The sequence below is a fragment of the Nonomuraea solani genome (assembly GCF_900108335.1).
Taxonomy (GTDB): Bacteria; Actinomycetota; Actinomycetes; order Streptosporangiales; family Streptosporangiaceae; genus Nonomuraea; species Nonomuraea solani.
On the sequence record NZ_FNVT01000015.1, the window covers coordinates 1 to 57671 of the forward strand.

Consider the following 57671-nt stretch of genomic DNA (forward strand, 5'->3'; position numbering starts at 1 on the left):
GGGGGTGGGTGGTTCGGGGGCCGAGGTGGCTCCTGTGGCCGGGCGGCCCTGTTGGCGGGTGGGTGGTTTCGGTTCTGGGGTTGGGGTCGTAGATTCGGCGGATGGACCCGGTTGAGCTCTTTCGTCAGGTGGCGGCGACCGTTCCCGCCTACCGCAGGTTTCTGGTCGAGCAGGGTGTTGAGGTCGCAGATGTCGTGACGTTGGAGGATTTCGCCCGGCTGCCCATGACCAGCAAGGAGAGCTACACCCGGCGGCACCCGCTGCCCGACCTGTGCCGGGACGGGAGGATCGGGGACATGATCGCCGTGTCGTCCGGCTCGACGGGGGTGCCGGGGTTCTGGCCGCGGTCCGTGAGCGACGAGCGAGTGATCGCCGAGCGGTTCGAGGAGGTCTTCCGGGACTCCTTCGGCGCCCGCGAGCGGCGTACGCTGGCCGTCGTCTGTTTCGCCCTGGGCACCTGGGTGGGCGGCCTGTTCACCGTCAGTTGCTGCAGGCACCTGGCCGAGCGGGGGTATCCGATCACCGTGGTGGCTCCGGGGAGTGACCGGCGGGAGATTCTGCGGGTCCTTCCCGAGCTGGCCCCGCACTTCGATCAGGTGGTTCTGCTGGGATATCCGCCGTTCTTGAAGAACCTCATCGATACCGAGGACCTGCCGTGGCGGGAGTGGGACGTCAAGCTGGTCACGGCGGGTGAGGTGTTCAGTGAGGAGTGGCGAGCGCTGGTCTCCGAGCGGGCCGGAATCAGGGATCCGCTGCGTGGGATCGCGTCCCTGTACGGCACGGCCGACGCCGGTGTGCTGGCCAATGAGACGCCGCTGTCGGTTGAGATCCGCCGGTTTCTGGCGGGGCGGCCCGAGGTGGCCAGGGAGGTGTTCGGTGAGTCCAGGTTGCCCAGCTTGCTGCAGTACGACCCCGGGGTGCGGTTCTTTGAGGAGCATCAGGGCACGCTGCTCTTCTCGGGTGACAACGGGATTCCGCTCGTTCGCTACCACATCGCCGATGAGGGTGGCCTGGTGCCGTACGAGGATCTGCTGGGCTTTGTCCGGCGGCATGGGTTCGAGCCGGGTGAGCAGGGGCCGCGGCGGCCGTTCGTGTACGTCTTCGGGCGCGCCCACTTCACGGTGTCCTACTACGGCGCGAACGTCTACCCGGAGAACATCGCCATCGGGCTGGAGCAGCCGGAGGTCAGTGGCTCGGTGACGGGCAAGTTCGTCATGGAGGTGACCGAGGACGCCGACCACGACCGGCACCTGACCGTGACCGTGGAGCTGATGCCCGGTGAGAAGCCCACCGAGGGAATCGCCCAGGCGGTGGGCGCGTCGATCCTGGCCCAACTGCTCCGGCTGAACAGTGAGTTCGCCAACTATGTGCCGGTCGCGCAGCAGACGCCGTTCGTCCGGTTGCGGGAGTCGGGCGATCCCGAGTATTTCCCGCCGGGTGCCAAGCATCGTTACACCCGGTAGGTCCGCATCACGGCTGTTCTGCGCCGTACCCCGGCGGGGTCTGTGAAGAGCGGACGAGACCAGCTACATGATGGAGCCGCTGTCAGCGGTCGCGGAGCGCCGTCGTTTCCCCACGCCGCGGGCGCTTCGCCGAGCGGGCGTTCCGGGTCAGCCCTCCCGGCGTACGACCACCAGGGCGACGTCGTCCTCGCGCGCCCCGAACGCCCCCAGCATCCGCTCGGCGAACTCCTCCAGGTCGTCCTCGACGGTCTCCGCGAGCCGCCGGGCGTGCTCCAGGCGGTCGTCGAGCGAAATGTGGCGATCCTCCACGAGCCCGTCGGTGAACAGCAGCATCGTGCCGCCCGGCGGCAGCTTCAGCCGGTCGACCTGGTAGTCCTCCGGCAGCGCGCCGAGCAGCAGGTTGCCCAGGGAGTGGTAGGCGGAGCCGGGCCCGGCGAACAGGGGCGGGATGTGGCCGGCGTTGCCCACCTCGACCTCGCCCGTGGCCGGGTCGATGAGCATCAGGCACAGCGTGGCGGTCATGCGCGGGTGGTAGCGCCGCATCATCCGGTTGAGCAGGTCGAGGGAGGCGCTGAGATCCATCTGCATGATGAAGGAGGCCCGCATGGCGTGGCGCAGCTCCGCCATCACGGTCGCGGCGTGCAGCGAGTGGCCCTCCACGTCGCCGATCGCCACCAGCACCCGGTCGCCGATCGGCAGCACCTCGTAGAAGTCGCCGCCCACCTCGATGTTGTCCACGGCCGGCTGGTAGCGCAGCGCCACCCGCAGGCCGGGCACCTCGGGGATGCGGGTGGGCAGCAGGCTGCGCTGCAGGGTCAGCGCGATCGCGTGCTCCTCGGTGTAGGCGCGCAGCGCGTCGACCGCCAGGGCCAGTTGCTGGCCGAGCTGGCGCAGCAGGTTCACCTCGTCGGCGTCGAGCGCCGGCCGCGCCTCCACCCCCAGGTAGATGGGCGCTCTGGCGTTCTTGGTACGGCACAGCACGCCCGTGCTGCTGCCCTCGATCTGCACATCCGGTAGGAGCCCGCGCCAGTCTTCGGCGTCCAGGGTGAACACGTGGGTACGCGCGGCCTCCCGCTCCACCAGCCGGCCGAGCCGGTCGAGCAGGCCGGGGGCGGCGTTGTGGGCGGTGGCCACCTCGCCGGGACGGGCCCGGAAGCGGCGCGTGCGCCCGTCGGGCAGCAGCGCCAGGGTGCCGCAGAAGCGGCCCAGCACCTTGGCCGAGCCCTCGACCGCGACCGACAGCAGCGCGTCGAACGACTCGGCCTCGTTCATCCGCAGCGTCACGTCGGCCAGCCCGGCCAGGCGCTCGGCCATGAGCTCGGCCCGCCACCGCGCCCGGTAGTAGCGGAGCATGGCCTCCACGGTCGCGGCGAACTCGGCGGGCTCGATGGGCTCGGCGAGGTACGCGTCCGCCCCGCGCTCCAGCCCCTCCGCGCGCTCGCGCACCGAGATGGCGTTGGCCGACACCTGGATGACGGGGATCGCGGAGGTCGCCGGGTCGGCCTTGATCCGCTCGCAGACCTCGTAGCCGGGGATGTCGGGCAGCCGTACGTCCAGGACGATCAGGTCCACGTGGTGCGCGGTGAGCGTCTGCAGCGCCTCCTCGCCACCCCCGGCCTCGATCACCTCGTGGCCGGCGCGGCGCAGCCAGCTCGACAGGATGTACCGCTTGGTCGGCGTGTCGTCGACCACCAGGACGATTCCCGGCTCAGTCATCCCGTACCCCTCTCGCGCTGCGAATGGCCTGGAGTAACTGCTCCCTGCGCAGCCCGTGCTTGGACAGGACCGGCCTGCTGTCGGGGGCGCGCTGCGGCGCGATCGTGACCACGACCACGGGGATCCGGCTCAGCCGCTCGTCCTCGGCCATGCGCTGGAGCAGCACGTTGCCGTCCACCCGTGGCATGAGCATGTCGACCAGGATCACGTCGGGCGGGCTGACCGCCATCAGGTCGAGTGCCACGGCGCCGTCGGCGGCCTCGTCAACCCGGGTGGCGAAGCCGTGCAGCATGCGGCGGGCCGAGGCGCGGAACGCCTCGTCGTCGTCGGCGATGAGCACCCGGCCCAGCTCGGGCGGGCCGCTGTAGTGCGGCAGCCGCAGCGTGGCCGTGGTGCCCTCGCCCGGCCGGCTGTCCAGTTCGAGCGTACCCCCGAGCGCCTCGGCGAGCCTGCGCGCGTACGGCAGGCCCAGGCCGGTCCCCCGGTAGCGGACCTGGAGGGTGCCGGGGACCTGGAAGAAGTCCTCGAACACGCGGGGCAGGTGCTCCGGCGCGATGCCGATGCCGGTGTCGGTGACCGTGATGACGACCTCGTCCTTCGTGTCGTCCGGGTGGGCCCGCAGGGTCACCTCGCCGCTCTGGGTGAACTTCAGCGCGTTGGACAGCAGGTTGCGCAGGATCCTGAGCAGCATGCCCTCGTCGACGTACAGCTCGGCGATCTCCGGCGCCACCTCGTGGCGCAGCTCGACCCCGGCGCGCTCGCTGGTCGGGCGCATCGTCACGTGGAGCTGGCCAGCCATCCGCGCCAGGTCCACCTCGGACGGCTGCGGGTCCAGGCGGCCCGACTCGGCCTTGGCCATGTCGAGCAGCTCGCTGACGAGTTCGAGCAGGGTCTCGGTCGAGGTGCCGATGAGCCGCACCTGGTGCGCCTGCTCCTCGGTCAGCGGTTCGCCGCCGGGGCCGGTCAGCAGCCTGACCAGGCCGATCACGGAGTTGAGCGGGGTGCGCAGCTCGTGGCTGACCGTGGCCCAGAAGCGGTTCCTGGCGTCGCCGGCCTCGCGGAGCAGGCTGGACTTCTCGTCCAGCTCGGCGTACAGGGCGACCACGCCCCTGTTGGTCTCCTCGAGCTCGTCGGAGAGCTGGTTGTACATCGCCAGCACGCCGGTGTTGGTCTCCTGCAGCTCGGCGTTGAGCCGCAGGACGTCCTCCAGGGTCTCGGCCAGCTCTCTGTTCTGCTCCCTCAGCTCCTCGAGGGCGGAGACCGGCGCGAGGCGGGCCAGTTTGTCGCGGATCTCCTCGACCGGGGCGGGCCGCGGGTGCGGCCGCAGCCGCTTGGCGAGCGTGACGCGCCCGCCGTCCAGCGTGACGCCGTCGACCAGCCGGGCGGCCAGCGTGAGGCCCTCGGAGTCGGCGAGGCCGGTGGGCCGCGTGTGCTCCAGGGTGATCAGCAGCTCGTGCTCGCCGAGTTCGAGCACCGCGCTCGCACCCGGCCCGAAGACCTCTCTGCCGACCTCGCTGAGCGCCGTCGCCACCCGGATCTGGTCCTGCGACTCCAGCCCGGTCAGCTCGGCGGCGGCGCGGCCGAGGCGGCGCAGCACGAAGACGTCCTGGTCGGTGGCGATCCTGACCCGGATCAGCTCAATGGTCGCCATGACGCGGCCTCACCGTCACCACGCACGCGTCGTCCCGCCTGCTGCCCGCCTCGCGCAGCAGCCCCGCGGCCACCACCGCCGGGGTACGGGCGAACAGGCCGGGCAGGGCCACCGGGTCCCAGCGGTCGGTCAGCCCGTCGGTGTGCAGGACCACGGTGGCGTAACCGGGCACCTCGTAGGAGAACTGGCGCAGCCGCCCCTTCTGGTATCCGGCGATGCCCGGCACCGACACCATGCCCTGGCGTCCCTGCGCGTGCGCGACCCAGCCGGAGACGTTGCCGAGCCCGGCGAACAGCACGGTGTCCCGTTCGACGCGGGCGACGGCGACCGCTCCCCCACGGGTGCCGTTCATCCCGGTGTGCAGGCGGTCCACGATCTCCACCGGCTCCCGTTCGGAGATCTCCATGAACAGCTTGACGGCCGCCTGCGTGGCCTGCGCCGCGATGAGACCGTGGCCGAGCCCGTCGCAGACCAGGACGGTCGTGGCGGAGCCCGTTTCGGCGATGGCGAAGCCGTCGCCGCACACCATCTCCTCGCCGATGGGCCGGGTCAGGCCGCTGGCCCGCTGCGGCGGGCGGGCGGTGGCGCCGGCGGTGAAGTGCACGGCCAGCACGGTGCCCTTGCCGGGCACGGAGTGCACGTCATAGCCGGTGGCGATGCGGGCGATGGCCCCCATGCCGATGCCGAGCGTGCCGGAGGTGGAGTAGCCGTCGCGCAGGGCGCGGGCGATGTCGGCCATGCCCGGCCCCCGGTCCACGGCGATGAGCTCCACCGTGGCGGGAGCCTCGGGGTGGAAGCGCACCATGACGGCTCCCTGGACGGCGTGCTTGACGAGGTTGGACACCGCCTCGCTGACGGCCACGGCCGTCTGCCCGATCAGGACGGCGTCGAACCCGGCCTCTTCGGCGAGCTCGACGGCCTGCCTGCGCACCGCGCCGACGGCACTGGGATCTTCGGCGCGGACCCACTCTCCCATCAGCCGGCTCGTCACCTGGCCCACTTCGTCACCGTCACGGTCGTGCCCTTTCCCGGCGCGGACAGCAGGTCGAACTCGTCGACCAGCCGCCGCGAGCCACCGAGGCCGAGACCCATGCCGGTGCCCGTGGTCCAGCCGTCGGTGAGAGCCTGCTCGAGGTCGGGAATGCCGGGCCCTTCGTCGCTGAAGACCAGTTTGAGGCCGCGCCTGGGCCCGTTCTCGACGACCAGGATACGCACGTCTCCCCCGCCGGCGTAGACCAAGGCGTTACGGGCCAGCTCGCTGGCGGCGGTGACGATCTTGGTCTGGTCGACCAGGGACAGGCCCACCTCGATGGCGACGCTCCGCACCGCCTGGCGCACCGCGACGACGTCGGCGCTGCTCGCGATGCCGATCTCCCGCTCGGCGCTCACGGGGTCGCGCTCCTGATGTGGTCCAGGAGCGCAACCCCTTTCTCCAGGTTGAGCGCCGTACGGACGCCGCCGAGCGAGAGCCCGAGCTCCACGAGGGTGATCGCCACGGCCGGCCGCATGCCGACCACCACGGTCTGCGCGTCGAGCATGTCGCACACTCCGGCGATCGTGGCCAGCATCCGGCCGATGAACGAGTCGACGATCTCCACCGCGGTGATGTCGATGATCACCCCTTTGGCGCCGTGGTCGACGACGGCGTCGGCCAGGTCCTCCTGCAGGGCGAGCACGCCCTGGTCCTCCAGATCGATCTGGATGGAGACGATGAGGACGTCGCCGAGCTTGAGGATGGGGACTCGCTGCACTACACGTTCTCCGCTCGAATGGCGATGCGCCCGCCCTGCGCACCGGACACCTGGACGCCCCCGCGCTTGAAGGCGTGGGCGAGCGCGTCGGCCAGCGACGCCTTGGTCACGATGTCACCGAACTCGATGCCGAGGGTGACGATGGTGTGCGCGATCTGCGGGCGGATGCCGGAGATGACGCACTCCGCGCCCATCAGCCGGGCGGCGACGACGGTCTTCAGCAGGTGCTGGGCGACCTGGGTGTCGACGGCCGGGACGCCGGTGATGTCGATGACGGCGTGCTCGGCGCCGGTGTCCACCAGCGTCTGCAGCAGCTTCTCCATGACGACCTGGGTCCTGGCGGAGTCGAGCGTGCCGACCAGTGGCACGGCCACGATGCCCTCCCACAGCTTGACCACCGGGGTGGACAGTTCGAGGAGCTGCTCGGCCTGGTCGAGGATGACCTTCTCGCGGGCGGTGGCGTACGACTCGAACGTGAACAGTCCCAGGTCGTCGATCAGCCTGGAGAACCAGATGAAGCCGCGCATCGACTCGGCCTCCGAGTCGGCCTCGACGAACTCGTAGAGCGCCTCCTTCAGCCCGAACACCGCCCTGGCGGTCTCAGAGGGAGTGAAACCGGCCCGCGCCCGCGAGCGGGACAGCTCGGCCAGCAGGCCGCGGACGTCGGCGAAGTCGTTCTTGCCTTCGTCGATGGCGGCGATGAGCGCGCGGTAGAGCTCGTTGAGCTCCTCCGACGGCGCCTTGGCGATCTGAGTCCAGCGACGGATGAGCTGCTCTTCGTTGTCGCGCAGCAGTTCTTCTACGCGTCGCCTGGCTACATCGGCATGAACGGACAAGGATCACTCCAGAGACGGCGGCTGGCATGTGCTCGTATGTTAGTGCGATTTTTCGGACATCAGGGACTCCCAATTCGCCACCCCTTGACTTCCCGGTTTCTGGGTAGATGAGAGGGAACAGGGCTTTTGATGACACCGTGTCGTCATCAGCTTGACGCCGGCCGCAGACGTTTGTGACACTGTGTCAGGAAACGTCAGCGCAACCAGAGGTGGGCCGTGACCACGCCGTTCTCCGAAATCCTGAAGAACGCCACCTGGGGCGACCACGAGTCGGCCGAGTCGGAAAACTACCTCTCGGAGCTCATGAGCGGGCGGTTGACCGAGCACGAATACGGCGAGATGGTCGCCCAGCACTATTTCGCGTACGTGGCCCTCGACGGCGCCTCGCGCGACCTGGCCGACCACCCGGTGGCCGGGCGCTTCGTGTTCCCCGAGCTCTACCGGGAGCGGGCGCTGGAACGCGACCTCTTCACCGTGTACGGGGCGGGCTGGCGCGACCGCATCCAGCCGTCGAAGGCCACCCGCACCCTCGTGGCCCGCATCCACCAGGTGGCCGACTGGCCCGCCGGCTACATCGCCCACCACTACACCCGCTACCTGGGCGACCTGTCGGGCGGGCAGTTCATCCGGATGGAGCTGCAGAAGATCTACGGCTACGCCAAGGGCGGGGGCGTGGACTTCTACATCTTCGACGAGCTGGGCAGCCTGCCACGGTTCAAGACCGAATACCGGTCGCGGCTCGACGAGCTGGACCTGGACGAGCGGGAGCGGCAGCGGATGATCCGCGAGGTCAAACTGGCCTACCAGCTCAACACCGAGGTCCTGACCGAGCTGATGCACGTGGTGAAGGCCGCCGCCTGACCCGGTCTACGGGGCGCAAGGGTCGCGCGGAGGGGTGATGTGTCGCCCTCGTTCAGGTGCGGGCAGGCGGTGTGCGCCTACCATGGGCGTATGCCCCGCATTTCGGCCGCCACCATCGGCGAGCACCGCGCCCAGACGCGCGACCGGATCCTGCAGGCCGTCTCGCGCCTGTCGCGGGTGCAGGGCATCGACGCCATCTCCCTGACCGACGTGGCCGGGGAGGCCGGCATCACCCGGACGGTCCTGTACAACTACTTTCCCGACAAGGCCGCCCTGCTGCTCGCGTTCACCGAGCGGGTCACCCAATACTTCATCGACAGCTACGAGCGGGAGCTGCCCGCCGGGGCCTCGCCCGCCGAGCGGCTGCGGGGGTTCATCAGGCTGCAGCTCGACGGGCTGCTCGCCCATCCGCATCCCGGCGCGGCCGATCTGAGTGCGGCGCTGGGGCCCGATGCCTATCAGCGGCTGGCCGAGCATGTCGCGCCCATGCAGCGGGTGCTCATCGACATCCTGGAGAGCGGAATCGCGGCCGGAGACTTCCGGGTGCTCGACGTGGCGGCCACCGCGCGGATGATCCTGGCCGTCCTGGGGGCCGAGCGGTTGCCACTGATCAGCGGGGACGTGACGGTCGAGGCGGCCGGGGAGCTGGTGTCGGAGTTCGTGCTGCGGGCGCTGGGGAGCGGGCCGGACGCGCCCCCAGAGTGATCTCGGGCCGACGCCGGTGACAGGATTGGCCCATGACGACTCGCCCGGAGGAGACGCACGGCCACGTCGAGCTCAAATCGGCGCGCGGCCGGTGGATTCTGGCGGCGACCGTGCTCGGGTCCGGGCTGGCGCTGCTCGACAGCACTGTGGTGAACGTGGCGCTGCCGTTTCTCGGCAGGGAGCTCAAGGCGGACATGGCCGGGCTCCAGTGGACGATCAACGCCTACACCCTCACCCTCGCCGGGCTGATCCTGCTGGGCGGCTCGCTCGGTGACCGGTACGGCCGGCGCAAGATCTTCCTCATCGGCGTCGTCTGGTTCGCCATCGCCTCCGCCCTGTGCGGCGCGGCGCAGAACATCGAGACGCTCATCGCGGCCCGCGCCCTGCAGGGCATCGGCGGGGCGCTGCTCACGCCGGGCTCGCTGGCGATCATCCAGGCGTCGTTCGTCCGCCACGACCGGCCGCGCGCCGTCGGCATCTGGTCGGGGCTCGGCGGGGTGGCCAGCGCCATCGGGCCGCTCCTGGGCGGGTGGCTGGTACAGACGGCCGGCTGGCGGTGGGCGTTCCTGCTCAACCTGCCGTTCGCGGTGCTCATCGTGTTCGTCACGGTGCGGCACGTGCCCGAGAGCAGGAACGATGAGGCGGCGGGCCGTTTCGACGTGCTCGGGTCGGTGCTGGCGGCCCTGGCGCTGGCCGGGATCACCTACGGGCTGATCGAGCGGGGCGCGCCGCTGCCGCTGGTCGCGGGGCTGGTGCTGGGGGTGGCGTTCGTGTGGACGCAGATCCGCCGGTCGCCGGACGCGCTCGTGCCGGTGGGGATGTTCCGCAATCACGTGTTCACGGCGGTGAACGTGGTGACGCTGATCATGTACGCGGCCATGGGCGTGGTGTTCTTCCTGCTCGTGGTGCAGCTCCAGGTGGTGTCCCGGTTCACCCCGATCGTCGCCGGGCTGTCGATGCTGCCGGTGACGATCCTGATGATGCTGCTGTCCGGCCGGGCCGGCGAGATCGCGAAGCGTTACGGGCCGCGCTGGCCGATGACGTTCGGGATCCTGGTGGCCGGGGCCGGGTTCGTCTGGATGAGCACGATCGGCTTCGGATCCTCGTACGTGCTCCAGGTCCTCCCGGCGGTGACCGTCTTCGGGATCGGGCTGTCGGCGGCGGTCGCGCCGCTGACGGCCACCGTGCTGGCCACGGCCGAGGAGAGGTACGCGGGCACGGCCAGCGGCGTCAACAACGCGGTCGCCCGCACCGGCAGCCTGCTGGCCGTGGCCGCCGTGCCGCCGCTGGTCGGGCTGGTGGGCGACGCGTTCGAGAACCCGGCGGTGTTCGACGCCGGGTTCCGGCAGGCGATGCTGATCAGCGCGGGGATGATGGTGGTCTCGGCGCTGATCACGTTCCTGACGATCAGGAGCAACGTCCTGGCCGTGGACGACTGACTCTCAGAACGCCGACTCTCAGAACGCCGACTCTCAGAACGCGAAGGGCTGGGCGCGGACGCTGTTGTCGAAGTTGGACAGGAGCAGCTCCGGCTCGCCGACCGAGCGGATCTCGGGCAGCCGGGTCAGCAGCTCGCGGAACATCGTGCGCATCTCCTGCCTGGCCAGGTTGGCGCCCAGGCAGAAGTGCGGCCCCGGGCCGCCGAAGCCGACGTGCGGCTTGGCGTCGCGGGTGATGTCGAACGTGTCGGCGTGCGGGAAGACCGTCTCGTCCCGGTTCGCGGAGCCGTAGAAGAGCACGACCTTGTCGCCCTGCTTCAGCTCCAGCCCGCGCAGCGAGTAGTCCTCGGTGACCGTGCGCCGGAACTGCATGATCGGCGACACGTGGCGGACCATCTCCTCGATGGCCCCGTTGATGTGCGCGTCGAAGTCGCTCGTCAGCAGCTCGCGCTGCGCCGGGTTGTCGGTGAGCAGCTTGATGCCGTGGGCCATCGTGTTGCGGGCCGTCTCGTTGCCCGCGACCAGCAGCAGCGCGAAGAACGAGCCGAGCTCCTTGTCGGTGAGCTTCTCGCCGTCGGGGTTGGCGTTGACCAGCAGCGAGACGAGGTCGCCCTTGGGGTCGGCGACGCGCTCGTGGCCGAGCTTGATGACCATGCGCTGCAGGGCGAGCAGGGCCAGCATGTTCTGGCCGGCGAGCTGGACGCTGCGGGCCAGGCTGGGGCGTACGCCGGTGTAGGCGGTGGAGACGTCGACGTGCTGGTGGACCTTGGCCCGCAGCTCCTGCGGGATGTCCAGCATGTCGCAGATGACGTGGATGGGCAGCCGGGCGGCCACCTGGGCGACGAAGTCGCGCGGGCCGTCCTTGACCACGTCGTCCACGATGCGGGCGCACGCGGCCTCGATGTCGCTCTGCAGCCCCGACAGCATCTTCGGGCTGAACGAGCGGGTGACGATGCGGCGCAGGCGGGCGTGGCGCGGGTCGTCCATGTTGACCATCGACTCACCGAACACCTGCTTCACCCAGCCCGGCGGCTCCGGGTTGGTGACGGCGGGCTCGCTGGAGAAGATCTTGGCGTTGCGGCTGGCCTCGACCACGTCCGCGTGTCGCACGAGGGCGTAGAAGCCCTTGCCCGAGCGGAGCAGCGGCACCTTCTTCTCAGGGAAGAACACCGGATGCTCAAGCTGTCGGAGCCGGGCGAACGCCTCGTTTCGCTCTTTGAGCGGTTTACGCCAGAAATCCAGATCCGCGAGGTCGATGTCCACCCGACCATCCTGGCACGTTCCCGCGCCTCGGCAGGCCCTCGGAACGGTGACGGCCGATGTGCATCCCGCTCTCCTGGGGCGTTCTCATCCCGTTCAGGCCCGGTTCGGCGTGAACGGACATGAATTCCGGTATGAATGCGCTGCTCGCCGCCTGCCTGGTTCTTCCTCTCGCTTCCGGTACGGCCCCCGCCGCCACGCGGTCGTGCGGCGGCCACCCGCTCGACTTCGACGCCGACGGCCGCCCCGACCTCGCCGTGGCCGCCCCCTACGACGCCTCCAGGGCCGGTTCCGTCACCGTCATGTACGGATCGGGCAAGAAGGCCAAGCTCACCCAGCCGGGCGCGGAGCCCGGCGACTCGTTCGGATCGGCGCTGGCCGTCGGCGACTTCAACGGCGACAAGTGCGCCGACCTGGCCGTCGGGGTGTCGGAGGAGTTCACCGGGGAGCGGGTGCCCGGCGGCGACGGCAACGGCGTGGTGCAGCTCTACCAGGGCTCCCCCGACGGGCTCGTCGCCGGGAAGGAGCTGGCGCCGGCCAAGGCGGGCAGCGACCGGTTCGGGGCCTCCCTGGCGGCCGGGGACCTCGACGGGGACGGCAAGGACGAGCTCGTCGTCGGCGCGCCGAGCCATCGGTCGGGCGGGGCGGTGACGGTGTACTGGATGAAGGGCCGCAAGCCGTACCAGATCACGCAGAAGACGCCCTGGGTGCGGCAGGCGGCTAGCGTCACCGACCAGTGGGGCGCGGCGCTGGCGACCGGCGACTTCGACGGGGACGGGCGGGACGAGCTGGTCGTCGGCGCGCCCGCGGACAGCGTGAAGGTGGACGGGCAGGGCTCGGCGACCGTGGTGGACGTGCGCGGCAGGCGGGCGCGGCTGCTCACGCAGAGCACGCCGGGCATCAAGGGCGCCTCGGAGAAGTGGGACAACTTCGGCGCCGCGCTCGCCACCGGCGACTTCAACGGCGACGGCCGGTCCGACCTGGCCATCGGGGTGCCGGGCGAGGGGATCAGCGCGAACCAGCGGGCCATGGACTACGGCGACGGGACCGTGGACGTGCTGTACGGCTCGCGCGGCGGCCTGCGTACCGACAGGACCGAGGCGTGGTCGCAGAACTCGCTGGAGGGCAAGCCCCGCTACTACGACCGGTTCGGGGCGTCGCTGGCGGCGGGCGACTTCAACGGGGACGGCAAGGACGAGCTGGCCATCGGCGTGCCGGGCGAGAAGGCCGTCCAGGTGCTGGCCGGGCGGGCGTCGGGCGGGCTGACCCGGGTGGGCAACCTGCTGATCAAGGGCAAGGGGCGCGACTTCGGGGCCTCGGTGGCGGTGCTGCCGGGCTGGGGCGAGCGCTATCGGGCGCTGTCGAAGCGGCGGCCGGTGTACGGGCTGGTGGTGGCGGCTCCCGATCAGGGGCTGGTGATGTACGTGCCGGGCAAGCGTGCGCCGGGGCTGCGGCTGGGTAAGGTGCGGCAGGTCGGTACGGGGCCGGGACTGTACGGGTATGCCTTCGGCTGATCTCAGGCGGGCAGGATCACCCGGAACAAGGCCCCCTTTCCGGGCATGCCCTCCGCCACGATGACGCCCCCGTGCGCCTCCACCAGCGTGGCCGCGATCGACAGCCCCAGCCCGGACCCGCCCGCGCTCCGCGCCGGATCGGCCCGGTAGAAGCGCTCGAACACCCGCTCCGCCACCTCGGCCGTGAACCCGGGCCCCTCGTCGGCCACCTCGACCACGGCCTGGTCGCCGTCCACGCCCACCCGCACCTGGAAGGCCGTGCCGGGCGGCGTGTGCGTGAGCGCGTTCGTGACGAGGTTGTTGATCACCTGCCCGAGCCGCGGCTCGTCGCCGGTCACGATGACGTCCCCTTCGCCGCCGAACAGCCGTACCAGCTCGATCCTGCGGTCGGGCGCCAGCGTCTGGGCGTCGATGACGGTGGTCGCGGCCAGGCTGAGCAGGTCGACGGGCCGCCGGGCCAGCTCGCGCCGCTGGTCGAGCCGGGCCAACAGGAGCATGTCCTCCACCAGCAGCCCCATCTTCGCCGCCTGGCCCTCGATGCGGTGCAGCAGGCGTACGGCCTCGGCCAGGTCCTTCTCCTCCCCCAGCCGGTACAGCTCGGCGAACCCCCTGATCGAGGTCAGCGGCGTGCGCAGCTCGTGCGAGGCGTCGGCCATGAACCTGCGCATCAGCTCCTCGGAGCGCCGGGCCGCCCTGGCGGACTCGCGGGCCGCGTCGGCCGCCGCCTCCCGCTCGCGTACGGCCATCTCGATCTGGGTGAGCATGGTGTTGAGCGAGCGGCCGAGCTTGCCGACCTCGGTGGTGTCGGCCCAGAGCGGCACCCGGCGGGCGAAGTCGCCGCCCGCGATGTCGTTGGCGGTACGCGCGATCTCGCCCAGGGGGCGCAGGCTCCGGCGTACCAGCCAGTGGCAGGCGAACCCGAGCACGACCAGCGTGCCGCCGCCGCCGACCCCGACGATCAGGAGGAGCTGTGACACCGTGCCGTCCACGTCGCCCAGGCTGATCGCCATCACCCGGCTCTCGCCCTCGCGGACGGGCACCGCCACGACCCGCCAGCTCGGGCCGCCCGTCCCGCGCGACTCGACCGTGAACGGCCGCCCTCTGAGCCGCAGGACGTCGTCGAACGTGAGACGGGGCAGGGCGGGCCGGTACTCCTCGGTCGACTCGCTGATCGTCCTGACCGCGGTGCCCTGGGAGTCCAGCACGACGCCGTGGAACAGGCCGAAGTAGCGCTGCGGGCGCGGGTTGGGGCGCGCGTCGGGCGGCGGGGGCACGTCGCGCCACGGCACGGTCGCGGCGCGGAGCTGCTGGTCGACGCGCTCGACGAGATAGCCGCGCAGCAGTCGTACGGCGAACAGGCCGGTCAGCGTGATGGCCAGGGTGACCAGCACGAGCGTGACCGACAGCAGCCGCAGCCAGAGCGGCGCCCTGGCCAGGTGTTTGCGCAACCGGCTCATATGCGGGGCGGGCGCAGGATGTAGCCGACCCCGCGCAGCGTGTGCAGATATTTGCGCTCGCCGGTGTCGACCTTGCGGCGCAGGTAGGAGACGTACGACTCCACCAGGCCGACGTCGGTGCGCCAGTCGCCGTTCCAGACGTGGTCGAGGATCTGCGTCTTCGACAGCACCCGGCCCACGTTGAGCATGAAGTAGCGCAGCAGGCGGAACTCCGTCGGCGACAGGCGCACCGGGATGCCGTCCCGCCAGACCTCGTGGCTCTCCTCGTCCAGCTCCAGGTCGGCGACCTGCATGCGGTTCGGCGGCGGGGTGCCCCTGCGGGTCCTGCGCAGCACGGCCCGGATCCTGGCGATGGTCTCCTCGAGGCTGAACGGCTTGGTCACGTAGTCCTCGCCCAGCCCGAGCCCGGCGAGCCGGTCCTCGGGGGTGTCCTTCGCGGTCACGAACAGCACGGGGACCCGGCGGCCGCGGGAGCGCAGCCTGCCCGCGACCGCCAGGCCGTCCAGGTCGGGCAGCATCACGTCGAGCATCACCAGGTCCGGTGTGCTCTCCTCGGCCACCCGCAGGGCCTCCTTGCCGTCGGCCGCGGTCAGCACCTCGAACCCGGCCATGCGCAGGCTGGCCGAGAACAGCTCCCTGATGTTGGGTTCGTCGTCGACCACCAGCAGCCTGGCCTCGGGTTCGGTCATCGCGGGCCGCCTCCCTGGGTGCCCTGAGTGCCCTGAGTGCCCTGGGTGATGGAGGTGGCGGTCATGGAGCCGTCGTCGCCCTGGCGGCCGCGTACGACGACCTGGGTGCCGGTCTTGAGGTCGGTCAGTTCGGCCTTCTCGCTGACGGTGATGGCGGTCTCGCCGGTGGTGTTGACGGTCACGGTGGCGCCGTCGCCGGTCTTGACGTACAGCCTGCCGTCCTCGATCTTCTCCACGGTGCCCATGGTGCCGCCGCCCATCCGCTGGCCCTCTCCGGGTTGTTGCCCGAAGCCGCCCGGGCGTTGCGCGTACCCGCCGCCGCCCATGGGGCGCTGCTGGGCGCCGGCCTGGGGTCCTTCGGGAGGGGCGCCGAACACGGTGTTCGCCTGGATGCCGATGAGGATCCCGGCCACCAGGACGACGCCGGCGCCCAGCGCGAGCGTGAGCTTCGAGGTGCTCTTGCCGGGCTGGACGGCGAGCTCGTCCCGCAGGTCGTCGGGGAACGGCGAGGTGTCCAGCTTGTCCATGTCCTTCTCCTTACTCATGGCGCAAGGCCTGGATCGGCCTCAGTTTGGCCGCCCGGTTGGCGGGATAACTGCCGAAGAACAGCCCGATCCCCACCGACACGCCCAGCGCCAGCGCGACCGACGACGGCACGAGGACCGGCTCGATGCCGGCGATGGTGAACCTGGTCCCCACGTACGCCACCAGCACCCCGGACAGCCCACCCACCAGGCTCAGCAACGTGGCCTCCAGCAGGAACTGGCCCAGGATGGCGCTCCTGGGCGCGCCGATGGCCTTGCGGATGCCGATCTCGCGGGTGCGCTCGGTGACGGTCACGAGCATGATGTTCGTGATGCCGATGCCGCCCACCAGCAGCGAGATCGCGGCGACGGCACCCAGCAGCACGGTGAAGGTGCCGGTCGCCTCACTGACGGTCTCCTGCAATGTGGCCTGGTTGAGTACGCGGTAGTCGGGGTTGTCGTTCGTGATGCCGTGTCGTTGGTTGAGGATAGCCGTGACCTCGGCCTGCGCCGTCGTGGTGGCCTCCGCGCCGGTCGCCTGCACGACGATCTGGTTCAGCGAGCCGAACCCGCTCAGGCTCTGCTGTACGGCCGGCAGCGGCGCGATCGCGATGTCGTCCGCGTCCTGCATACCGGTGGAGCCGGCCTCCTTCAGCACGCCGACCACCGTGAACGGCACCCCGGACACGCTGACCTGCTTGCCGATCGGGTCGAGGGTGCCGAACAGCTCCTCCGCGACGGTCTGCCCGAGGACCATGACCTTCCTGGCGGCCAGCACGTCGTCGTTGAAGAAGTACGTGCCCTTGGCGACGGGCTTGTTGACGGCCTCGAAATAGCTCGGGTACGTGCCGACGAACTGCGCGATCGCGTGGCTGGCGGCGCCGTACGCCGACGTGGCGGAGGCGGCGGTCACGACCGGCGAGACGGTCTTGACCGACGGCGCGATCGTCTTGTCGGTCAGCGCCTTGGCGTCGGCGAGGCTGAGCTGCCTGGCCTGTGTCCGAGGCCCGCTGTTCCCGCCGCCGCCCCCTCCCGGAGCGCGCATCCCGCCGCCGCCCCCGCCCGAGAAGGACGGCGAGATGGTGAGCGTGTTGGCGCCCAGGCGCTGGATGTTCTGCTGGATGCTCTGCGAGGAGCCCTCGCCGACGGCGACCAGCAGGATGACCGCGGCGACGCCGATGAGGATGCCGAGCGTGGTCAGCGAGCTGCGCATCTTGTTGGCCAGCAGGCCGCGCAGCGCGAAACGGAGAATTTCGAGGCGGTTCACCTGACGGCCGCCTCTTCTGACGGCCGCAGCCTCGGTGGCGGGCCGTCCACCGGGGCCTGGCGGCGGTCCTCCACGACCTCGCCGTCCACCAGCCTGATCACCCGCTTGGCGTGCGCGGCCACGTCGTCCTCGTGGGTGATGAGCACGATCGTGCGGCCGGACTCGCTGAGCCGGTCCATGATGGCCAGGACGTCGCCGGTGGAGGCGGTGTCGAGGTTGCCGGTCGGCTCGTCGGCCAGCAGCAGGGCGGGCGCGGTGACCAGCGCCCTGGCCACGGCCACGCGCTGCTGCTGGCCGCCGGAGAGCTGGTTGGGCTCGTGGTGCACGCGGTCGGTCAGCCCGACCTGCTCCAGCGCGGCCAGGGCGCGGGCGCGCCGCTCGGCCTGGCCGACGCCGCCGTACACGAGGGGCAGTTCGACGTTCGCGAGCGCGCTCATGCGCGGGATCAGGTTGAACGACTGGAAGACGAAACCGACCCTGCGGTTGCGCAGGATGGCGAGCTGGTGCTCGTCCAGGCGGCCCACGTCGGCGCCGTCGATGAGGTACGTGCCCGAACTGGGGATGTCGAGGCAGCCGAGGATGTTCATGAGCGTGGACTTGCCGGAGCCGGAGGCGCCCATGATGGCCAGGTAGTCGCCTCGTTCGACGTCGAGACTGATGCCGCGCAGGGCCCGTACCCTGGCGTCGCCCTCGCCGTACTCTTTGACGAGGTCGCGTACGCGCAGGACCGGCGCCCGCTCCGGGGGGTTCATCGCCCGCCGCCCGGCATGCCGCCGCCGCCCGGGAAGCCGCCGCCGCCGAACTGGCGCTGGCCGCCACCGCCGCCTGTGGTGGTGCCGGTCGAGGTCGCCGGGGGGACGATCTGGTCGCCTTCCGACACGCCCGACTTGATCTCGGTCGTGGCGGTGCCGCGCACGCCGACCTCGACGGCCGTCCTGGTCTGCGTACCGTTCTTGAGCAGCGTCACCGACGTCTGGCCGCCGCTGGTGGAGATCGCGGTGGAGGGGACGGTGACGACGTTCTCGGCCTGGCCGACCACGACCTCGACGGTGGCGGTCTGCCCCAGCCTGACCTGGCTCGGGACCTTGGTGAAGGTGACCGTGACCGGGTATTGGACGACGTTGTCGCTGGTGGCGGCGACGGGCTCGATCTGGGTGACCTCGCCGGTGGCGGTCACGCCGGGCAGCGCGTCGAACGTGACCGTGGCCTCCTGGCCCTGCTTGAGCCGGCCGACGTCCGACTCGGTGAAGGTGCCGACGAGCTGCAGCTTCGTGGTGTCGGCCAGCTCGATGAAGCCGCTGGAGCTCTCGCCCGATGACTCGCCTGACGACTGGGACGTGCTCTGCCCGCCGCTCGACCCGCCCCCGCTGGAGCCGCCGACCGAGCCGTTCACCGCCGTGATCGTGCCCTTGAACGGGGCCTTCAGCACGGTGGCGGCCACCGCGCGCTGGGCCTCCCGGTAGGCGTTGCGGGCCTTGATGTAGGAGGCGTACAGGGCGGCCGTGTCCGTGCCGTCGGCTACGGCGCTGTCGTACGTCGCCTTGGCCGCCGACAGGCTCTCCTGTACGGCCGCGTCGTCCAGCCTGGCCAGGAGATCGCCCTTGGCGACCTTGTCGCCCGCCTTGACGTAGATCTTCTCCACGGTCCCGCTCGTACCGAACGACAGCGCTCTCGCCTGGGAGCTCTCGACCGCGCCCGAGGCGGACACCGCGGCGGTCACGGAGCCTCGGCTCGCGGTCACCGTCCGGACGGTCGTCTCCCCCGCGGCCTGTCCTGTGCCGAGCTGTGCGTAGGCGAGCCCGGCACCGCCCAGCAGGAGCACCGTGAGCGCTCCGTTGGTAATCAGCGCTCTGCGCCTGATCGACACCTTCACAGCCGGTGACCCTTGCACACCAGGCTGCGCCGCAGCCGCGAGCAAGCTGAACGTTCGCTGACAGCCCGTACGTCTCCGGACGCGTACAGGTGACTCTTAGGGTGCTCGCAGCCTGGCCCGATCTTGCCCCGCCAGGATGGGCGGCCATGAGACCGACTTTCGCGCTGGGCGGGCTCGCCCTCGCCGTGCTCGTGGCCGGGTCAGGCCTGGCACTGGCGCTGCGCGACGACGCCCCGCCCACCGTCCAGGTACGGCTGGCCGCCGCCCAGCGTGGCCAGGTCACGGCGTCGGTGAGCGCGGCGGGCAGCACCGTGGACGGCTCGCGCAGGGATCTGGCGTTCGGCTCCTCGGGGACGCTGACCAAGGTGTCCGTCAAGGTCGGGACCAAGGTGCGCAAGGGCCAGGTGCTGGCCCGGATCGATGGGCGGGGGGCGCGGGAGGCGTACGCGGCCGCCAAGGCCGACCTGGCCGCCGCCCAGGAAGCCCTGGACGAGGCAGCCACGACGTCTGCGACCAGCTCGTCGAGCAGCTCGGCGGGCTCGACCGGCTCGACCGGCGGCACCTCCGCGACCTGCGCGCCGACGTCCGCGGCCGGCGGTGTCTACGGCCCGTCGGACCCTTCCCGGGACCGTGCCGCCGGGACCGTGGTCGATCCCGCCGGGCACCCGGGCTCCAGTCCGAGCCCTTCGCCGACCTTCAGCCCGCGTCCGACCACCACTCCGACCACGGGGCCCTCCGAACCTGAGCCGCAGCCGACGGTGACGGTCACCGTGACGGCCACGGTGACGGCCACCGTCACCACGACCGTCACCGCCACCCCGCCGGGAAGCGGCGGGACCGAGCAGGCCGGCGGACGCCCGTCCGGCAGCGCCGAACCGTCCACCAGCGCGAAACCGTCGCCCAGTGGGAAGGCGAGCGGCCGGCCCACCGGGGCGGGCAAGCCCTCGGCCAGGCCGAGCACCGGCGCGAACCGCCCGTCGCAGGGCTCCTGTGCCCGGCCGGACGGCGGCACCGGGGCCAAGGGCGGGCTCAGCGAGGAGCAGGCCACCGCGAACGTCGACCGTGCCGAAGCCGCGCTGGAGGAGGCGGCCGACGCCGTACGGGCGACCCGCATCGTGGCCCCGGCGGCGGGCACGGTCCTGTCGGTCGCCGGCCGGGCGGGTGACGCGGCGGGCGCCGGCACCTTCATCAGCCTCGGCAACCTGAACGAACTGCAGGTCCAGGCCATGGTCACCGAGTCCGACGTGAACCGGCTCAAGCTCGGCCAGAAGGCCCAGGTCACCCTGGCCACCCGCACCGGCGAACGTTACGAGGGCACGGTGACGGCGATCGCGCCGACCGCGACCGTGGACGGTCAACTGGTCCGGTATTCGGTCACACTGGCCTTCGACGAGCCACCGGCGGGGCTGATGCTCGGCCAGACCGCCTCGGTGACGGTCACCACCGACGAGGCCGAGAACACGATCTTCGTGCCGGCCGCCGCCGTACGCGATCGGCCGGACGGGACCCAGGTGGTCACCGTGCGCTCCGGCGGCCGGGACACGGCGAAGGCGATCAGGACGGGTGTGCGCGGCGACCAGTACGTCGAGGTCACCTCGGGTCTGGCCGAGAGCGACCAGATCGTCATGTCGGGTGGCACGTCGGGCGAGTTCCCGGACGGGAGCTGGCCTGACGCTTGAGCACGCCGGGTGAGTTCCCCGACGACGACGGGGAACTCGCCCGGCGCCTGAGACGGCCGGTCCGGACGGTCACCACCCGCCCGCCCGGCCCGGTCCTCCGGCCGGATCCCGGCGACCTGCCATCCGGGATCCGGCCGGACCTTCCGGTTGAGCGGATCCTCAGCGGGCTTTCAGCGAACGTTCAGCCTTCGCGAGCGTTCAGCGGGGCGCGGCGCCGGCCTTGGCGGCGGCCGATTCGCCCGTCGTGGTGGCCGGGATCATGAGCCGGTGGGAGGTCTTGGCGCGGGCTCCCTTGCGCGAGATGTAGTCGAGGGTACGGAAGTCGACCGACATCTCGTCCCGGCTCAGCCGGGCCACCAGGTAACCGCGCCGCTGGTCGATGTAGGACAGATGCGGGTTCTCCTGCAGGGCCTCGGAGATCCACGTGCGGTCCCGATAGCCGTCACCGTCGCTCGCGATCGACGACGCCACCAGTTCCCTGGCCACCACCGGCGAGTCGGGGTCGTCGAAGTCGGTCTTCAGCTCGGCCAGGTGGTGCATGTGCGCGTCCCCGGTCAGCACCACCGGGTTGGGCGTGCGGGCCAGCGACCCGAGCAGCCGCGTGCGCTCGGCGGCGTACCCGTCCCAGGAGTCGAGGTTCACCTCGCGGCCAGGCCCGACCTTGTAGTCGCGGTGCGCCATCATGATCTGCTGCCCGAGCAGGTTCCAGCGCGTGGTGGAGCCGTTCAGGCCGCTCTCCAGCCAGCGCCACTGGTCGGCGCCGAGCAGCGTACGCTCGTCGGAGAGGCGGTCGTCGCAGCCGGCCCGCACGCCGTCCAGGCAGGCCTGGTCGTCGCGGAACTGCCGCGTGTCCAGCAGGTGGAAGCGGGCCAGCGACCCCCACGAGACCCGCCGGTTCACCCGGAGCACGGCCCCCTGCACGCTGGCGCGGCGCAGCGGCATGTTCTCGTAGTACGCCCTGAACGCCTCCGCCCGCCTCTTGGCGAACCCGGGCGCGCCAGTGCTGGAGACGGGCCCGGCCCAGTTGTTCTCGATCTCGTGGTCGTCGAAGGACACCAGCCACGGCGCCACCGCGTGCGCGGCCTGCAGGTCGTGGTCGCTCTTGTACTGGGCGTGCCGCAGCCGGTAGTCGGCGAGCGTCTCGCACTTGCCGGGAGTGTGCGTACGGACGCGGCCGGCCAGGGCGGTGTAGCCGCTGGGGCCGTACTCGTAGAGGTAGTCCCCGAGGAACACCACCAGGTCGGGCTCCTGCTCGGCCAGGCGGCGATAGGCGGTGTAGTAGCCGTGCTCGTAGTGCGCGCACGCCGCCACCGCGAACGTGAGCGGCGTCTCCCCCTGCGGCGTCGTCCTGGTACGGCCGGCCGGCGACACGCGGCCCTGGCTCTTGAACCGGTAGAAGTAGTCGCGCCCCGGCTGCAGCCCCTTCAGCTCGACGTGGACGCTGTGGGCGTCGCGCGCCCTGGCGGTGGCGGTGCCGGACTCGACGATCGCACCGAAGCGCTCGTCGGTCGCGACCTGCCAGTCGACGTCCACGTCGCGGGCGGGCATGCCGCCGCGGCCGTCGCCGTTCAGCGGGCTGACGGCCAGCCTGGTCCACAGGACGAAGCCGTCGGTGGAGGGGTCGCCCGAGGCGACGCCGAGGGTGAACGGGTCGGATCTGAGGGTTCTGGCCGAGGAGGCGGCCGCCGCCTGGGGGGCGGCCTGCGGGAGAAGGAGGCCGGCTGTCGCCGCTGTCAGGAAGGCTCTGCGGTCCACGTTCACAGGTATGTCCGCCCACGCTGACCCCGCCGTGACAGCGGAGTCAAGCGCGGGTGAACAGCGTCGGTCGTCCCGCGACTTCGCCCAGCCGTCAGCGGGCGGCCCCCGGCACGTCGGACAACGTTCCGCGGAGCGCGGCAGCATCGGTGAAGCGTACGCCGGTCATGCCCGCGCGCTCGGCGCCCTCCACGTTCTCCGCGCGGTCGTCAATGAAGACGACCTCGGAGGGGTGGGTGCCGAGCGCGCGGGCCACCTCGTCGTAGATCTCCCTGCCGGGCTTCACCAGGCCCATCCTGCCGCTGTAGAAGCGGTGGCCGATCTCGGCGATCCAGGGCAGCTCGTCCAGGCCCTCACCGACGCAGACGGGCGCGTTGGACAGCAGCGCCACGTCGCGCCCCGCCGCGAGCAGCTCGCCGAGCAGGGCGACGGTGCCCTCGTTGGGGTAGGCCCAGCTCGCGATGTCCATGGCGACCAGCCGGGCGACCTCGGCGTGGCCGACCGGACGGTCCAGCACCGCCGCCCAGTAGGCGTGCGGGCTCAGGGTCGCCCGGTCGAAGTCGAGGCGGTGCTCCCAGTAGGCGCGCTTGAACGCCTCGGGGTCGGCGTCCATGGCGTGCGCCATGGCCTCCGCGTCGGACTCGGGCTGCGGAAGGGACAGGACACCGCCGTAGTCGAAGACAATCCACGTCATGCGAGAAATGGTCGCAGATGCGGGTCCAGCGCCGGGCAGCCCAGGTACTTCTCGACGGTGTGGAAGTCGATCCAGTCGAGGTTGACGAGTTCTTCGACGTCGATGCCGGTGAAGCTGCGGGCGAGGTCGGGCGGGATGGCGGCGATGTCGTCCTTGTCGGCGATGTTCACCCAGCGGCGTACGCCCCGGGGCCGCTCGCCGCGGCCGTTGATGGGGGCGGGCAGGAGGTGCTCGAAGACGACGTTGCGCATGCCGAGCGGGCTGCCGAGGGTGACCAGGAGGTCGATCTCAAGGTCGGGATTCGCCCAGAGGGCCTCGTACGCGACCACGCTGCCGAGCGAGTGGGCGATCACCACGTTGGGGCGGCGCTTCCTGATGACCTCCGACACGGCCTGCCGGGACCGCTCGCGCCTGGCCTGGTCGGTCAGGTAGGCGGCCACCTCCGGCGCGAACAGCTTGGCGAACGCCGCCGACCTGTCGTCCAGCCGGTTCAGCAGCCAGCCGGTGAACGACTTGAGCGCGCCCGTCACGTGCTCGCCCCAGCCGAGGTTGCGGGCCCAGTCGACGAGTACGCGCTGGGTCTGGGCCTCCATCGCGGCCGCCGCCCGCCGCGGCACGGAGCCGTCGTCGTCGCGCAGGTGGTGGGAGAAGTAGGCGATCTCGGAGAAGTAGGCCCGCGACTCTCCCCCGAGCGCCGCGTGCAAATAGCGGTCCCATTTCAGCCGCATGGCCTCGGCGGCCCCCGCCGCGGACCTTCCGGCCTGAAGGTAGTAGTTGTACTTCCCGATCCCGTGCACGCCGACGATGACGGCCACCGCGCCTCCCCTGACCCCATGATCTTTTCGCGCGATAATGGCATACGCTGCTTGCGGCCTGCCGTCAAACGGGTTTTCCGGGGAAAATGGCATTGCGGACGGCATATGGCGTCCATATACGGTGACATGTCGTACAAAGGGTGCATTCGAGAACAGGAGCCCCGCCCATGCCAGGCCCGCTGGTCGTCAACGACTCGATCGTCATTCCCGACATCGAGCTCGTCTGGCGTTTCTCCCGCTCCTCGGGCCCTGGCGGCCAGGGCGTCAACACGACCGACAGCCGGGTGGAGCTGACCTTCGACGTGGCGTCCAGCGTCGCGCTGCCGCCCGCCCTCAAGGCCAGGGCCATCGAGCGGCTGGGGGCGGAGACGATCACGATCGCCGCCTCGGAGTACCGGTCCCAGCTCCGCAACCGCGAGGCCGCAGCGCACCGGCTGGCGCAACGGCTGCGCGAGGCCATCGCCGCGCCCCCCAAGCGCCGGCGCCCCACCAAGCCGAGCCGGGGCGCCGTGGAGCGCCGGATCGCCAGTAAGAAACACCGCTCCGACGTCAAACGCCTCCGCCGCAACTTCTGACCCCGGCGAAGGGGCACGGAGGGCCGGACCGTGCGCGACCACCGCGGGAAGCGGTGATCAGGTGATGAGCCTGGGGAGGGATGCGATACTGGCCGACAGGTAGCCGGCCACCGCCTTGGGGACGAGGTTTCTGGAGGTGATCTCCGTTCGGGCCAGAGGGACGCGCTCCACCTCGTACAGCCCCCGCGAAGGGTCCGAGAACTCCGGTCCGTGACGCAGGCCAGGGTCCATGGAGACGAGACGGCAGCCGTACACGTGCTGGGTCTTGAGCCCGCCCTCGCACGGATACGACATCGTCACCAGAGGCGTCACCGCGCGGACCGTGGCGCCGAGCTCCTCCAGGAGCTCCCTGTGCAGGGTATTCTCCAGCGAACCGTCCTCCGGCTCCACGTGCCCGCCCGGCACGGTCCAGTACAGCGCCCGGCCGGGCACCGTGCGCCGGAAGAGGACGAGGTGCTCGTCGTGATCGAGTAGGACACCGCGGACACTGGGTCGCATACGCCCACCCTATTTGACCGGTATGTCCTTCGGGTAGCCTAACCTACGGTACCGTAACCTGAAGGAGAAGATCTTTTATGGCGATGACTCAGACGGAGCTGCTGCACGAGCTCGAGCCCGTGGTCGCCGGGGAGCTCGACCGCCACGAGAAGGTGGCCAAAGAGTGGTTCCCGCACGAGTACATCCCGTGGAGCGAAGGCCGCAACTTCGACGGCATCTACGGGGGCGAGGCGTGGCAGGACGGCGACTCCAAAATCCCCGAGGCCGCGCGCGTGTCTCTCATCGTCAATCTCCTGACCGAGGACAACCTGCCCAGCTACCACCACGAGATCGCCACCACGTTCGGCCGCGACGGCGCCTGGGGCACCTGGGTGCACCGGTGGACGGCCGAGGAGGACCGCCACGGCACCGCCCTGCGCGACTACCTCACCGTCACCCGCGCCGTGGACCCCATCGCGCTGGAGCGGGCCCGCATGGCGCACATGCAGTCCGGCTTCGTCACCGAGTACGGCACCATGCTCCAGCAGCTCGCCTACGTCTCCTTCCAGGAGCTGGCCACCCGCATCTCCCACCGCAACACCGGCAAGGCGTCCGGTGACGAGGGCTGCGAGCGGCTGCTGGCCAGGATCGCCGCCGACGAGAACCTGCACATGCTCTTCTACCGCAACCTGCTCAAGGCGGCCTTCGAGCTCGACCCCAACCAGACCATGCGCTCGGTGACCGACGTCGTCACGACGTTCCAGATGCCGGGCCAGGGCATGGAGGGCTTCGCCCGTAAGTCCCTGATCATCGCGAACGAGGGCATCTACGACCTGCGCCTGCACCTCGACGACGTGCTCATGCCGGTGCTGCGCCAGTGGGCGGTGTTCGACAAGACCGGGCTGGACGCGGAGGGTGAGCAGGCTCGCGAGGAGCTGTCGGCGTACCTGGCCAAGGCGGACGTGACGGCCGCCAGGTTCGTCGAGCGCCGCGAGGAGCGCCGCGCCCGCGCCGCCGCCCGCAGGTGACCCTCTGATCATGCGCCGCTGACCTGGTGGCCCGCGTAGTGGCTGGGACGTGGGAAGATCCTGCCCCATGGATCTCCCCGCCCAGCCGCTCATCTGGGTCGCCACGAGCCTCCGACGATCGATAGGGAGTACCCGGGCGGTCCCCGCGGCCGGTGAAAAGGCCCTCCCCGAACGGCAAAGCCTGTGCGCCTCTTGACCCGCAGATGGTCTTGGACATTGGCGGCATCGGGCAGGTTCCCGGTAACACCGGAACCCCTGGGGAGCAAGGGTGAAAATCATCGGGATCGCCGCCAGTCTCCACGCGGGGTCTTTCATCAACAGATTGCTGGACGCGGCGGGCGGTGAGCTGCCGGACGGCGTCGGGTTCGAGGTCTGGCAGGGACTGGGCGAGATCCCGCCGTGCGTCCCGGGGCCCGTCCCGCGCACGGCACGCGAGCTGATCGCGCTGGTCGCGGCGGGCGACGCGGTGCTGCTGACCGCTCCCGAGCACAGCCTGCTGCCGCCCGAGCTGACGTACGCGCTGGACTGGATGGCGGCGGGCCAGGGGCTGTCGGGCCGGCACGTGGCGGTGATGAGCGCGAGCGCGCGGGCCTGTGGGGCGATGTGGGCGCAGGCGGAGCTCTATAAGCAGCTCCAGGGGGCCGGAGCCGTCGTTTCGGGGGCGGAGCTGGTGATCTCGCCCGCCTGCCCGCACTTCGACGAGAACGGCCGTCTGACGGCTCCTGAGCTGCGGGCGCAGGTGCGGGCGGTGGTCGGCCGGCTCTGCCCGGCCAAGGTCATGGAACCGGCCAAGGTCATGGAACCGGTCAAGGTGATGGAGCCGGCGAAGGTGTGCGAACCGGCGAAGGTCATGGAGCCCGCCAAGGTGCTGGAGCCGGCCATGGTCATGGAGCCGGCGCTGTCGCTGCGATCGGCTCCGGTTCTGGAGCCCGCTCTGTCAGTCTGACCCTTCGGGAAGCCGCGGGCCCGGCTCCAGGTCCCGAACGTCCATGGAGCCGTCGCAGCCGGTCAGCGATCCCGGCGGACGCGTATAGGGCTGGGCGGCGCCGGGGAGAATCTTCTCCTCCGTCACACACGGTCCTCGATCTCCCAGAGGTGGTCGATGACGTGCCAGGCGACGCGCCGCAGCGCGTAGCGGGGCGGCCACGAGGTGGCCAGGGGCGGCTCCCAGGGGCGCGACAGCACGCCGGTCAGCTCGGCCCGCATCGCCGCCCGGTCTTCGGGCGATTTATACGGCTTGTGACGGACGCCGACCATCCGGGCGTAGGAGCGCTCGGCCTCCGTCACGTGATCCACGATCTTCGTACGGTCGCGCCCACCCCCGCGCGGCCCCTTGCGCAGCTCCTCGGGCGAGACGGCGGCGACCTCGTCGAACACGTCCCAGGCCGCGAGCAGCACGGCCACCTGCCGCTCGGCCTCGGCGCCCGGCAGCGGTTCGAGGTCCAGTCCCGGCACCTCGTACGGCACGCCGAAGTCCGTCGTCGCCGACCCCGGCACCCGGGTCACCACCTCGGGGTCCCCGGGCTCGAACGTCAGCCCCGCCCGGTCGGTGATCACCCGGTAGCGGGGCACGTAGTCCATGAGCCGGGAGATGGCCGCCTCCTCGCCCTTGCCGATCCGGCACCAGCCGGGCCAGTCGAGCGAGCAGGCGAACACCTTCTTCGGGCCGGTCTCCAGGTAAACGCGGTTCATGGCACCGAGCCTGCCACGCATACCTGTCAGCGGCCGTCAGGTTCAGATCATGTCGATGAGGTCGGCCACCGAGTCGACGATCAGGGACGGACGGTAGGGGAAGCGGTCGATCTCGTGACGCTGCGTGACGCCGGTCAGGACGAGGATCGTGAACAGGCCCGCCTCCATGCCGGAGACGATGTCGGTGTCCATGCGGTCGCCGATCATGGCGGTGGTCTCGCTGTGGCCGTCGATCTCGTTGAGTGCGCTGCGCATCATGCGGGGGTTGGGCTTGCCCACGAAGTAGGGGGCGACCCCGGTGGCCTTGGTGATGAGGGCGGCCACGGCGCCACAGGCCGGCAGGGAGCCCTCGGTGGAGGGGCCGATCGGGTCGGGGTTGGTGGCGATGAAGCGGGCGCCGCCCTCGATGAGCCGGATGGCGCGGGTGATCTGGGTGAAGCTGTAGGTGCGGGTCTCGCCGAGCACCACGTAGTCGGGGTCGAGATCGGTCAGGATGTAGCCGACCTCGTGCAGCGCGGTGGTCAGGCCGGCCTCGCCGATCACGTAGGCCGAGCCGCCCGCCCGCTGGTCGTCGAGGAACTGGGCGGTGGCCAGCGCGGACGTCCAGATGGACTCGGCGGGGACGACGAGGCCCGCGCCCGCCAGGCGGACCGAAAGGTCGCGCTGGGTGTAGATCGAGTTGTTGGTCAGCACCCTGAACTTCTTGTCCGATTCGCTGAGCCGCTTGATGAATTCGTCCGCACCGGGGATGGGCCGGCCCTCGTGCACCAGGACGCCGTCCATGTCGGACAACCAGGAATCGATCCGCTTACGCTCAGTCACCCGCCCATCGTACCGAGCGTGCCTTGTCGACTTACGGCCCGGTGGATGAACAATGTTCTTCATGGCGTTCACCGAATCCGCACAGGACATGCGAGACGAACTCGTCCAGCTCCGGCACTCCCTGCACACCACCCCCGAACTCGGGCTGCACCTGCCGCGCACCCAGGAGAAGGTTCTGGCGGCGCTGGAGGGGCTGCCGCTGGAGATCACCACGGGCGAGACGCTCAGCTCGGTCACCGCCGTGCTGCGGGGCGGCCGGCCGGGCCCCGCGGTGCTGCTGCGGGGCGACATGGACGCCCTGCCGGTGACCGAGAAGAACGATCTGCCCTACGTCTCCCAGTTGCCCGGGCAGATGCACGCGTGCGGGCACGACCTGCACACCGCGATGCTGGCGGGCGCGGCGCACCTGCTGAGCGCGCGGCGGGAGGAGCTGGCCGGTGACGTGATCTTCATGTTCCAGCCGGGCGAGGAGGGCCACGAGGGCGCCAAGCACATGATCGGCGAGGGCGTGCTGGACGCGGCGGGCGCGCGGCCCGTGGCGGCGTACGGGATGCACGTGGTGTCGGCGATGTTGCCGATCGGCCTGTTCACGTCGCGGCCGGGGCCGATCATGGCGGCGGCCGACACGTTCCGCGTGACGGTGAAGGGGCGTGGCGGGCACGGGTCGAGCCCGCACCGGTCGCTGGACCCGATCCAGGCGGGCTGCGAGATGGTGGCGGCGCTGCAGACGATGGTGACCAGGACGTTCGACGTGTTCGACCCGGTCGTGGTGACGGTGGGCAGTTTCCACGGCGGGTCGGCCGACAACGTGATCCCCGACGACGCCCGGTTCGAGGCGACCGTGCGGACCTTCAGCAAGGGCAACCGCACGCTGGTCAAGCGGCGGCTGGTGGAGGTCGTGCAGGGCATCGCGGCGGCGCACGGGCTGTCGGTGGATGCGTCGTTCGGGATGGGCTACCCGGTGACGGTCAACGACGAGAGCGAGGCCGATTTCGTGGGCAGGACGGCCGACGAGTTGTTCGGTCCTGGGCGCTACATGGTGACGCCGCAGCCGGTGATGGGCTCGGAGGACTTCTCGTACGTGCTGGAGAACGTGCCGGGGGCGTTCGTGTTCCTGGGCGCGTGCCCGCCCGACCGTGACCCGGCCACCGCGCCCTACAACCACTCCCCCGAGGCGATGTTCGACGACGCGGTGCTGCCGGACGGGGCGGCGCTCTACGCCACGCTGGCGCACGCCCGGCTGTCCTGACGTGCGCGCCTGGGTGGTCGACCGGCCGGGGCCGATGGCGTCCCGGCCGCTGGCGCTCATCGAGCGGGAGGTGCCGGAGCCGGGGCCGGGCGAGGTCCTCGTACGGGTGGAGGCGTGCGGCGTGTGCCGTACCGACCTGCACCTGGCGGAGGGCGACCTGGCCCCGCGGCGGCCCCGCACCTCTCCCGGCCACCAGGCGGTCGGCCGGGTGGAGGGCACGGGCGAGCGGGTGGGGGTCGCGTGGCTGCGCTCCACCTGCGGCACGTGCCCCTACTGCCGCCGGGGGATGGAGAACCTCTGTCCCTCGTCGGCGTACACGGGGTGGGACGCGGACGGCGGGTACGCCGACTATCTGGTCGCGCCGGCGGACTACGTCCATCCCCTGCCGGGCGACGTGCCCGCCGAGCGGCTGGCGCCGCTGCTGTGCGCCGGGATCATCGGCTACCGGGCGCTGGCGCGCTGTGACCTGCCCGCCGGGGGGCGGCTGGGGATCTACGGGTTCGGGGCGTCGGCCCATCTGACCGCGCAGGCCGCGATCGCCCAGGGCGCCGTCGTGCACGCGGTCACCCGGTCGGCGGCCTCCCGGGAGCTGGCGCTGGAACTGGGCGCCGCCTCGGCGGGCGACCGGCCGCCGGAGCCGCTGGACGCGGCCATCCTGTTCGCGCCGGTGGGCGATCTGGTGCCGGCCGCGCTGGAGGCGCTCGACCGGGGCGGGACCCTGGCGATCGCCGGGATCCACCTCACCGACGTCCCGGTGCTGAACTACGAGCGGCACCTGTTCCAGGAGCGCACGCTGCGCAGCGTCACCGCCAACACGCGGGCCGACGGGCGGGCCTACCTGGAGCTGGCCCTGGCGCACCCGCCGCGGGTGACGACCGTGCCCTATCCGTTCGAGGAGGCCGGGCGGGCGCTGGCCGATCTGGCTGCGGGGCAGGTCAACGGGGCCGCGGTTTTGGTCAAGGATTGAGCTGACACTTGATGGCGCTTAGCACCACTTCGTACACTGATGAAGGAAAGTTACATTAACCTCACAACCTCTGGAGATTATTGACGCTGGTGTGGCGCGATCGTAGTGTCCCGGTCAATCCCTAGAGACATCCCCCGGAGCGGCAAATGAAGCGACTGGCAGCGGTAGTGGCGTTGCTGGGCCTTGCCACCGCGACTGCGGCGTGCAGCGGTGGTTCCACCAACAAGTCCGGCGGCTCGGGCGGTGGTGGCGGCGGGCTCTTCACCACGATCGACGTGAACAGGCCGGGCCTTGAGGCGACGGCGCCGGCGAACCCGTACAACCCCAAGGGCAACTCCTTCCCTGGGTACAGCTCGATGAAGCTCGGCTGGGTCGTGAACCACCTGACCGACCCCAACAAGGCCCTGCCCGGCATCGCGGCGAGCTGGGAGATCGCGGAGGACAACTCCGCCATCACCCTGAAGCTGCAGCCGAACGCCAAGTGGTCCGACGGCAAGCCGGTCACCGCCGAGGACGTCAAGATGTCCATCGGCATCGCCTACACCCAGGGCAGCACCGCCTTCTCGGTGACGCCGGGCGCGGCCGGCGCGGCCGCTGAGGTCACGGTCGTCGACCCGCAGACCGTCAAGATCACGCAGGACATGGCCAGCCCCAGTCCGAAGTTCGCCCGCGGCGTGCTCGACACCACCGTCCTGCCCGCCCACGTGTGGAGCAGCGTGCTGCCCGCCGACTTCTGGGACAAGCTGAAGGCCGCCCGCGGTGATGGCGCCGACGCCGAGAAGGCCCGCGAGGAGGTCACCGCGCTCGGCGAGAAGGTGATCGCCTTCGCCCCGCCGAAGGACGTCTCCGCCGGCCCGTTCGTGCTGGAGCGGGTGAACCCCTCCGAGGCGCTGCTGGTCAAGAACAAGCACTTCTTCAACGCCGCCAACGTCGCGCCGGCGCAGGTGAAGTTCCTCAACTACACCGGCAACGAGCAGATCTGGACGTACCTGACGTCGGGCAAGCTCGACCACGCCGGCTTCACCGCCGCCCCGACGGACGTCATGAACCGGATCAAGGCGGCCTCCGGCAACGAGGTCATCAAGGGCTTCTCACCGGTCGCGGTGGGCCTGGCGTTCAACCAGTCCAAGAAGCCGTACGACAACGTGCACGTGCGCAGGGGCCTGGCCCACCTGATCGACCGCGAGCAGGTCACCAAGGTCGCCTCGCCCGAGGGCGGCACGGCGGCGGTGACCACCAGCGGCATCCACCAGAAGGCCGCGCAGGCGTGGATCCCCGACACGCTGCCGAAGCTGGAGCCGTACACGGCGGACGTGGCCAAGGCCGAGGAGGAGTTCAAGCAGGCCGGCCTGACCAAGAAGGACGGCAAGTGGACCCTCGCGGACGGGACGCCGTGGAAGGTATCCATGCACGCCCCGGCCGGCTTCTCCGACTGGCTGTCCGCGCAGGAGAACATCAAGAGCCAGCTCGTCAAGGCCGGCGTGGACGCCGAGGTCGTGACGACCGCCGACTACCCGCTCTACCTGGAGGAGCTGGCGGCGGGCAAGTACGACGCCGGCTTCTGGCTGATGGCGCTCGGCCCCGCGCCGTACGACATCTTCCAGCGCCTCTACGGCGCCTCCAACGGCTGGACCAACGTCGCGGGTAAGGTCAAGCACAGTGACGCCGGCAAGGCCGGCAACTGGATGGGCGGCCCCGAGGAGATCGAGGTCGACGGCACCAAGATCAACCCCGGCGAGCTCACCGGCAAGCTGAACTCCGCCAAGGAGGAAGAGGCCAAGCCGATCATGGCTCAGCTCGCCCAGGCGGCCAACCAGGACCTTCCCGTCATCCAGCTCTGGGACTACGTCAACACCCAGTTCGTGAACAACAGCCGGTTCACCGGCTATCCCAAGGACGACGAGCTCCTGCGCATGGGCACCGGCGTGCTCCCGTCGGGCGTGTGGATCCAGCAGGGCCTGATCAAGGCGAAGCAGTAGCCTATGACGCTCATCGCACGGCGACTCGCGGGCCACCTGGCCCGCGGGTTCGTCATGATCCTGGTCGTCGCGACGATCAGTTTCTTCATCGTCAACAACATCCCCGGCGACCCCATGGCGGCCCGCTACGAGAAGCTGGTCGAGCAGGGCATGGCCCCGGAGGCGGCCTCACAGGCCGTCAAGGTCCTGTACGGGTTCCAGCCGGACGGCTCGCTCTGGCAGCAGTACACCGAGTTCATCGGCGGCCTGCTCCGCTTCGACCTCGGCGTCTCCGTCAGCCGCCCCGGCACCCCGGTGCTGGACGTGCTCACCGAGGCCGCCAAGTGGACCGTGCTCCCGGTGCTGCTCGGCACGCTGCTCAGCTTCCTGGTCGGCATCATCCTCGGCGTGTACGCGGCCATCAAGCGCACCGGCAAGCTCGGCGACGCGCTGGCCATCTCCGGCTCGCTGCTGCACGGCATCCCGCAGTACGTGCTGGCCATGCTGCTCGTGGTGATCTTCGCGACGCTCATCCCGATCCTGCCGGCCGAGGGAACCGTGGACATCCTGTTCGAACCGGGCTGGAACGCCGGCTACCTCGGCTCGCTCGCCGAGCGCGCCGTGCTGCCGGTCGTCACGTACGCCCTGTCGGCCTACGGCGGCTGGATCCTGGCGATGAAGTCCAGCGTGGTCACCGTGCTCGGCGACGACTTCATCCTGGCCGCCGAGCTGCGCGGCATGAAGCGCTCGATCGTCTTCCGTTACATCGCCCGCAACGCGATCCTGCCGCTGTTCACCATGCTCGCCCTGTCTTTGGGCCTGCTGCTCGGCGGCGCGGTCTTCATCGAGAAGATCTTCAACTACCCGGGGCTCGGCTGGCTGCTCATCGGCAGCGTCCAGGACCGTGACTACGCGCTGATGAGCGGGGCGTTCCTGCTGATCACGGTCGCCACCATCATCGCCAACATCGTGGCCGACCTGTTCTACACGGTCATCGACCCGCGGGTGCGCAGCGGAGAGGAGGCCCGATGAGCGCCACGCTCATCCCGGAGGCGGGGGCGCCCGCCGGCGTCACCATGCGCAGGAACTTCTGGCGCGGCGTGTGGCGGGTGCTGCTGCGCAAGCCCAGCCGGATGGCCGGCGTGGTCATCATCATCGGCTTCGTCTTCATGGGCGTGTTCGGGCCGATGTTCTATCCCGACCACCTGCCCGACGACCCGAACGCGATCACCCAGCCGCCGAGCTGGGAGCACTGGTTCGGCACCGACCCGCAGGGCCGCGACGTGCTCGCGCTGGTCATCACCGGCTCGCGCTACGTGCTGCTCACCGCCGCCGTCACCGCGCTCATCACGGTCGTCGTCGGCACCGCGATCGGCCTGTTCTCCGGGTTCAAGCGCGGCCGCTGGGACACCGTGCTCATGCGGCTCACCGACATGAAGCTCACCATCCCCGGACTGCCGCTGCTCCTGGTGCTGGCGACCGTGTGGAAGTTCGGCAGCCCGCTGCAGATGGGCCTCGTGCTGGGGCTGCTCGGCTGGGGCGGCGTGGCGCGGGCCGTGCGCTCGCAGACGCTGTCGCTGCGCGAGCGCGGCTTCATCGAGGCGGCGCGCGGGCTCGGGCTGTCCACGAGGCACATCATCGGCAAGGAGCTGCTGCCGAGCATGGCGCCCTACATCGCGATGAACATGCTCATCGCGGTCACCGGCGCCGTCTATTCGCAGGTGGGGCTCTTCTTCCTGGGCGTGCTGCCGTACGAGTCGGACAACTGGGGCGTGATGCTCAACCTCGCCGTGTTCCAGGCGGGCGCCATGGTCACGCCGAACGCGCTCGGCTACCTGCTGGCGCCGCTGCTGGCCATCCTGCTGCTCACGCTCGGCATCGTGCTCGTGGTGGACGCCATGGACGAGATCTTCAACCCCCGGCTGCGCGAGGAGTGAGTGTGAGCGAGCAAGCGCCGGGAGTGCGCATCGGCGGCCTCACGGTCGTCTACAAGACCCCGGCGGGCGAACTGCCCGCCGTCAGAGACATCAGCCTGACGCTGGAGCCCGGCTCGATCACCGGCATCGTGGGCGAGTCCGGGTCGGGCAAGTCCACGCTGGCCCTGTCACTGCTCAACGCCGTCCAGCCGCCCGGCAGGATCGCGGCGGGCAGCGTCGAGATCGACGGGCTCGGCGACGTGGCGGGGCTCAAGGGCGAGGAGCTGCGCAAGGCGCGCGGCAAGCACATCGGGTACGTCTTCCAGGCCGCCCAGAACTCCCTCAACCCGCTCAAGACCGTCGGCAAGCAGCTTCTCGACCTGGGCCGCTCGCACGGCGTCGAGGACCTGCGCGGCCTGGTGCGCGAGGCCAAGGAGCTGCTCGGCCGGATGGGCCTGGACGGCACCCGGGTGCTCGACTCGCACCAGCACGAGCTGTCCGGCGGCATGCGCCAGCGGGTCGGCATCATGCTGGCGCTGGTGCTCAACGCCCACCTGGTGGTGCTGGACGAGCCGACCACCGCGCTCGACATGATCACCCAGGCCAACATCCTGAAGATCGTCCGCGAGGTGCACGCCGAGCGCGGCCTCACCACGCTGGTCATCACGCACGACATCGGCGTGGTGGCCGAGGTGGCCGACCGGCTGGCGGTCATGTACGGCGGCCGCCTGGTCGAACAGGGCCCCACCAGGGAGGTGCTCGGCTCGCCCCGGCACCCCTACACCCGGGGCCTGATCAGGGCCATCCCCCAGCTCGTCGGCGACATCGACGAGGCCCAGGCGCTGCCGGGCCGGCCGCCGACGCTGGCCACTGTGCCCAAGGAGGGCTGCGTGTTCAGGGAGCGCTGCCCGCTGCGCATGGACGTGTGCGACGACGTCGACCCCGAGGCCGTCTCGGACGGTCCCCGGGTCGTCGCCTGCCACGCCGTGAACGTCAAGGAGCACGCATGATCACCGGGACCGGCGTCGTCAAGACGTTCAAGCAGCGGGGCAAGGTGCTCGGCGCCCGTGAGGTGCGGGCGCTGCGGGGGGTGGACTTCGCGATCCCCAAGGGCGGCGCGGCCTCGTTCATCGGGGAGTCCGGGTGCGGGAAGACCACGCTGGGGCGGATCATCGCGGGGCTGGAGACGTACGACGAGGGTGAGATCGCCATCGACGGCGTGTCCTTGTCGTCGCTCAAGCCCAAGCAGCGCCAGCCGCACTTCCGCAAGATCCAGCTCATCCACCAGGACCCGTACTCGGCCCTGAACCCGACCAGGACCATCCACCAGACGCTGCACGCGCCGCTGAGCCTGCGGGCCGGGCAGACCGGGCGGTCGAAGGCGTGGATCGAGGAGCGGGCCGCCGAGGTGCTCTCGCTCGTCGGGCTGGACCCGGGCTCGGTGCTGGCGCGCTATCCGCACCAGTTGTCCGGCGGCATGCGGCAGCGGGTGGTCATCGCCCGCGCGCTGACCGTGGACCCGGAGATGCTGGTCGCCGACGAGGCCGTCTCGATGATCGACGTGTCGCTCCGGCTGGGCATCCTGGCGCTGCTGAAGGACCTGCGTGAGCGGCTCGGGGTCAGCGTGCTGTTCATCACGCACGACGTGGCCACGGCCCGCTACATCGGCGGCGACGGCGAGCTGTACGTCATCTACCGGGGCCAGGTCGTCGAGCGCGGCGCGGTGGACACGATCATCGCCGACCCCGTGCATCCGTACACGCAGTCGCTGCTGTCGGCCATCCCCGTGCTGCACGGGCTGGAGCAGCCGGGCGAGCAGCCCGTGACGCCGCTGGAGTCGCTGGACGAGAGCCAGGCCGACGAGGGCTGCCTGTTCGCCCGCCGCTGCCCGTTCCGGGGTGAGCGGTGCACGAGCGAGCGGCCGCTGCTGCAGATCACCGAGGGCGTGCCGCAGGAGCACGCGTGCTTCTATCCCGAGCGGCGCAGCGTGATCGCCCGCCCGATGAGCGAGGTGTGATGGGGCACGCCGTACGGTCCGCCGGGCTCACGGGACTCGCGGAGGCGGCCCGGGTCGCCGAGGCCGCGCTGACCCTGGACGCCGGGGAGGCCGCCGCGCTGGTCGGGCACCTGTCGCGGCCTCCGTCCGGGCGCACCTGGACGGCGCTGGCCACGGACGGCGGCGTGGTGATGGCGTCCCTGTCGGACAAGGATCCGGGCGTCGGCCACATCGACCTGCTCGCCGTGCACCCGTCGGCGCGGGAGCAGGGCCGGGGCCGGGCGCTGGTGCGGGCGGCCGAGGAGTGGCTGGCCGGGCAGGGCGCGCGGCAGGCCCGCTTCGCCGGGAACGCGCCGTGCTACGCCTGGCCGGGCATCGACGTGCGCTACACCGCCGCCGCCTGCCTGGCCGAGAGCCTGGGCTACGAGCGTTACCACGTGGCCTGGAACATGACGGCGGACCTGAGCGCGGACCTGTCCGTGACGGACGAGCCGGCCCGCCTGGAGCGGGCCGGGGTCGCGGTGGGCGCCGCCAGCGCCGACCGTGCACGCGTGGCCGCGTTCGTCGGGGAGCACTGGAACGAGCGGTGGGCCTGGGAGGCGGAGCACGCGGCCGGGCTGCACTACGCCGAGCGCGACGGCCACATCCTGGCCTTCGCGGCCTGGGGGGCGCGGCCCTCGTGGTTCGGGCCCATGGGCACCGCCCCGGAGGCGCGCGGGCTGGGCCTGGGCGGCGTGCTGCTGCGCAGGTGCCTGGCAGACCAGCGCGCCGCCGGACAGGCCGAGGCCCAGATCGGGTGGGTGGGGCCGTTGCGGTTCTACTCGCGCGCCGTGGGCGCGCGAGCCGAACGCGTCTTCTGGCTCTACCGGCGCGATCTGGCGTGATGTCACTCGTCGGTACGGTCTGCGCCCCCGTAGAGCAATCGTCCTTCCGGGCGTCCCGGCGGCGGGCACAGCTCGCGGGGGTCCCCGCCGGCCTCCAGGGTCGCGGTGAGGGTGCCGGAGCCCCACAGGTGGTCCATGAACAGGTCGGGGCCCCACCAGCGCAGGTCATCGGGGTAGAGGGTGCGGGCGACGTACAGCATCGACAGGCCCGTCAGCACGGGCCTGAAGGCGGCGCGGTCGTGCACGTGGAGCTGGACGCCGCGGACCGGGGTGCCGGCGTGCTTGTGGAACGTCGGCGTGAACCACGTCTCCCTGAACCGCACGCCCGGCAGGCCGAGCGCGGCCAGCGCCGGCGCGAATCCGGCGTCGGCGTAAGGGGCCCCGATGAGTTCGAACGGCCTGGTCGTGCCGCGTCCTTCGGAGAAGTTCGTGCCCTCGAACAGGCCGGTGCCGGGGTAGACCAGCGCGGTGTCCGGGGTCGGCATGTTGACCGACGGCATCACCCAGGGCAGGCCGGTCTCGGCGTACGTCATGTCGCGCCGCCAGCCCTCCATCTCGACCACGCTCAGGTCCACGTCGAACCCGAACAGCCGGGCCAGCTCCCCCGCCGTCCTGCCGTGCCGGACCGGCAGCGGGAAGCGGCCCACGAAGCTGGCGAAGGCCGGGTCGAGCGGCGGGCCCTCGGTGACGGTGCCGCCGAGCGGGTTCGGGCGGTCCAGCACCACGAACCGCAGGCCGAGCCGGGCGGCCGACTCCAGCAGGTCGTACATGGTCCAGACGTAGGTGTAGAAGCGGGTGCCCACGTCGGCGATGTCGAAGACCAGCGTGTCGACACCGGAGGCCGCGACGACCTTGTCGAGGGCCTCGCCGGAGAGCCCGTAGGTGTCGTACACCGGCAGCCCCGTCTTCTCGTCCACGGAGTCGCCCTCGCCGCCGGCCGCCTGGACGCTTCCGCGCAGGCCGTGTTCGGGGCCGAACAGGGCGGTCAGGCCCAGCCCCGCGGCCTGGAGCGCGTCCGGGGTGGGGGTCAGATCGGGCAGGACGCCGGTCGGGTTCGTGATGAGGCCGAGGCGGTGGCCGCCCGCGAGCGCAGGGTCCGTGGCCAGCCGTTCGGCGCCTGTTCGTACATGTGGCATGAACCCATTGTCTGAAAGATATTTACAAGAGAGAAGTAGAGGGTGGAAATTAGCGTCATGATTGATCCGCTTCCCGAGCTGTCCACCGAGCAGAGCGATCCCCGCTACAGCCAGATCGACCGGCTGCCGACGGAGCAGATCGCCCGATTGATGAACCAGGCCGACGCCGCCGTGCCGGCCGCCGTCGCGGCGGTCACCCCGGCGATCTCGGCCGCCATCGACGCGATCTCCGCCAGGATGGCGCAGGGCGGCCGGCTGCTGTACGTCGGCGCCGGCACGTCGGGACGGCTGGCCGTGCTGGACGCCAGCGAGTGCCCGCCCACGTTCGGCACCGATCCCTCGCTCGTGCAGGGGATCATCGCCGGTGGGCCTGACGCGCTCACCCGGTCCGTCGAGGGGGCGGAGGACGACGCCGAGGCCGGCGCCGCCGCGTTGAAGGACCTGGAGGTGGGACCGCTCGACTCGGTGGTGGGCGTGTCCGCCAGCGGGCGGGCCCCTTTCGTGCTGGGGGCGCTGGCGGAGGCGGCCGGTCGCGGCGCGCTCACGGCGGCGCTGTCGTGCAACGCGGGCGCGCCGCTGTCGGCCGCCGCCGAGCACGCCATCGAGGTCGTCGTCGGGCCCGAGGTGGTGACCGGTTCGACCAGGCTGAAGGCCGGCACGGCGCAGAAGCTCGTGTTGAACATGATCTCCACGATCTGCATGGTCAAGCTGGGCCGGACCTACGGTAACGAGATGATCGAGATGTCGGCCATGAACAGCAAGCTCGCCGGGCGGGCGCTGCGCATGGTCAGGGACATCACCGGCGCGGACCAGGACACGGCGGGGGCGGCACTGGACGCGTCGGGGGGCCAGACCAAGATCGCGGTGCTGATGATCCAGCACGGCCTCGACGCGGACGGGGCCCGCGCGCTGCTGGAGTCCCACGGCGAACGCCTCAACGACGCCCTGAGCGGCTGAGGGGGGCACTGGGCCGCCCGGTGTGCAGGGCCGTCCGGTGCGCAAGCACGCTCTGGTGAAGGGACCTGTGCCGTAACCGGCCGTGCACCCCCTTCGGCCGAGGGACCTGTGCGGAAATACGGGGGAGGTAGGGGAATGTCCGATCGCCTGGACGCGATCCTGGCGGACGGGGTGCTGCGCGTCTGCTCGGCCGCCGTCGCGCTGATCGCCGTGGACGGATCCGTGGCGGCCGAGTCGGTGGCGGGCGAGCTGGTCCGCTACACCGGCGCCCAGGGGGCCCTCGCGGCGGAACGCCCGCCGGCGCGCCGCGACTCGATCTTCGACCTCGCCTCGATCAGCAAGCTGTTCACCACGGCGGTGCTGCTGTCGCTGACCGAGGAGGGCGTGCTGGACCTGGACGAGCCGGTGGCCGGCCGCCTCCGTGGGAGCGATCCCAGGATCACGCCGCGCCATCTGCTCACCCACACGGCGGGCCTGACCCCGACCCGCCGCATCGACCTGGAGCTGCCGGAGTCGGACGCCGGCGAGCGGCTGGCCGCCATGGTGCGCACGCCGGTCACCCACCCGTTCGGCGGCCCGTACCTGTACAGCGACGTCGGCATGGTCATGGCGGGCCACCTGGCCGAACTGGCCGGCGGCGCGCCCCTGGACGTCCTGGTCCGCGCCCGCGTCACGGAGCCGCTCGCCCTCACGGACACCGGCTACCGCCCTCCCACGCACACGCGGGTCGCCGCGACCGAGTGGAAGCCCGAGCGCGCCGGGCCCGGGTGCGTGCGCGGCGAGGTGCACGACGAGACCGCGTACGCGCTGGGCGGCGTGGCCGGCCACGCCGGGGTGTTCGCCACGGCCGGCGACCTGCTGGCCTTCGGCGAGGCGCTGCGGCGCGGCGGCGGCCCCGTGCTGCGGCCGGAGAGCGTGGCCGAAATGACGCGCGACCAGGGCGCCGGGGGCGCGCCCTTCCGGCACGGCCTGGGCGTCCGGATCGGCGACCCGGCCACCGTGGGCCCCCTGGAGGCGGCGTACGGCCACTCGGGCTTCACCGGCACCTCGCTCGTCATCGACCCCGCCCGCCGCCTGACCGTGGTGCTCCTGACGAACGCCGTCCACCCCGTACGGGGCCGCGACGGCATCCGCGAATTGCGCCATTCCGTCGCCGCCGAAGCCCTGCGCCTGGCTGACCTCGCTTCCTGACAGGAAGTAATTGGTAGACCACAAATCGTGTATTGATCTGCCCGAAATGCTGTGGAAAGGTACCTGCGTGACGGCTGGGAACAATGGGACGTCTCACAGGCTCTTCCATCAGAAGGGCCGCGGGGAAAAATGAGCGAACCTCCTTCGTCCCAAAAAAACCGCTTTATCCAGCGATTTGCTGGAATGGGTAGATTTGGCATGGTCTGGTCGGGCCAGGTCATCACGCTGGTCGGAAATTCGGTTCTCCGCTTTTCCCTCATCATCCAGGCGTGGACCGTCGACCATCAGGCCACCCAGGTCGTGGCGCTGTCGTTATGCGCGCTGCTGCCCCAGGTGCTGCTGAGCCCCACCGCGGGCGCGCTCGTGGACCGGCTCCGTAAGCGCACCGCCCTGCAGCTCGCCGACCTCGGCGGCCTCGTGGCCGTGGGCGCCATGACGGCCGTCTACTTCCTCGGCGACCTGCACCTCTGGCTGGTCTACGTCACCGTCGCGCTGCTCGGCGCGGCCGCCGCGTTCCAGTACCCCGCCCTGTCGTCGGCCGTGCCGCTGCTGGTGGACAAGGAGCAGCTCCAGCGCGCCAACGGGCTGCTGGCCACCGCCAAGAGCGTCGCCGACGTGGGCGGTCCCGCCCTGGCCGGGCTGCTCGTGGTGACCGGCGGGCTGGGCGCGGTGCTCTGGGTCGACCTGGTGAGCTTCGCCGTCGCGCTGCTGACCGTGCGCATCGTGCGCATGGACGGCGACAGCCCCGGCGAGGCCGGAACCCGCAAACGGCTCGGCGCCGACTCCCTCGAAGGACTGCGCTACCTGTTCGGCCACCCCGGCCTGCGCGGCCTGATCCTGGTGTTCTTCACGGTCAACCTGGTGATGGTGTTCGGCTTCGCCGTGGTGCAGCCGATGATCCTGGCCAGGACCGGCAGCGACGTCTCCGCGCTGGCCGGCGTGAACGCCGGGATCGGCGTCGGCGGCATCGCGGGCGGGCTGCTGCTGGCCGCCTGGGGCGGGCCGAAGAACCGGGTGCGCGGCATGATGCTGGGCGTCGTCGGCATGTGCGTGAGCGCGCAGATCGTGATGTCCATGGTGCACGGCGTCGTCGCCTGGACCGCCGCCATCCTGGTCGGGGCGCTGATCATGCCGATCGTGAACGGCACGCTCCAGTCGATCATCCAGACCAAGGTGCCGAAGGAGCGGCAGGGGCGCGTCTTCGGGGCGGTCCTGTTCGTCTCGCAGATCTCCTCACCGCTGGCGATGGCCTGCTCAGGGCCGCTCGCCGACCACGTCTTCGAGCCGCAGGCGGCCGCGGGCACGGGCCTGGCGGGGCTGTTGCGGCCGTTCGTCGGCACCGGGCCCGGCAGTGGCATGGCGGCGATGCTGCTGATCGCCGGCCTGCTGGGATCAGGGGCCGCCCTGTGGGGGCTGGCCCGCCGCGCCATACGCCATATCGACGTGCTGACGCCCGACCTCGAGAAGCAACCCGCGAAAGGCTGACATGACCACCAACCCCTTCGAGGACGAGAACGGCGCCTACCTGGTGCTGGTGAACGACGAGAACCAGCACTCGCTCTGGCCGGCCGGCATCGACGTGCCCGCGGGCTGGCGGGTGGCGCTGGACTCCAGCCCCCGGGCGGAGTGCCTGGCCTACATCGAGACGCACTGGACGGACATGCGGCCCGCGAGCCTCGCGTGAGCGGGCGGGTTCATGAGCTGTTCGCGGCGCAGGCGGCCCGCACTCCCGGCACGACGGCCCTGGTCTGCGGCGCGGAGCGGCTGACGTACGCCGAGCTCGACGCGCGCTCCTCGGCCCTGGCGCACGATCTCGCGGGCGTGGCGGGCGGGGTCGTCGGGGTGCGCATGGAGCGCGGCACCGGTCTCGTGATCGCGCTGCTGGCCGTGCTGAAGGCCGGCGCCGGGTACATGGTGCTCGACCCCGAGTTCCCCGACGAGCGGCTGCGCGGCATGGTGTCCGACACGGGCGCCGCCGCGGTGCTCTCCCCCGAGGGCGTCGAACGCCTCCAGGACGCGGCCCGGCACGACGGGGTGGCGTGCGTCATGTTCACCTCCGGCTCCACCGGCCGGCCCAAGGGCGTCGCCGCGCCGCACCTGGCGATCACCGCCACGGTGACGGGGCAGGCGTACGTACCGTTCGAGGCGGTGTGGCTGCAGTGCTCGCCGGTGTCGTGGGACGCGTTCGCGCTGGAGCTGTGGGGGCCGCTGCTGTCGGGCGGGACGTGCGTGCTCTACCCGGGACGGCGGCCCGACCCGGTGGTGCTGGCCCGGCTGATCGCCGAGCACGGCGTGACCAGCATGTACCTGTCGAGCAGCCTGTTCAACGTGCTCGTGGACGAGTGCCCGGACGCGCTGGCCGGCGTACGCGACCTGATCGTCGGCGGCGAGGCGCTGTCGCCCGCGCACGTCGCGCGGGCCCTGGCCCGGCACGCCGAGCTGCGGGTGAGCAACGGCTACGGACCGGTCGAGGGCATGGTCTTCCTGACCACCCACCCGGTGACCGCGACCGACGGCCCCATCCCCATCGGCGCGCCGCTGCGGGGCAAACACGTCCGCGTGCTCGACGCGCGCTTACGGCCGGTGGCGGACGGGGAGGCCGGCGAACTGTACGCGACCGGCGCCGGACTGGCCCTGGGATACGTCGGGCGCCCCGGCCTGACGGCGGAGCGGTTCGTGGCGGATCCCTTCGGGGCTCCTGGTGAGCGGATGTACCGGACGGGCGACCTGGTCAGGGCCTCCGGCGGCGTGCTGGAGTTCGTGGGCCGGGCGGACGAGCAGGTCAAGGTGCGCGGCTTCCGGATCGAGCCGGCGGAGGTCGAGGCCGTCCTGGCCCGGCACCCCTCGGTGGGCCGGGCCTGTGTGATCGCCAGGGAGGACCTCCCGGGCGAGCGGCGGCTGGTCGCCTATGTGGTGCCGCGCCAGGGTGAGACGGCCGAGGGCGAGACGCTCAGGGGCCATATGGCGGCCGTGCTGCCCGACTTCATGGTGCCGTCGGCGTTCGTGGTGCTGGACGCGCTGCCGCTGACCGGCACCGGCAAGCTGGACCGGGCGGCGCTGCCCGCGCCCTCCTACGGGAGCGCCGGTTCCGCCGCGCCGCGCGGCGCGGTCGAGCAGGCGCTGTGCGAGCTGTTCGCCGAGGTGCTGCGGGTGCCCGCGGTCGGCGTGGACGACGACTTCTTCGCGCTGGGCGGCGACTCGCTGACCGTGGCCCGGCTGCTCAGCAGGATCCACGCCGAGCTGGGCGCGCAGGTCGGCGTCAGGGCGCTGTTCGAGACGCCCACGGTGGCGGGGATCGCCGAGCACGTGAAGCCCCAGGCCCCTGGCGCCGGAGCGCAGGCGCCGGCCGCCGAAAGACGCGCCGGCGGGATGCCGTTGTCGTTCGCGCAGCGGCGGCTGTGGTTCCTCGACCGCATCGACGCGGGCGCGGCCTACAACATGCCCATGCTGGTCCGGCTCAGCGGGCCCGTGGACGCGGACGCCCTGCGCGGGGCGCTCGAAGACGTCGTGGCCAGGCACGAGGCGCTGCGGACGGTGTTCACCGTGCACGACGGCGAGCCCGGTCAGGTCGTGGTGCCGGCCGGCGAGGCCAGGCCCGGGTTCGCCGCCGTCGAGGTGCCGGCTGGCGAGCTGGACGCGCGGGTGGCCGAGGCGGCGCGGCACCGGTTCGACCTGGCGGCCGAGCTGCCGATCCACTCCGTGCTGTTCACCACCGGGTCGGACGAGCACGCGCTGCTGCTGGTCATGCATCACATCGCCACCGACGGATGGTCGCTGCCGCCGTTCATGCGGGACCTGTCGCGGGCCTACCGGGCGCGGCTCGACGGCGTGCCCGTCGCGTGGCCGTCCCTTCCGATCGGGTACGCCGAGTACGCGGCGCTGCACCGGGAACGGGTGGACGCCGTCGCCGAAACCGAGCTGGCGTACTGGCGCAAGACCCTGGACCGGCTGCCCGAGCGGCTGGCCCTGCCCCGGGGCAGGCCGGGCACCGAGACGGCCGGCGCGGCCGGGACGGTGGTCCGGCACGTCGGGGCCGGGTTGCACGCGCGGCTGGCCGAGCTGGGCCGGCGGCGCGGGGCGACGCTGTTCATGGTGTTACAGGCCGGGCTCGCCGTGGTGCTCGGCAAGGCGGGCGCGGGCACCGACCTGCCCATCGGCGCGCCCGTCGCGGGACGTTCCACCGGCCCGGTGGACGATCTCGTCGGGTTCTTCGTCAACCTGCTCGTGCTCAGGACCGACCTGTCGGGCGATCCGGCCCTCGGGGAGCTGGTCTCGCGGGTCCGTGAGACGGATCTGGAGGCGTTCTCGCACCAGGAGGTGCCCTTCGAGCGGGTCGTGCAGGAGCTGAACCCGGTCCGGCGGCCGGGGCGGCATCCGCTGGTGGACGTGGTGCTGGCGCTGCAGAACAACCTGCGGGCCGAGCTGGCGCTGCCCGGGGTCGAGTCGCGGGTCGAGGTGGTCAGGACCGGCTCGGCCCGGTTCGAGCTGCTGGTGGACGTGACGGACGACTACGGTCCCGGGGGCGCGCCCGCCGGCATCGCGGTGACCCTCGAATACCGTCTCGACGCCTTCGGCCGGCCGGTGATGGAGTGGCTGGCCGACGCCCTGGTAACGGTCCTGGAGGTCATGGCCGCCACGCCGGACGCTCGGGTGTCGGCGGTCGTGCTGCCGGAGGCGCCGGCGGTGCCGCTGGTGCCCGAGGAGCAGGTCATGACATCGGGCGAAAAAGCGCCCTCCGAACTCGAACGAAAGATCGCGGACGTGTGGGCCGAGGTGCTCGGCGTCCCCCGGGTCGGGGCCGAGGACGGCTTCTTCGCCCTGGGCGGGAACTCACTGGCGGCCGTGCGGGTCGCGGCCCGGCTGACCGCTCAAGGGCTGCCGGTGACCACCTCCCAGCTCTTCGCCACTCCCACGGTCGGCGAGCTGGCCGCCGCGCTGGACGGGGCCACCGCCCGGACTGAGCCCGCCATCGCCCGGCTGCCCCGAACCCCCCGCACCCGTACCAGTTGAGGAGCACGTCCATGGAACTCAGCGTGATGTTCTTCGGTGCGGACGACGCCAGCGCCGCCGGCCATGCCGCCAAATATGACGACATCATGGCCATCACCCGGGCCGCCGACCGGCTCGGTTTCACCGCCGTCTGGACCCCCGAACGGCACTTCCAGCAGGTCGGGCAGGTCTTCCCGAACCCGGCCCTGCTCAGCGCCGCCCTCGCCACCGCCACCGAGCGCATCCACGTGCGCGCGGGCAGCCTCGTGCTGCCCCTGCACCACCCGCTGCGCGTGGCCGAGGACTGGGCCGTCGTGGACAACCTGTCGCGCGGCCGGGTCGGCGTGTCGGTGGCGACCGGCTGGCACTCGAAGGACTTCGTGCTCGCCCCCGGCGCCTTCGAGGGCCGCAGGGAGCAGGCGTTCCGCGACCTGGGCCTGCTGCGGCGGTTGTGGGCGGGCGAGGCCGTGGAGTTCACCGACGGGGCGGGCGAGCGGGTGGCGGTGACCTCGCAGCCGCGCCCCTACTCCCCCGCGCTGCCGCTGTGGACCACCACCTCGGGCAGCCCGCAGACGTGGGAGGCGGCCGGCGGGCTGCGGACGAACATCCTGGGCGCCACCATCGGCCAGACCCGCGAGGAGCTGGCCGGCAAGATCGAGCGCTACCGGGAGGCGTACACCGCCGCCCCCGAGCAGCCGGGCGCCCCGCCCAGGGGCACGGTCACGCTCATGGCCCACACCTACACGGGCACCTCCGACGAGCAGGCCAGGGAGCTGGCGGGCGGGCCGCTCAAGGCGTACCTGCGGTCGTACGTGGCGCAGACGGCGGCCAACAAGGGCGCCGACGGCCGGGCCGCCGCGCTGAGCGAGGCGCAGCTCGGGACGCTCACCGACTTCGCCTTCCAGCGCTACCTGAACTGGGGCAGCCTGATCGGCTCGCCGGAGACGTGCCGCAAGAACCTGGCGGACCTGGCCGACCTGGGCTGCGACGAGGTGGCCTGCTTCGTGGACTTCGGGCTCGGCGTGGACGAGGTCCTGGCCGGTCTCGAACGCCTCGCCGACCTGCGGGAGGGCATGTGAGCGAGCGAACGGTGAAGCCCGGGAGCAGCGCCGGCCGGTTCGCCGCGCTGAGCGGGGAGCGCCGGGTGGAGCTGCTGCGCCGCCTGGTCGAGGCGGGCCGCCTGGAGGCGATCCCCGACATCGTGCCCCCGCGTGATCCGTCCCTTCCGGTGCCGCTCAGCCCGGCGCAGGAGGACCTGTGGGTGTACGAGTCGCTCTATCCGGACACGGCCGCCCTCAACCTGTGCTGCTCGTACCACTTCGACACCCCCGTCGACCCCGCCGACCTCGAAGCCGCGCTGACGATCGTGCAGAGTCACCACGACAGCCTGCGCATGCGGATCACGGGTGAGGTGGGCGACCTGCGGGTGGAGTTCGCGCCCGCCGAGCCGGTCAAGCTGGAGCGGCTCGACCTGCGCGGCACGGGCGTGAGCGTGCATGAGGCGCTGCACGCCTTCAGCCGCCGCACGTTCGACCTGGACGGCGGGCCCCTGATGCGGGGCCGGTTCATCACCGTGGACGACAAGCGCGCCACGCTGGTGCTGGGGCTGCATCACATCGCGACCGACTGGTGGTCCTTCGACGTGCTGCACCGCGAGCTGACCGAGGCCTACCGCGCCGTGCGCGACCGTACCGAGTCGCACCTGCGCCGTCCCGAGATCCAGTACGCCGACTTCGCCGGCCGGCAGCGGGAGCTGGCGGCGGCCGGGGTGTTCGACGCCCAGCTCGACTGGTGGCGCGGCTATCTGGCCGACCCGCCCAGGCCGCTGACCGTCGGCCCGGCCGCGCCCGGCGGGGAGTTCGGCGTCCGGCAGATCGCCTTCCGCATCGACGCGCGCACCGAGGCCGCCGTGCGCGCGCTGGCCAGGGAGCGCGGCGCCACCGTGTACGGCGTGCTGATGACGGCGTTCGCGGTGTTCGCCCACCGCCTGACCGGCGAGCCCGACCTGATCACCGGCACCCCCGTGGCCAACCGGTCCGCCAAGGGCCTGGACCGCGTCATCGGGTACGTCATGAACTCCCTCCCCATCCGCTGGCGCGTGGACGCCGGAACGACGTTCGCCGGCCTGCTGGCCCGGTTCACCACCGAGTTCCCCCAGGTCCTGGCCAACGCCGACGTCCCCGTGGGCCGGATCGTCCAGGCGCTGGACCCGGAGCGGGTGGCGGGGCGCTCGCCGCTGTTCCAGTGGGTGTTCATGCACCTGCCGCGCCAGGAGAGCGTGGCCCGGCTGAAGGAGATCGCCGACCCGGAGCGGGTGCACACCGGCGGCGAGCACGACCTGATCGGGATCGTGCGCGACGGTGACGACGGGTTCGAGGCGAGCCTGGAGATCCGCACGGACATGTACGCGCCCGAGGTCGTCCGGGCCTGGGCGGACACCTTCGCGGCGCTGCTCGCGTCACTGGTGGCGGCGCCGGACGCGCCGGTATCGCTCGCCTCGATGGTGTCGCCGGAGGAGGCCCGTCGGGCGCTGGCGGAGCTCGACGGCACCGCGTTCGTGCCGCCGCCCGTGAGCCTGCCCGACCTGGTGGCGCGGCAGGCCGAGCGCACGCCCGACGCGGTGGCGGTGGAGTCGGAGAGCGAGCGGCTGACGTACCGGGAGCTGGTGGAGCGGGCCGACGGGCTGGCCGGGGCGCTGGCCGAGCGCGGGGTCGGGCCCGAGCGGGTGGTGGCGCTGGCGCTGGGCCGGTCGGTGGCCACGGTGGTGGCGATCCTGGCGGTGCAGCGGGCGGGCGGGGCCTATCTGCCGCTGGATCCGGATCATCCGGTGGAGCGGCTGGCGTACCAGATCGCGGACGCGGGGGCGGTGCTGCTGGTCGCGGAGGACGGGGTGCTGCCGGGGCTGGCGGTGGAGCGGGTCTCGCCCAAAATTTCGCGCTTTGACGCGAAATTTGAGCCTATCGAGCTGCGGAACGCCGCCTACGTGATCTACACCTCCGGCTCGACCGGCCGCCCCAAGGGCGTCGTGGCCGGCCACGGCGGGATCGCGAGCCTCGCGCACTCCCTGGTGAACCACTTCGGCCTCGACGGCGAGAGCCGGGTGCTGCAGCTCGGCGCGCCGACGTTCGACATCTCGATGGCCGAGCTGTGCATGGCGTTCGGCTCCGGCGGCACGCTCGTCGTCCCGCCTGACGGGCCGCTGGTGGGCGCGGAGCTGGGGCGGGTGCTTCAGGCGCGGCGGGTGACGTTCGCGCTGGTCCCGCCGTCGGTGCTGGCCACCGTGCCTGCCGGCGACTACCCGGATTTGCGCGGGTTGTCGGCCGGTGCCGACGTGTGCCCGCCCGAGCTGGTGGCGGCGTGGCCGGATACGTCCTTCTGGAACGCGTACGGCCCCACCGAGACCACGGTCGCCGCCAGCGTCAGCGATCCCCTCACCCCGGGCGGCGGGCTTCCGCCCATCGGCCGGCCCCTCACCGGCACCCGCCTGTACATCCTGGACGCCCTGCTGCGCCCAGTGCCCGTCGGCGTGCCCGGCGAGCTGTACATCGGCGGCGCCGGGGTGGCGCGCGGCTACCTCGGCCGGCCCGGGCTCACGGCCGAGCGCTTCGTCGCCGACCCGTACGGCGTGCCCGGCGAACGCATGTACCGCACCGGCGACCTCGCCCACCGGCGCGCCGACGGCCAGGTCCAGTTCCTGGGCCGGGTCGACGACCAGGTCAAGGTGCGCGGCTTCCGGATCGAACCGGCCGAGATCGAGGCGGTGCTGACGGGTCACGCCCACGTGGCCCAGGCGGCGGTGGCGCTGCGCGACGGCCGTCTCGTCGCCTACCTCGTCCCCCGGCCGGGCTGTGACACGGGTGCCGTCCTGGCGCACGCCGTGGCGGCGCTGCCCGTGCACATGGTGCCGAGCGAGTTCGTGGAGCTGGCCGCGCTGCCGCTGACGCCGCAGGGCAAGCTGGACCGGGCCGCCCTGCCCGCGCCGGACCGCACGTCGAGGGCGGTGCGCGAGCCGGTCACCGAACGCGAGTCGGTCCTGTGCGGGCTGTTCTCCGAGTTGCTCGGCCTGGCCGAGGCGGGCGCGGACGAGGACTTCTTCCGGCTGGGCGGCGACAGCGTGACGGCGATCCAGCTCGTCAGCCGGGCCAGGGCGCGGGGCCTGGAGCTCACGCCCCGCGATGTGTTCACCGCCAGGACCCCGGCCGCGCTCGCGGTGCTGGCCCGGGCTCCCAGGCAGGTCGTCACGGACGAGCCCGCAGGGCGGTTCCCGATCACGCCGATCATGCACTGGTGGCGCGAGCACGGCGGCCCGCTGGAGACCTTCACCCAGTCGCTGGTGCTGCCGGTGCCCGAAGGGGCGGACGAGGACCGGATCAGGGCCGCCCTGCGCACGCTCACGACCCGGCACGCGGCCCTCCGCATGCGCCTGCTCCGCCACTCCGGCACCGACTGGGAGCTGGAGATACCGCCCCCGGAGGAGGCGCCGCTCCCCCGCCTGGAAACGGCCGCGACCCCGGGCGACGGCCCGGATCCGGCCGTGATCCGGCTTGACCCCGAGCGGGGGGAGATGCTGGCCGCATCCTGGGTCGCGCCCGGCCGGCTGCTGGTCACGGCGCATCATTTCGCCGTGGACGGCGTCTCCTGGCGGATCCTCGGCCCCGAGCTGAGCGCCCTGCTCGACGGCGAGGAGCCGGCCCCCGTCCAGGGCACCTCGTTCGCCCGCTGGTCCCGCCTCCTGACCGCCGAAGCGGCCGACCCCGAGCGGGTGGCGGCCGAGCTGCCCCTGTGGGAGCGGATGGCGGCCGAGGGCGAGCCCCTGACCACGACGTCAGGCCGTCGTGGACCGCGTACCACCCTCACCAGGACGCTCCCGCCCGAGCTCACCGACCAGGTCCTCACCCACCTCCCGGCCGCCTTCCGCTGCGGCCCGAACGAGGTGCTGCTGACCGCCCTGGCCATCGCCGTCACCCGCTGGCGGGGCGGCACGGGCCTGCTGGCCGACGTCGAGGGGCACGGCCGCGAGCCGTTCACGGGCGACACCGACGTCTCCGGCACGGTCGGCTGGTTCACCACCCAGTACCCCGTCGCCCTCGACGCCACCGGCACCCCCGCCGAGGCGCTCAAGCGGATCAAGGAACGCCTCCGCTCGATCCCGGACTCCGGGCTCGGCCACGGCCTGCTCCGCCACCTCAACCCGGGCACGGCGGCCAGACTCGCCGCCCTGCCCGCCGCCGACCTGCGCTTCAACTACCTGGGCAGGTTCGAGGGCGAGCTGACGGGCATGCCGGACGCCCCGATGGCGTACGCGGTGGAGCTGGACGCCATCGCCCAGACCGGCCCGGACGGCACCCGGCTGGTGGCGAGCTGGTCCTACGCCGCCGAGGCGATCACCGGCGACCAGGCCGAGAAGCTGGCCGGGCTGTGGGACGAGGCGCTGGCCGAGCTCGCCGGGCAGAGCGGCGAGGGCGGCGCGACCAGCTCGGACTTCCCGCTGGTCGAGCTGACGCAGAGCCAGATCGACGCGCTGGAGGCGGACCTGGACGGCGACTGGTGAGCGGCCGGCTGGCCGACGTGCTGCCGCTCTCCCCCGCCCAGGAGGGCCTGCTCTTCCACGCCCTGTACGGCGGCGACGACGCCTACGTCGTCCAGGCCAGGTTCGCCATCGACGGCCAGGCGGACCCGGCCCGGCTGCGGGCGGCGCTGGAGTCCCTGCTCGACCGCCATCCGAACCTGCGCGCCTGCTTCCGCCACAAGGGCCTGGACCGCCCGGTCCAACTGGTGCCGCACCGCGTGCGCCTGCCGTGGACCGAGGTGGACCCGCCGTCGGAGGCGGAGCTGGAGCGCATGCTGGAGGCCGACCGGCTGCGGCCGTTCGACGTCACCAGGCCGCCGCTGGTCCGCGCCACGCTGGTCGGCCGGCGCGAGCTGGTGCTGACCATGCACCACCTGCTGGTGGACGGCTGGTCGATGCCCATCCTGGCCGGGGAGCTGGCCACGCTGTACGCGGGGGACGGCGTGTTACCGCCCGCGCCCGCGTACAAGGACTATCTGACCTGGCTGCACGCCCAGGACGGCGAGCGGGCGCTGGCGGAATGGCGCGCGGCGCTGGCGGACCTGCCGGGGCCGACGCTGGTGCGGCCCGGCGCGGTCGCGGCGAGCCTGCGGCAGGAGGTCGTCGAGCTGGAGCTGACGCGGGAGCGGAGCGAGGCCGTGCGGCGGCGCGCCCGCGAGGCCGGGGTGACGCTCAACACGCTGGTGCAGGCCGCGTGGGGGCAGGTGCTCGGGCGGATGACCGGGCGCGACGACGTGGTGTTCGGCGCGGTGGTGTCCGGCCGCCCGCCGGAGGTGCCGGGCGTGGAGTCGATGGCGGGGCTGTTCATCAACGCCCTCCCCGTCCGGGTCCGCACCGGCGAGCCCTTGTCGCGCCTGCAGGACGAGCAGTCGCGGCTCACGCCGTACCACCACGTACGCCTGGCGGACGTGCAGCGCGGCACCGGCGAGCTGTTCGACACCCTGCTGGCCTTCGAGAACTACCCCCGCGACGGCCTGTCCTCGCCCGGCATCCGGCTGACCGACGTCCACGACGCCACCCACTACCCGCTCACGGTCACGGTGGTGGCGGGCGAGCGGCTCTGGCTGCGCCTCGGCCACCGCGCCGACCTGTTCACCCGCGCCGAGGCGGAGGCCGTGGCGGAACGCCTGGTCACGGCCTTGGAGAGCGACGAGCTGCCCCCGGCGGAGTCGCACCGCCTGCTGGTGACCTGGAACGACACCGCCCGGCCTGAGACGGCCGGGTCGGTGCCGGAGCGGTTCGCGGCGCAGGCGGCCCGCACGCCGGACGCCGTCGCCGTCGAGCACGGCGGCCACGCGCTCACCTACGCCGAGCTGGACGCCCGCTCGGACCGGGTGGCCGCCCGGCTCGCCATCGAGCCGGAGACGCCGGTCGCGGTGCTCATGGAGCGCTCGCCCGACCTGGTCGTGGCCCTGCTGGCGGTGCTGAAGGCGGGCGGCTGCTACGTGCCGCTCGATCCGGGCCAGCCGCCGGCCCGGCTGGAGTGGCTGCTGGCGGACAGCGGCGCGCGGGTCGTCCTGACGTCGCTCGACGAGAGCGGCGGCCCGGCGTTCGAGGGGCCGCCGCTGCGCCGGGACGCGGCCGCGTACGTCATGTACACCTCGGGCTCCACGGGCACCCCCAAGGGCGTCGTCGTCACCCACGCGAACATCCTGGAGCTGGCCGCCGACCGCCGCTTCGCCGGCCACCGGCGGGTGCTGCTGCACAGCCCGCACACCTTCGACGCGGCCACGTACGAGCTGTGGGTGCCCCTGCTGAACGGCGGCACCGTCGTCGTCGCCCCGCCGGGCCCCCTCCGGCCGGACACCATCGCCGGCGCCCGGCTCAGCGCGGTGTGGCTGACGGCCGAGCTGTTCCGCGCCCTGACCGACCTCGCGCCGGACGCCCTGGCCACCGTGCCGGAGGTCTGGGCCGGGGGCGACGTCCTGGCACCCGACACGGTACGGCGCGCGGCCCGGCACGGCGTCCAGGTCGTCAACGGGTACGGCCCCACGGAGACCACGACGTTCGCCACCAGCCACCGCGTAGGCCCCGAGCCGGGCACCGGCTCCGTCCCCATCGGCCGCCCGCTGGACAACACCCGCGTCTACGTCCTGGACCCCCGCCTGCGCCCCGCGCCGGCGGGCACCGTCGGGGAGCTGTACGTCGCCGGGACCGGGCTGGCGCGGGGCTACCTCGGCCGGCCCGGGCCGACGGCGGAGCGGTTCGTGGCGGACCCGTTCGGCGGGCCGGGCGAGCGCATGTACCGGACCGGTGACCTGGCGCGGTGGACGTTCGACGGTGAGCTGGAGTTCGCCGGCCGGGCGGACGGCCAGGTCAAGATCCGCGGCTACCGCATCGAGCCCGGCGAGGTCGAGGCGGCCCTGGAGAGCTGCCCCGACGTGCGGCGGGCCGTCGTCATCACCGCCTCGCTCGGCGGCGCCGTGCGGCTGGTCGCCTACGTCGTGACGGACGCGATCGAGCGGGTGCGGGAGCAGGCCGCCGCCCGCCTGCCCCAGCACCTGCTCCCCGCTCGGTACATCCCGTTGGACCGGCTTCCGCTCACCGCGCACGGCAAGGTGGACCGCGCCGCGCTCCCGGCCCCCGAAGCGCCGTCCGTGACGGTCACGGAGCCGGCGACGCCGCGCGAGAAGGAGCTGTGCGGCCTGTTCGCCCAGGTGCTCGGCGGCGAGGCGGGCGCGGACACGGACTTCTTCGACGCGGGCGGCGACTCGCTGCTGGCCATGCGCCTGACGGCCGCGATCGAGGCCGAGATCGGCATCCGTACCTCGATCGCCGCCCTGTTCGAGGCGCCGACACCGGCCAAGCTCGCGGTGCGGCTCGACCGGACGGCTCCCGAGCTGGACCTGTCGCCGCTGCTGACCCTCCGCGCGGAGGGGGACCGGGCGCCGCTGTTCTGCGTGCATCCGGGGCGCGGCATCGGCTGGTCGTACACCGCGCTGCTCCCCCATCTCACCCCCGGCCGGCCCGTGTACGCGCTGCAGTCGCCGGTGCTCCAGGCCGGGGTGCACACGCTGCCGGGCGGTATGCGGGAGCTGGCGGAGGAGTATCTGGCGCGGGTGCGCGCCGTCCGTCCCGACGGGCCGTACCTGCTGCTGGGTCACTCGTTCGGCGGGCTGCTGGCGTACGAGATGGCCGCGCGGCTGCGCGAGGACGGGCAGGAGGTGGGGCTGGTGGCCTCGCTCGACGCCGTGCCCTGGCCGCCGGGGTTCGAGGCGGAGCCGGCCGGCCTGGAGCAGGAGGCGCTGACCATCCTGCTGCGCACGCGCACGCTGCACCCGTACGCACAGCCGGGGCCGCTGGAGCGGGCACGGGTGTTCGCGGCGGTGCGCGACAGCGAGGGCCCGCTGTCGGGGATGGACGACGCGGGGCTGTCCGCCGTGGCCGACACGGTGGCCGGGCATCTGCGGCTGGCCGTCACCTACCGGCCGCCCCCGTACGACGGGACGGTGCTGCTCTTCTCGGCCACCGCCCAGCCCGGCGGCCTCGGCTCGGCGGTCAAGACCGAGCGGTGGAGCCCGGCGCGGGTCCGGGTCCACGAACTCGACTGCGGGCACAGCGATCTGCTCAGGCCGGGATCGGCCGCCGAGATCGCCGGAGTCCTCGAACCGATTCTGCGGGAGTGGTGACGATGCCGGTTGAGTACGAGTTCCCCGTGTCGGCGGCGCAGGCCAGGATGCTGGTGCTGGACCGGCTCCACCCGGGGACCGCCCAGTACAACGTGCCCGTGGCCTTCGCCGTACGCGGGCCCTTCGACACGGCGGCCTTCGGCGCGAGCCTGGACGCGGTGATCGCCCGGCACGAGTCGCTGCGCACGGTGTTCCGCCCGCACGACGGCCAGTATCTGCAGGTCGTGGCGGAGGAGGCGAAGGCGGCGTTCCACGTCGAGCGGGACGTCCCCGCCGATCAGGTGGCGGCGGCGCTGCGGGCGGAGGCCGCGCGGCCGTTCGACGTCGAGGCGGGGCCGCTGCTGCGCTGCGTCGTGTACGCCCTCGACGACGGCACCCACCACGTCCTGCTGACCGTGCACCACCTGGTGTGCGACGGCTGGTCCCTGCGGCTCCTCCTCCAGGAGCTGAGTGCCGCCTACCGGGGGGCGGCCCTGGAGCACCACGACGGCCTCCAGTACCCCGACTACACCGCCTGGCAGCGCGACCGCCTGGCCGCGAACGCCCTCGACGCCTCCGTCGCGTTCTGGGCCGACTCGCTCAAGGACGCGCCCAGGACGCTCGCCCTGCCCACCGACCACCCCCACCCCGCCGTGCAGTCCACGGCCGGCGGCGTCGAGCGCCTCGACCTCCGCCCGGACACCCGCGCCCGCCTGGCCAAGGTCGCCGCCGAGCGGAACGCGACCCCGTTCACGGCGATGTTCGCGGCGTTCGCCGCCTTCCTGAGCCGCATATCCGGCCGGCGGGACCTGGTCGTGGGCGTGCCGGTGTCGGGGCGCGACCATCCGGACGTCCAGGGCCTTGTCGGCCTGCTCGCCAACACCCTCGCCCTGCGCGCCGACCTGGCGGGCGATCCGTCGTTCCTCGACCTCATGGCCGGCGTACGCGACCGCCTGCACGCCGCCCACCCCCACCAGGAGGCCCCGTTCGAGGCCGTCGTCGAGGCCCTGGCCCCCGGCAGGGAGCTCAGCCACGACCCCCTCGTGCAGGTCATGCTCGCCTTCGACGACGACACCCGGCTCGTGCTCGACCTGCCGGGCGCCACCACGGAACGCCTCGAACTGCTGCTCGACGACGCCAAGTTCGACCTGCTGCTGAGCGTCCAGCGCGACGGCGACGACCTGGCCGCCCACTTCGTCTACCGGTCGGACCTGTTCGAGCCCGGCACGATCCAGCACTGGGCCCGCGCCTTCGCGACGCTGCTGGACGGCCTGCTCGACCGGCCCGACCTGCCCGTCAGCGCCATCGACCTGCTCTCGCCGGGCGACCGCCGGCTGATCCTGCGCGACTGGAACCGCACCGCCGTCCCGGCGCCGGAGGCCCTGGTGCCCGACCTGGTCCCCGACCTGGTGGCCGGCCGCGCCGCCGAACGGCCCGGCGCCACGGCCATCGTTCACGGGACGACCACGCTGACCTACCGTGAGCTTCTGGAGAGCGCCGACCGGCTGGCCGCCAGGCTGCGCGCGGCCGGGGTGGGGCCCGAGGTGCCCGTGGGGCTCTGCCTGCCGAGGGGCGCCGGCATGGTGGTGGGCGCGCTGGCCGTGCTGCGGGCGGGCGGCGCGTACGTCCCGCTTGACCCGGCCCATCCGGAGGCCCGGCTGAAGTTCATGATCGCCGACGCCGGGGTGCGCCTGCTGATCACCGACGGGGCCAGAGACCTCGGGGTGCCCGTCGCCAGCCTCGAAGGGCCGATCCCGTCCATCGGCCCGGTGCTCACCGAGGCGCCCGCCCTGGCGAACACCGCCTACATCCTCTACACCTCCGGCTCCACGGGCACGCCGAAGGGCGTCGCCGTCGAGCACCGCGCCCTGCTGAACCTGGCCACCGCCGTCCGCCCTCAGTTCCCCGTGACCGGCGAGGACCGGGTGCTGCAGTACGTGTCGTTCGGGTTCGACGTGGCCGTGTCCGACCTGTTCTTCACCCTCACCGCCGGGGCGGAGCTGCACGTGGCGGGCGAGGACGAACGGCTCGGCGACGCCCTGTACGCCCGCCTGCTCGACTCCCGGATCACCTACGTCTTCCTGCCGCCGTCGGCCGCGATGTCGCTGCCGTGCCCGCCGGACGCGCTGCCCGAGCTGCGCACGCTGGCCATCGGCGGCGAGGCGTGCCCGCCCGAGCTGGTGGAGCGCTGGGCCACGCCGTCGCGGCGGGTGGTCGACGCGTACGGGCCGAGCGAGACCACGGTCTACGCCACCACGGCCGACCTCGCGCCCGGCCGGCCGGTGGTGATCGGCCGCCCGGTGGCCAACAGCCGCGCGTACGTGCTGGACGAGCGGCTGCGTCCCGTGCCGGTGGGCGTGGTGGGCGAGGTCTACGTGGCGGGGTCCGGCATGGCGCGCGGTTACGCCAACCGGCCGGGGCTGACGGCCGAGCGCTTCGTCGCCGACCCGTACGGGCCGCCGGGCGAGCGCATGTACCGGACCGGCGACCTCGGCCGCTACGGCGCCGACGGCGCCCTCTCCTACCTCGGCCGGGTGGACACGCAGGTCAAGCTGCGCGGCTTCCGCGTCGAGCTGGGCGAGATCGAGACCGTGCTGGCCGCCCACCCGGGCATCTCCATGGCGGCGGCGGCCCTGCGCGCGGACCGGCTGGCGGTGTACGCCGTGCCGGTCGGCGAACCCCCGTCCACGGCGGACGTGCGGGCCTGG

Annotated in this window: 46 protein-coding genes (1 of these 46 running past the window's edge); 26 read left to right on the forward strand and 20 right to left on the reverse strand. The window is 72.1% G+C overall.

The genetic code is table 11. The annotated features are described in order from the left end of the window. The first annotated feature begins 101 nt into the window (after positions 1-101). Positions 102-1463, forward strand: coding sequence for a phenylacetate--CoA ligase family protein (locus C4V41_RS39865; RefSeq protein WP_103961206.1), 1362 nt, complete (start codon positions 102-104; stop codon positions 1461-1463). 147 nt (positions 1464-1610) lie between these two features. Here the strand turns inward: C4V41_RS39865 and C4V41_RS39870 are convergent, their stop codons facing one another. The 6 genes from C4V41_RS39870 to C4V41_RS39895 are packed head-to-tail and all read right to left on the reverse strand — an operon-like array spanning position 1611 to position 7417. Next, positions 1611-3179, reverse strand: coding sequence for a fused response regulator/phosphatase (locus C4V41_RS39870; protein ID WP_103961207.1), 1569 nt, complete (start codon positions 3177-3179; stop codon positions 1611-1613). Then, a complete protein-coding gene (locus C4V41_RS39875; protein ID WP_103961208.1) occupies positions 3172-4830 on the reverse strand; it encodes an ATP-binding response regulator in 1659 nt (552 codons plus the stop codon). Before C4V41_RS39875 ends, C4V41_RS39870 begins: the two co-directional genes overlap by 8 nt. Continuing rightward, on the reverse strand, positions 4817-5806 hold the full coding sequence (locus tag C4V41_RS39880) for an ATP-binding SpoIIE family protein phosphatase (protein ID WP_103961414.1): 990 nt from the start codon (positions 5804-5806) through the stop codon (positions 4817-4819). Before C4V41_RS39880 ends, C4V41_RS39875 begins: the two co-directional genes overlap by 14 nt. An 11-nt stretch (positions 5807-5817) precedes the next feature. Next, complete coding sequence (locus C4V41_RS39885) at positions 5818-6219, reverse strand: anti-sigma regulatory factor (RefSeq protein ID WP_103961209.1); 402 nt, start codon at positions 6217-6219, stop codon at positions 5818-5820. Continuing rightward, positions 6216-6581, reverse strand: coding sequence for an STAS domain-containing protein (locus C4V41_RS39890; RefSeq protein ID WP_103961210.1), 366 nt, complete (start codon positions 6579-6581; stop codon positions 6216-6218). Before C4V41_RS39890 ends, C4V41_RS39885 begins: the two co-directional genes overlap by 4 nt. Beyond that, positions 6581-7417 (reverse strand): STAS domain-containing protein, encoded by an 837-nt coding sequence (locus tag C4V41_RS39895; RefSeq protein WP_103961211.1) that lies wholly within the window; start codon positions 7415-7417, stop codon positions 6581-6583. The genes C4V41_RS39890 and C4V41_RS39895 overlap by 1 nt, the downstream gene beginning before the upstream one ends. Before the next feature lie 216 nt (positions 7418-7633). On the opposite strand from C4V41_RS39895, the gene C4V41_RS39900 reads away from it, so the two are divergent. The 3 genes from C4V41_RS39900 to C4V41_RS39910 all read left to right on the forward strand — a co-directional run bounded on the left by C4V41_RS39900 (position 7634) and on the right by C4V41_RS39910 (position 10422). Next, positions 7634-8278, forward strand: a complete 645-nt coding sequence (locus tag C4V41_RS39900) for a biliverdin-producing heme oxygenase (protein ID WP_103961212.1) — start codon at positions 7634-7636, stop codon at positions 8276-8278. A 90-nt stretch (positions 8279-8368) separates the two neighbouring features. After that, positions 8369-8983 carry a TetR/AcrR family transcriptional regulator gene (locus C4V41_RS39905; RefSeq protein ID WP_103961213.1) on the forward strand — a complete coding sequence of 205 codons (615 nt, stop codon included), beginning with the start codon at positions 8369-8371 and terminating at the stop codon, positions 8981-8983. 32 nt (positions 8984-9015) lie between these two features. Further along, the gene (locus tag C4V41_RS39910) at positions 9016-10422 is read left to right on the forward strand and encodes an MFS transporter (protein ID WP_103961214.1); all 1407 of its coding nucleotides are present in this window, start codon (positions 9016-9018) and stop codon (positions 10420-10422) included. 33 nt (positions 10423-10455) lie between these two features. Here the strand turns inward: C4V41_RS39910 and C4V41_RS39915 are convergent, their stop codons facing one another. Beyond that, positions 10456-11685: a cytochrome P450 gene (locus C4V41_RS39915; protein ID WP_103961215.1), complete on the reverse strand. Its 1230-nt coding sequence runs from the start codon at positions 11683-11685 to the stop codon at positions 10456-10458. A gap of 131 nt (positions 11686-11816) precedes the next feature. On the opposite strand from C4V41_RS39915, the gene C4V41_RS39920 reads away from it, so the two are divergent. Next, positions 11817-13196, forward strand: coding sequence for an FG-GAP and VCBS repeat-containing protein (locus C4V41_RS39920; protein WP_103961216.1), 1380 nt, complete (start codon positions 11817-11819; stop codon positions 13194-13196). Positions 13197-13198: 2 nt separating this feature from the next. Here C4V41_RS39920 and C4V41_RS39925 read toward each other — a convergent pair whose 3' ends face one another. Genes C4V41_RS39925 through C4V41_RS39950 form a run of 6 tightly spaced genes read right to left on the reverse strand, consistent with a single transcriptional unit; the run spans position 13199 to position 19006 of the window. Beyond that, positions 13199-14653 (reverse strand): sensor histidine kinase, encoded by a 1455-nt coding sequence (locus tag C4V41_RS39925; protein WP_103961217.1) that lies wholly within the window; start codon positions 14651-14653, stop codon positions 13199-13201. Next, complete coding sequence (locus tag C4V41_RS39930; RefSeq protein ID WP_103961218.1) at positions 14650-15342, reverse strand: response regulator transcription factor; 693 nt, start codon at positions 15340-15342, stop codon at positions 14650-14652. Before C4V41_RS39930 ends, C4V41_RS39925 begins: the two co-directional genes overlap by 4 nt. Then, positions 15339-15869, reverse strand: a complete 531-nt coding sequence (locus C4V41_RS39935; protein WP_103961219.1) for a DUF5666 domain-containing protein — start codon at positions 15867-15869, stop codon at positions 15339-15341. The genes C4V41_RS39930 and C4V41_RS39935 overlap by 4 nt, the downstream gene beginning before the upstream one ends. Before the next feature lie 10 nt (positions 15870-15879). Next, on the reverse strand, positions 15880-17133 hold the full coding sequence (locus tag C4V41_RS39940; RefSeq protein ID WP_103961220.1) for an ABC transporter permease: 1254 nt from the start codon (positions 17131-17133) through the stop codon (positions 15880-15882). Next, positions 17130-17885 carry an ABC transporter ATP-binding protein gene (locus tag C4V41_RS39945; RefSeq protein WP_103961221.1) on the reverse strand — a complete coding sequence of 252 codons (756 nt, stop codon included), beginning with the start codon at positions 17883-17885 and terminating at the stop codon, positions 17130-17132. The genes C4V41_RS39940 and C4V41_RS39945 overlap by 4 nt, the downstream gene beginning before the upstream one ends. Further along, the gene (locus C4V41_RS39950; protein ID WP_235030675.1) at positions 17882-19006 is read right to left on the reverse strand and encodes an efflux RND transporter periplasmic adaptor subunit; all 1125 of its coding nucleotides are present in this window, start codon (positions 19004-19006) and stop codon (positions 17882-17884) included. The genes C4V41_RS39945 and C4V41_RS39950 overlap by 4 nt, the downstream gene beginning before the upstream one ends. A 146-nt stretch (positions 19007-19152) precedes the next feature. Here C4V41_RS39950 and C4V41_RS39955 point away from each other — a divergent pair, with 146 nt between their 5' ends. Beyond that, positions 19153-20685, forward strand: a complete 1533-nt coding sequence (locus C4V41_RS39955; protein ID WP_103961222.1) for an efflux RND transporter periplasmic adaptor subunit — start codon at positions 19153-19155, stop codon at positions 20683-20685. A gap of 198 nt (positions 20686-20883) precedes the next feature. Here the strand turns inward: C4V41_RS39955 and C4V41_RS39960 are convergent, their stop codons facing one another. The 3 genes from C4V41_RS39960 to C4V41_RS39970 all read right to left on the reverse strand — a co-directional run bounded on the left by C4V41_RS39960 (position 20884) and on the right by C4V41_RS39970 (position 23949). Beyond that, complete coding sequence (locus C4V41_RS39960; RefSeq protein WP_103961416.1) at positions 20884-22440, reverse strand: alkaline phosphatase D family protein; 1557 nt, start codon at positions 22438-22440, stop codon at positions 20884-20886. Positions 22441-22534: 94 nt separating this feature from the next. Then, positions 22535-23134: an HAD family hydrolase gene (locus tag C4V41_RS39965; RefSeq protein ID WP_103961223.1), complete on the reverse strand. Its 600-nt coding sequence runs from the start codon at positions 23132-23134 to the stop codon at positions 22535-22537. After that, complete coding sequence (locus C4V41_RS39970; RefSeq protein WP_103961224.1) at positions 23131-23949, reverse strand: hypothetical protein; 819 nt, start codon at positions 23947-23949, stop codon at positions 23131-23133. The genes C4V41_RS39965 and C4V41_RS39970 overlap by 4 nt, the downstream gene beginning before the upstream one ends. 167 nt (positions 23950-24116) lie before the next feature. Between C4V41_RS39970 and arfB the strand changes: the two genes are divergently transcribed. Next, complete coding sequence (gene arfB, locus C4V41_RS39975; RefSeq protein WP_103961225.1) at positions 24117-24524, forward strand: alternative ribosome rescue aminoacyl-tRNA hydrolase ArfB; 408 nt, start codon at positions 24117-24119, stop codon at positions 24522-24524. A gap of 57 nt (positions 24525-24581) precedes the next feature. On the opposite strand, the gene C4V41_RS39980 is transcribed toward arfB, so the two are convergent. Next, on the reverse strand, positions 24582-25022 hold the full coding sequence (locus tag C4V41_RS39980; RefSeq protein WP_103961226.1) for an NUDIX hydrolase: 441 nt from the start codon (positions 25020-25022) through the stop codon (positions 24582-24584). A gap of 77 nt (positions 25023-25099) precedes the next feature. On the opposite strand from C4V41_RS39980, the gene C4V41_RS39985 reads away from it, so the two are divergent. After that, positions 25100-26029: an acyl-ACP desaturase gene (locus C4V41_RS39985; RefSeq protein WP_103961227.1), complete on the forward strand. Its 930-nt coding sequence runs from the start codon at positions 25100-25102 to the stop codon at positions 26027-26029. 268 nt (positions 26030-26297) lie between these two features. Further along, entirely contained in the window at positions 26298-26975 is a 678-nt protein-coding gene (locus C4V41_RS39990; RefSeq protein ID WP_103961228.1) for an NADPH-dependent FMN reductase, read from the forward strand. Positions 26976-27097: 122 nt separating this feature from the next. On the opposite strand, the gene C4V41_RS39995 is transcribed toward C4V41_RS39990, so the two are convergent. Beyond that, entirely contained in the window at positions 27098-27721 is a 624-nt protein-coding gene (locus C4V41_RS39995) for a hypothetical protein (protein ID WP_103961417.1), read from the reverse strand. Positions 27722-27763: 42 nt separating this feature from the next. Continuing rightward, entirely contained in the window at positions 27764-28543 is a 780-nt protein-coding gene (locus C4V41_RS40000; RefSeq protein WP_103961229.1) for an HAD-IIA family hydrolase, read from the reverse strand. Positions 28544-28604: 61 nt separating this feature from the next. On the opposite strand from C4V41_RS40000, the gene C4V41_RS40005 reads away from it, so the two are divergent. The 8 genes from C4V41_RS40005 (at position 28605) to C4V41_RS40040 (ending at position 37513) form a co-directional block, all read left to right on the forward strand. Further along, a complete protein-coding gene (locus tag C4V41_RS40005; protein ID WP_103961418.1) occupies positions 28605-29792 on the forward strand; it encodes a M20 metallopeptidase family protein in 1188 nt (395 codons plus the stop codon). Position 29793: 1 nt separating this feature from the next. After that, complete coding sequence (locus C4V41_RS40010; protein WP_103961230.1) at positions 29794-30759, forward strand: zinc-dependent alcohol dehydrogenase family protein; 966 nt, start codon at positions 29794-29796, stop codon at positions 30757-30759. Positions 30760-30905: 146 nt separating this feature from the next. After that, positions 30906-32738, forward strand: a complete 1833-nt coding sequence (locus tag C4V41_RS40015; protein WP_235030676.1) for an ABC transporter substrate-binding protein — start codon at positions 30906-30908, stop codon at positions 32736-32738. A 3-nt stretch (positions 32739-32741) separates the two neighbouring features. Continuing rightward, positions 32742-33749, forward strand: a complete 1008-nt coding sequence (locus C4V41_RS40020; protein WP_103961232.1) for an ABC transporter permease — start codon at positions 32742-32744, stop codon at positions 33747-33749. After that, a complete protein-coding gene (locus C4V41_RS40025) occupies positions 33746-34654 on the forward strand; it encodes an ABC transporter permease (RefSeq protein ID WP_103961233.1) in 909 nt (302 codons plus the stop codon). Before C4V41_RS40020 ends, C4V41_RS40025 begins: the two co-directional genes overlap by 4 nt. Positions 34655-34656: 2 nt before the next feature. Continuing rightward, positions 34657-35643, forward strand: coding sequence for an ABC transporter ATP-binding protein (locus tag C4V41_RS40030; protein ID WP_235030677.1), 987 nt, complete (start codon positions 34657-34659; stop codon positions 35641-35643). Continuing rightward, entirely contained in the window at positions 35640-36650 is a 1011-nt protein-coding gene (locus C4V41_RS40035; RefSeq protein WP_103961235.1) for an ABC transporter ATP-binding protein, read from the forward strand. The genes C4V41_RS40030 and C4V41_RS40035 overlap by 4 nt, the downstream gene beginning before the upstream one ends. Next, complete coding sequence (locus C4V41_RS40040) at positions 36650-37513, forward strand: GNAT family N-acetyltransferase (RefSeq protein ID WP_103961236.1); 864 nt, start codon at positions 36650-36652, stop codon at positions 37511-37513. Before C4V41_RS40035 ends, C4V41_RS40040 begins: the two co-directional genes overlap by 1 nt. Before the next feature lie 2 nt (positions 37514-37515). Here the strand turns inward: C4V41_RS40040 and C4V41_RS40045 are convergent, their stop codons facing one another. Beyond that, positions 37516-38649, reverse strand: a complete 1134-nt coding sequence (locus C4V41_RS40045) for an exo-beta-N-acetylmuramidase NamZ family protein (RefSeq protein ID WP_103961237.1) — start codon at positions 38647-38649, stop codon at positions 37516-37518. Positions 38650-38706: 57 nt separating this feature from the next. On the opposite strand from C4V41_RS40045, the gene murQ reads away from it, so the two are divergent. The 9 genes from murQ to C4V41_RS40090 form a co-directional block, all read left to right on the forward strand. Next, the gene (murQ, locus tag C4V41_RS40050; RefSeq protein ID WP_103961238.1) at positions 38707-39606 is read left to right on the forward strand and encodes an N-acetylmuramic acid 6-phosphate etherase; all 900 of its coding nucleotides are present in this window, start codon (positions 38707-38709) and stop codon (positions 39604-39606) included. 135 nt (positions 39607-39741) lie between these two features. Next, a complete protein-coding gene (locus C4V41_RS40055; protein ID WP_235030678.1) occupies positions 39742-40797 on the forward strand; it encodes a serine hydrolase domain-containing protein in 1056 nt (351 codons plus the stop codon). Between the two features lie 198 nt (positions 40798-40995). Next, positions 40996-42282: an MFS transporter gene (locus tag C4V41_RS40060; protein ID WP_160150549.1), complete on the forward strand. Its 1287-nt coding sequence runs from the start codon at positions 40996-40998 to the stop codon at positions 42280-42282. A 1-nt stretch (position 42283) separates the two neighbouring features. Continuing rightward, positions 42284-42481 carry an MbtH family protein gene (locus C4V41_RS40065; protein WP_103961240.1) on the forward strand — a complete coding sequence of 66 codons (198 nt, stop codon included), beginning with the start codon at positions 42284-42286 and terminating at the stop codon, positions 42479-42481. Beyond that, positions 42478-45807, forward strand: a complete 3330-nt coding sequence (locus C4V41_RS40070) for a condensation domain-containing protein (RefSeq protein ID WP_146103956.1) — start codon at positions 42478-42480, stop codon at positions 45805-45807. The genes C4V41_RS40065 and C4V41_RS40070 overlap by 4 nt, the downstream gene beginning before the upstream one ends. 11 nt (positions 45808-45818) lie before the next feature. After that, positions 45819-46865 (forward strand): MupA/Atu3671 family FMN-dependent luciferase-like monooxygenase, encoded by a 1047-nt coding sequence (locus C4V41_RS40075; RefSeq protein WP_103961242.1) that lies wholly within the window; start codon positions 45819-45821, stop codon positions 46863-46865. Further along, entirely contained in the window at positions 46862-51337 is a 4476-nt protein-coding gene (locus C4V41_RS40080) for a non-ribosomal peptide synthetase (protein ID WP_103961243.1), read from the forward strand. Before C4V41_RS40075 ends, C4V41_RS40080 begins: the two co-directional genes overlap by 4 nt. Further along, a complete protein-coding gene (locus C4V41_RS40085; RefSeq protein WP_160150550.1) occupies positions 51334-54984 on the forward strand; it encodes a non-ribosomal peptide synthetase in 3651 nt (1216 codons plus the stop codon). Before C4V41_RS40080 ends, C4V41_RS40085 begins: the two co-directional genes overlap by 4 nt. 2 nt (positions 54985-54986) lie before the next feature. Further along, positions 54987-57671: the 5' portion of a non-ribosomal peptide synthetase gene (locus C4V41_RS40090; protein ID WP_103961245.1), read on the forward strand. The gene runs 468 nt beyond the window's last position; 2685 of the gene's 3153 nt are visible here — the first part of the coding sequence; the start codon lies at positions 54987-54989; the stop codon falls past the right edge of the window.

Bases quoted from the DNA above. Each gene is read 5' to 3' on its own strand.
- C4V41_RS39865 (WP_103961206.1), top strand. From the start codon at position 102: ATGGACCCGGTTGAGCTCTTTCGTCAGGTGGCGGCGACCGTTCCCGCC.
- C4V41_RS39870 (WP_103961207.1), bottom strand. From the start codon at position 3,179: ATGACTGAGCCGGGAATCGTCCTGGTGGTCGACGACACGCCGACCAAG.
- C4V41_RS39875 (WP_103961208.1), bottom strand. From the start codon at position 4,830: ATGGCGACCATTGAGCTGATCCGGGTCAGGATCGCCACCGACCAGGAC.
- C4V41_RS39880 (WP_103961414.1), bottom strand. From the start codon at position 5,806: ATGGGAGAGTGGGTCCGCGCCGAAGATCCCAGTGCCGTCGGCGCGGTG.
- C4V41_RS39905 (WP_103961213.1), top strand. From the start codon at position 8,369: ATGCCCCGCATTTCGGCCGCCACCATCGGCGAGCACCGCGCCCAGACG.
- C4V41_RS39910 (WP_103961214.1), top strand. From the start codon at position 9,016: ATGACGACTCGCCCGGAGGAGACGCACGGCCACGTCGAGCTCAAATCG.
- C4V41_RS39920 (WP_103961216.1), top strand. From the start codon at position 11,817: ATGAATGCGCTGCTCGCCGCCTGCCTGGTTCTTCCTCTCGCTTCCGGT.
- C4V41_RS39925 (WP_103961217.1), bottom strand. From the start codon at position 14,653: ATGAGCCGGTTGCGCAAACACCTGGCCAGGGCGCCGCTCTGGCTGCGG.
- C4V41_RS39930 (WP_103961218.1), bottom strand. From the start codon at position 15,342: ATGACCGAACCCGAGGCCAGGCTGCTGGTGGTCGACGACGAACCCAAC.
- C4V41_RS39935 (WP_103961219.1), bottom strand. From the start codon at position 15,869: ATGGACAAGCTGGACACCTCGCCGTTCCCCGACGACCTGCGGGACGAG.
- C4V41_RS39945 (WP_103961221.1), bottom strand. From the start codon at position 17,885: ATGAACCCCCCGGAGCGGGCGCCGGTCCTGCGCGTACGCGACCTCGTC.
- C4V41_RS39955 (WP_103961222.1), top strand. From the start codon at position 19,153: ATGAGACCGACTTTCGCGCTGGGCGGGCTCGCCCTCGCCGTGCTCGTG.
- C4V41_RS39965 (WP_103961223.1), bottom strand. From the start codon at position 23,134: ATGACGTGGATTGTCTTCGACTACGGCGGTGTCCTGTCCCTTCCGCAG.
- arfB (WP_103961225.1), top strand. From the start codon at position 24,117: ATGCCAGGCCCGCTGGTCGTCAACGACTCGATCGTCATTCCCGACATC.
- C4V41_RS39980 (WP_103961226.1), bottom strand. From the start codon at position 25,022: ATGCGACCCAGTGTCCGCGGTGTCCTACTCGATCACGACGAGCACCTC.
- C4V41_RS39985 (WP_103961227.1), top strand. From the start codon at position 25,100: ATGGCGATGACTCAGACGGAGCTGCTGCACGAGCTCGAGCCCGTGGTC.
- C4V41_RS39995 (WP_103961417.1), bottom strand. From the start codon at position 27,721: ATGAACCGCGTTTACCTGGAGACCGGCCCGAAGAAGGTGTTCGCCTGC.
- C4V41_RS40005 (WP_103961418.1), top strand. From the start codon at position 28,605: ATGGCGTTCACCGAATCCGCACAGGACATGCGAGACGAACTCGTCCAG.
- C4V41_RS40015 (WP_235030676.1), top strand. From the start codon at position 30,906: ATGAAGCGACTGGCAGCGGTAGTGGCGTTGCTGGGCCTTGCCACCGCG.
- C4V41_RS40020 (WP_103961232.1), top strand. From the start codon at position 32,742: ATGACGCTCATCGCACGGCGACTCGCGGGCCACCTGGCCCGCGGGTTC.
- C4V41_RS40025 (WP_103961233.1), top strand. From the start codon at position 33,746: ATGAGCGCCACGCTCATCCCGGAGGCGGGGGCGCCCGCCGGCGTCACC.
- C4V41_RS40035 (WP_103961235.1), top strand. From the start codon at position 35,640: ATGATCACCGGGACCGGCGTCGTCAAGACGTTCAAGCAGCGGGGCAAG.
- C4V41_RS40040 (WP_103961236.1), top strand. From the start codon at position 36,650: ATGGGGCACGCCGTACGGTCCGCCGGGCTCACGGGACTCGCGGAGGCG.
- C4V41_RS40045 (WP_103961237.1), bottom strand. From the start codon at position 38,649: ATGCCACATGTACGAACAGGCGCCGAACGGCTGGCCACGGACCCTGCG.
- murQ (WP_103961238.1), top strand. From the start codon at position 38,707: ATGATTGATCCGCTTCCCGAGCTGTCCACCGAGCAGAGCGATCCCCGC.
- C4V41_RS40055 (WP_235030678.1), top strand. From the start codon at position 39,742: ATGTCCGATCGCCTGGACGCGATCCTGGCGGACGGGGTGCTGCGCGTC.
- C4V41_RS40060 (WP_160150549.1), top strand. From the start codon at position 40,996: ATGGTCTGGTCGGGCCAGGTCATCACGCTGGTCGGAAATTCGGTTCTC.
- C4V41_RS40065 (WP_103961240.1), top strand. From the start codon at position 42,284: ATGACCACCAACCCCTTCGAGGACGAGAACGGCGCCTACCTGGTGCTG.
- C4V41_RS40075 (WP_103961242.1), top strand. From the start codon at position 45,819: ATGGAACTCAGCGTGATGTTCTTCGGTGCGGACGACGCCAGCGCCGCC.